The organism is Streptomyces sp. NPDC044064 (genome assembly GCF_056434245.1).
The window spans coordinates 87,098-131,994 of record NZ_JBWKFN010000029.1 but is presented as its reverse complement, the minus strand read 5'-3'; the positions used below and the strand labels follow the sequence as shown (position 1 = coordinate 131,994).

The 44,897-nt window shown below is 71.8% G+C and carries 42 protein-coding genes; 36 read left to right on the top strand and 6 right to left on the bottom strand.

Going from position 1 to position 44,897, the window contains the following annotated elements:
- Positions 1 to 193: 193 nt before the first annotated feature.
- A complete protein-coding gene (gene bldD, locus AC07DS_RS36095) occupies positions 194 to 697 on the bottom strand; it encodes a transcriptional regulator BldD (protein ID WP_014671524.1) in 504 nt (167 codons plus the stop codon).
- Between the two features lie 252 nt (positions 698 to 949).
- Between bldD and pyrR the strand changes: the two genes are divergently transcribed.
- The 13 genes from pyrR (at position 950) to metK (ending at position 15,331) form a co-directional block, all read left to right on the top strand.
- The gene (gene pyrR / locus AC07DS_RS36090) at positions 950 to 1,522 is read left to right on the top strand and encodes a bifunctional pyr operon transcriptional regulator/uracil phosphoribosyltransferase PyrR (RefSeq protein WP_145881111.1); all 573 of its coding nucleotides are present in this window, start codon (positions 950 to 952) and stop codon (positions 1,520 to 1,522) included.
- Between the two features lie 123 nt (positions 1,523 to 1,645).
- Positions 1,646 to 2,626: an aspartate carbamoyltransferase catalytic subunit gene (locus AC07DS_RS36085; RefSeq protein ID WP_479152296.1), complete on the top strand. Its 981-nt coding sequence runs from the start codon at positions 1,646 to 1,648 to the stop codon at positions 2,624 to 2,626.
- Positions 2,627 to 2,631: 5 nt separating this feature from the next.
- Positions 2,632 to 3,918 carry a dihydroorotase gene (locus AC07DS_RS36080; RefSeq protein WP_479152293.1) on the top strand — a complete coding sequence of 429 codons (1,287 nt, stop codon included), beginning with the start codon at positions 2,632 to 2,634 and terminating at the stop codon, positions 3,916 to 3,918.
- Positions 3,915 to 4,475, top strand: a complete 561-nt coding sequence (locus AC07DS_RS36075) for a PH-like domain-containing protein (protein WP_479152291.1) — start codon at positions 3,915 to 3,917, stop codon at positions 4,473 to 4,475. The genes AC07DS_RS36080 and AC07DS_RS36075 overlap by 4 nt, the downstream gene beginning before the upstream one ends.
- Positions 4,472 to 5,614 (top strand): glutamine-hydrolyzing carbamoyl-phosphate synthase small subunit, encoded by a 1,143-nt coding sequence (gene carA / locus AC07DS_RS36070; protein ID WP_479152289.1) that lies wholly within the window; start codon positions 4,472 to 4,474, stop codon positions 5,612 to 5,614. The genes AC07DS_RS36075 and carA overlap by 4 nt, the downstream gene beginning before the upstream one ends.
- Entirely contained in the window at positions 5,607 to 8,915 is a 3,309-nt protein-coding gene (carB, locus tag AC07DS_RS36065) for a carbamoyl-phosphate synthase large subunit (protein ID WP_479152288.1), read from the top strand. Before carA ends, carB begins: the two co-directional genes overlap by 8 nt.
- A 51-nt stretch (positions 8,916 to 8,966) precedes the next feature.
- Positions 8,967 to 10,073 (top strand): quinone-dependent dihydroorotate dehydrogenase, encoded by a 1,107-nt coding sequence (locus tag AC07DS_RS36060; protein ID WP_479152286.1) that lies wholly within the window; start codon positions 8,967 to 8,969, stop codon positions 10,071 to 10,073.
- Positions 10,070 to 10,915, top strand: coding sequence for an orotidine-5'-phosphate decarboxylase (gene pyrF, locus AC07DS_RS36055; protein ID WP_145881098.1), 846 nt, complete (start codon positions 10,070 to 10,072; stop codon positions 10,913 to 10,915). The genes AC07DS_RS36060 and pyrF overlap by 4 nt, the downstream gene beginning before the upstream one ends.
- A gap of 300 nt (positions 10,916 to 11,215) precedes the next feature.
- The gene (locus AC07DS_RS36050; RefSeq protein ID WP_003977346.1) at positions 11,216 to 11,539 is read left to right on the top strand and encodes an integration host factor; all 324 of its coding nucleotides are present in this window, start codon (positions 11,216 to 11,218) and stop codon (positions 11,537 to 11,539) included.
- 60 nt (positions 11,540 to 11,599) lie between these two features.
- Positions 11,600 to 12,157, top strand: coding sequence for a guanylate kinase (gene gmk / locus AC07DS_RS36045; RefSeq protein WP_145881096.1), 558 nt, complete (start codon positions 11,600 to 11,602; stop codon positions 12,155 to 12,157).
- 75 nt (positions 12,158 to 12,232) lie between these two features.
- Positions 12,233 to 12,505 carry a DNA-directed RNA polymerase subunit omega gene (gene rpoZ, locus AC07DS_RS36040; protein WP_005319902.1) on the top strand — a complete coding sequence of 91 codons (273 nt, stop codon included), beginning with the start codon at positions 12,233 to 12,235 and terminating at the stop codon, positions 12,503 to 12,505.
- A gap of 141 nt (positions 12,506 to 12,646) precedes the next feature.
- Entirely contained in the window at positions 12,647 to 13,849 is a 1,203-nt protein-coding gene (gene coaBC / locus AC07DS_RS36035; RefSeq protein WP_479152281.1) for a bifunctional phosphopantothenoylcysteine decarboxylase/phosphopantothenate--cysteine ligase CoaBC, read from the top strand.
- A 273-nt stretch (positions 13,850 to 14,122) separates the two neighbouring features.
- Entirely contained in the window at positions 14,123 to 15,331 is a 1,209-nt protein-coding gene (gene metK / locus AC07DS_RS36030) for a methionine adenosyltransferase (RefSeq protein WP_479152279.1), read from the top strand.
- Between the two features lie 65 nt (positions 15,332 to 15,396).
- On the opposite strand, the gene AC07DS_RS36025 is transcribed toward metK, so the two are convergent.
- Positions 15,397 to 16,200 (bottom strand): S1 RNA-binding domain-containing protein, encoded by an 804-nt coding sequence (locus tag AC07DS_RS36025; protein WP_479152276.1) that lies wholly within the window; start codon positions 16,198 to 16,200, stop codon positions 15,397 to 15,399.
- 57 nt (positions 16,201 to 16,257) lie between these two features.
- Here AC07DS_RS36025 and AC07DS_RS36020 point away from each other — a divergent pair, with 57 nt between their 5' ends.
- Positions 16,258 to 18,405 carry a primosomal protein N' gene (locus AC07DS_RS36020; RefSeq protein ID WP_479152274.1) on the top strand — a complete coding sequence of 716 codons (2,148 nt, stop codon included), beginning with the start codon at positions 16,258 to 16,260 and terminating at the stop codon, positions 18,403 to 18,405.
- A 91-nt stretch (positions 18,406 to 18,496) separates the two neighbouring features.
- On the opposite strand, the gene AC07DS_RS36015 is transcribed toward AC07DS_RS36020, so the two are convergent.
- Positions 18,497 to 19,057 carry a hypothetical protein gene (locus AC07DS_RS36015; RefSeq protein ID WP_479152271.1) on the bottom strand — a complete coding sequence of 187 codons (561 nt, stop codon included), beginning with the start codon at positions 19,055 to 19,057 and terminating at the stop codon, positions 18,497 to 18,499.
- A 302-nt stretch (positions 19,058 to 19,359) separates the two neighbouring features.
- Here AC07DS_RS36015 and fmt point away from each other — a divergent pair, with 302 nt between their 5' ends.
- The 10 genes from fmt (at position 19,360) to AC07DS_RS35965 (ending at position 29,182) form a co-directional block, all read left to right on the top strand.
- A complete protein-coding gene (gene fmt, locus AC07DS_RS36010) occupies positions 19,360 to 20,292 on the top strand; it encodes a methionyl-tRNA formyltransferase (RefSeq protein WP_479152268.1) in 933 nt (310 codons plus the stop codon).
- 100 nt (positions 20,293 to 20,392) lie between these two features.
- Positions 20,393 to 21,811: an RsmB/NOP family class I SAM-dependent RNA methyltransferase gene (locus AC07DS_RS36005; protein ID WP_479152267.1), complete on the top strand. Its 1,419-nt coding sequence runs from the start codon at positions 20,393 to 20,395 to the stop codon at positions 21,809 to 21,811.
- 80 nt (positions 21,812 to 21,891) lie between these two features.
- The gene (locus AC07DS_RS36000) at positions 21,892 to 22,554 is read left to right on the top strand and encodes a GAP family protein (protein ID WP_479152316.1); all 663 of its coding nucleotides are present in this window, start codon (positions 21,892 to 21,894) and stop codon (positions 22,552 to 22,554) included.
- Positions 22,555 to 22,672: 118 nt separating this feature from the next.
- Positions 22,673 to 23,359 (top strand): ribulose-phosphate 3-epimerase, encoded by a 687-nt coding sequence (gene rpe, locus AC07DS_RS35995; RefSeq protein ID WP_479152266.1) that lies wholly within the window; start codon positions 22,673 to 22,675, stop codon positions 23,357 to 23,359.
- Between the two features lie 90 nt (positions 23,360 to 23,449).
- Positions 23,450 to 24,493 carry a sugar-binding transcriptional regulator gene (locus AC07DS_RS35990; RefSeq protein WP_479152264.1) on the top strand — a complete coding sequence of 348 codons (1,044 nt, stop codon included), beginning with the start codon at positions 23,450 to 23,452 and terminating at the stop codon, positions 24,491 to 24,493.
- 51 nt (positions 24,494 to 24,544) lie between these two features.
- Positions 24,545 to 24,988, top strand: coding sequence for a guanyl-specific ribonuclease (locus AC07DS_RS35985; RefSeq protein WP_479152314.1), 444 nt, complete (start codon positions 24,545 to 24,547; stop codon positions 24,986 to 24,988).
- A complete protein-coding gene (locus AC07DS_RS35980; protein ID WP_479152263.1) occupies positions 24,985 to 25,314 on the top strand; it encodes a barstar family protein in 330 nt (109 codons plus the stop codon). The genes AC07DS_RS35985 and AC07DS_RS35980 overlap by 4 nt, the downstream gene beginning before the upstream one ends.
- 132 nt (positions 25,315 to 25,446) lie before the next feature.
- The gene (locus AC07DS_RS35975) at positions 25,447 to 26,889 is read left to right on the top strand and encodes a GuaB1 family IMP dehydrogenase-related protein (protein WP_479152262.1); all 1,443 of its coding nucleotides are present in this window, start codon (positions 25,447 to 25,449) and stop codon (positions 26,887 to 26,889) included.
- Positions 26,890 to 27,231: 342 nt separating this feature from the next.
- A complete protein-coding gene (locus AC07DS_RS35970; RefSeq protein ID WP_479152260.1) occupies positions 27,232 to 28,719 on the top strand; it encodes an amino acid permease in 1,488 nt (495 codons plus the stop codon).
- Positions 28,720 to 28,729: 10 nt separating this feature from the next.
- The gene (locus tag AC07DS_RS35965) at positions 28,730 to 29,182 is read left to right on the top strand and encodes an Lrp/AsnC family transcriptional regulator (protein WP_030343799.1); all 453 of its coding nucleotides are present in this window, start codon (positions 28,730 to 28,732) and stop codon (positions 29,180 to 29,182) included.
- Positions 29,183 to 29,250: 68 nt separating this feature from the next.
- Here the strand turns inward: AC07DS_RS35965 and AC07DS_RS35960 are convergent, their stop codons facing one another.
- Positions 29,251 to 29,991 (bottom strand): GntR family transcriptional regulator, encoded by a 741-nt coding sequence (locus AC07DS_RS35960; protein WP_479152258.1) that lies wholly within the window; start codon positions 29,989 to 29,991, stop codon positions 29,251 to 29,253.
- Between the two features lie 223 nt (positions 29,992 to 30,214).
- Here AC07DS_RS35960 and AC07DS_RS35955 point away from each other — a divergent pair, with 223 nt between their 5' ends.
- The 8 genes from AC07DS_RS35955 (at position 30,215) to AC07DS_RS35920 (ending at position 38,997) form a co-directional block, all read left to right on the top strand.
- The gene (locus AC07DS_RS35955) at positions 30,215 to 31,375 is read left to right on the top strand and encodes an ABC transporter substrate-binding protein (protein ID WP_479152257.1); all 1,161 of its coding nucleotides are present in this window, start codon (positions 30,215 to 30,217) and stop codon (positions 31,373 to 31,375) included.
- The gene (locus tag AC07DS_RS35950) at positions 31,372 to 32,271 is read left to right on the top strand and encodes an ABC transporter permease (protein WP_145881064.1); all 900 of its coding nucleotides are present in this window, start codon (positions 31,372 to 31,374) and stop codon (positions 32,269 to 32,271) included. Before AC07DS_RS35955 ends, AC07DS_RS35950 begins: the two co-directional genes overlap by 4 nt.
- Positions 32,256 to 33,074, top strand: a complete 819-nt coding sequence (locus AC07DS_RS35945) for an ABC transporter permease (RefSeq protein ID WP_479152255.1) — start codon at positions 32,256 to 32,258, stop codon at positions 33,072 to 33,074. Before AC07DS_RS35950 ends, AC07DS_RS35945 begins: the two co-directional genes overlap by 16 nt.
- Before the next feature lie 3 nt (positions 33,075 to 33,077).
- A complete protein-coding gene (locus tag AC07DS_RS35940; protein WP_479152253.1) occupies positions 33,078 to 34,154 on the top strand; it encodes an ABC transporter ATP-binding protein in 1,077 nt (358 codons plus the stop codon).
- Between the two features lie 14 nt (positions 34,155 to 34,168).
- A complete protein-coding gene (locus tag AC07DS_RS35935) occupies positions 34,169 to 35,638 on the top strand; it encodes an HAD-IA family hydrolase (protein WP_479152251.1) in 1,470 nt (489 codons plus the stop codon).
- A 90-nt stretch (positions 35,639 to 35,728) separates the two neighbouring features.
- Positions 35,729 to 38,170, top strand: a complete 2,442-nt coding sequence (locus AC07DS_RS35930) for a sensor histidine kinase (RefSeq protein WP_479152250.1) — start codon at positions 35,729 to 35,731, stop codon at positions 38,168 to 38,170.
- Positions 38,160 to 38,606 carry a roadblock/LC7 domain-containing protein gene (locus AC07DS_RS35925; RefSeq protein ID WP_479152249.1) on the top strand — a complete coding sequence of 149 codons (447 nt, stop codon included), beginning with the start codon at positions 38,160 to 38,162 and terminating at the stop codon, positions 38,604 to 38,606. Before AC07DS_RS35930 ends, AC07DS_RS35925 begins: the two co-directional genes overlap by 11 nt.
- 7 nt (positions 38,607 to 38,613) lie before the next feature.
- Complete coding sequence (locus tag AC07DS_RS35920; protein WP_479152247.1) at positions 38,614 to 38,997, top strand: DUF742 domain-containing protein; 384 nt, start codon at positions 38,614 to 38,616, stop codon at positions 38,995 to 38,997.
- Here AC07DS_RS35920 and AC07DS_RS35915 read toward each other — a convergent pair.
- Positions 38,933 to 39,802: a helix-turn-helix domain-containing protein gene (locus tag AC07DS_RS35915; protein WP_479152244.1), complete on the bottom strand. Its 870-nt coding sequence runs from the start codon at positions 39,800 to 39,802 to the stop codon at positions 38,933 to 38,935. The two genes, AC07DS_RS35920 and AC07DS_RS35915, sit on opposite strands and share 65 nt — an antisense overlap.
- A gap of 121 nt (positions 39,803 to 39,923) precedes the next feature.
- On the opposite strand from AC07DS_RS35915, the gene AC07DS_RS35910 reads away from it, so the two are divergent.
- Together AC07DS_RS35910 and AC07DS_RS35905 are read left to right on the top strand one after the other, a co-directional pair.
- Entirely contained in the window at positions 39,924 to 40,346 is a 423-nt protein-coding gene (locus AC07DS_RS35910) for a hypothetical protein (protein ID WP_479152242.1), read from the top strand.
- 6 nt (positions 40,347 to 40,352) lie between these two features.
- A complete protein-coding gene (locus AC07DS_RS35905) occupies positions 40,353 to 41,375 on the top strand; it encodes a zinc-dependent alcohol dehydrogenase family protein (RefSeq protein WP_479152240.1) in 1,023 nt (340 codons plus the stop codon).
- A 3-nt stretch (positions 41,376 to 41,378) separates the two neighbouring features.
- Here the strand turns inward: AC07DS_RS35905 and AC07DS_RS35900 are convergent, their stop codons facing one another.
- The gene (locus AC07DS_RS35900) at positions 41,379 to 41,930 is read right to left on the bottom strand and encodes a Repetin (protein ID WP_479152237.1); all 552 of its coding nucleotides are present in this window, start codon (positions 41,928 to 41,930) and stop codon (positions 41,379 to 41,381) included.
- Positions 41,931 to 42,236: 306 nt separating this feature from the next.
- Here AC07DS_RS35900 and AC07DS_RS35895 point away from each other — a divergent pair, with 306 nt between their 5' ends.
- Entirely contained in the window at positions 42,237 to 43,025 is a 789-nt protein-coding gene (locus AC07DS_RS35895) for a carbon-nitrogen hydrolase family protein (RefSeq protein ID WP_479152235.1), read from the top strand.
- A gap of 69 nt (positions 43,026 to 43,094) precedes the next feature.
- Positions 43,095 to 44,792 carry a flavin monoamine oxidase family protein gene (locus AC07DS_RS35890; RefSeq protein ID WP_479152233.1) on the top strand — a complete coding sequence of 566 codons (1,698 nt, stop codon included), beginning with the start codon at positions 43,095 to 43,097 and terminating at the stop codon, positions 44,790 to 44,792.
- Positions 44,793 to 44,897: the final 105 nt, after the last annotated feature.

Genomic DNA, 44,897 nt, shown 5'->3' with positions numbered 1-44,897 from the left:
GAGTGTGGCGTCCCCTCCGGTTTTTTTTTTCCCCGCGCGTGGGGGAGGTGTCGGGGGGGGGGGGGTGTGGCCCGGTTGTGCCCCCCCCCGGCCGCGCGGCGGAGCCGCACACGGACAAAAGCCGCCGGGGCGCCCCGAACCGTACGGTTCAGGCCACCCCGGCGGCACGTTTCTGCTCAGCTGCTGCAGGCGGTCAGGCCTCTTCGTGGGTGGCCACCGCGCGGCGCGCGTCCGCGTCCAGGACGCCCCAGCTGATCAGCTGCTCGGTCAGGACCGAGGGGGACTGGTCGTAGATGACGGCGAGGGTGCGCAGGTCGTCCTGGCGGATCGAGAGCACCTTGCCGTTGTAGTCGCCGCGCTGGGACTGGATGGTCGCCGCGTAGCGCTGCAGCGGGCCCGCCTTCTCGGCCGGCACGGTGGCCAGCCGCTCCAGGTCCAGGACCAGCTTCGGCGGCGGCTCGGCGGCGCCGCCCGGCGTGGTGCCCGGCAGGAGCTCCTGCACGGGGACGCCATAGAAATCGGCCAACTCGGCGAGACGCTGCACGGTCACGGCGCGGTCACCGCGCTCATATGAACCGACCACCACGGCCTTCCAGCGACCCTGGGACTTCTCCTCGACACCGTGGAGGGAAAGGCCCTGCTGGGTGCGGATGGCCCGGAGCTTGGCCCCGAGCTGTTTGGCGTATTCGCTGGACATATAGCTCCCCGGACACTGTGTCGACGCGGTCGGTTGGGTTTCCCGCCGCGCGGCTGGTAACTCACTGTGAGGTTACGCAGCGTGACTCTCATGCGTCAAGCCGAATGGTCCACACCGACTCTTCCGTGGTAGTGACGGCCGATTGCGCCAGGTGGGTGATCGACGCCCTCTGGGGACCTGCTACCGTTGATGGCGCAAATCCGACGTCCTTTAAGGTCCGTCCCGTGAGGCGGAGAAGGAGGTCCGTTTCGTATGGACTCGCACGCGAACCCGCATGCAACCGATGCTCGGCCCGTACTCGAAGGCCCCGACATCGCACGGGTACTGACCCGTATCGCCCACGAGATCGTCGAGCGCGCCAAGGGCGCCGACGACGTGGTGCTCCTGGGCATTCCGACCCGGGGTGTCTTCCTCGCCCAGCGGCTCGCCGCCAAGCTGGAGCAGATCACCGACCGCAAGGTCCCCGTCGGCTCGCTCGACATCACCATGTACCGCGACGACCTGCGCATGCACCCGCCGCGTGCGCTGGCCCGCACCGAGATCCCCGGTGACGGCATCGACGGCCGTCTGGTCGTCCTCGTCGACGACGTGCTCTTCTCCGGGCGCACCATCCGTGCCGCCCTCGACGCCCTGAACGACATCGGGCGCCCGCGCGCGGTCCAGCTCGCGGTCCTGGTCGACCGCGGCCACCGCGAACTGCCCATCCGCGCCGACTACGTCGGCAAGAACCTCCCCACGTCGCTGCGGGAGACGGTCAAGGTCCAGCTCGCCGAGGAGGACGGTCGCGACACCGTGCTGCTCGGTGTGAAGCCGGCCGACCAGTAGCAAGTCGGGCGCGCACGGCCGCTTCGGCGTGCCGACACGCGCACCGGTTTGCCCCACTGTGCCCTCTTGGGGGCATCTCCCAGACCCCCGGATCCCGATGAACTGCCTTACGGAGCCTGACAGATGCAGCGTCATCTCATCTCGGCCGCCGACCTCACCCGCGACGACGCCGTCCTGATCCTCGACACCGCCGAGGAGATGGCCCGGGTCGCCGACCGGCCGATCAAGAAGCTGCCGACCCTGCGCGGCCGCACGATCGTCAACCTCTTCTTCGAGGACTCCACCCGCACCCGGATCTCCTTCGAGGCCGCCGAGAAGCGGCTGTCCGCGGACGTCATCAACTTCACCGCCAAGGGCTCCAGCGTGTCCAAGGGCGAGTCCCTGAAGGACACCGCCCAGACCCTGGAGGCGATGGGCGTCGACGCCGTCGTCATCCGGCACGGAGCCTCCGGAGCCCCCTACCGCCTGGCCACCTCCGGCTGGATCGACGCCGTCGTCATCAACGCCGGCGACGGCACCCACCAGCACCCCACGCAGGCCCTGCTGGACGCCTTCACCATGCGCCGCCGCCTGGTCGGCCGGGACGCCGGTCTCGGCCAGGACCTGGCCGGCAAGCGGATCACCATCGTCGGAGACGTCCTGCACAGCCGGGTCGCCCGCTCCAACGTCGACCTGCTGCACACCCTCGGCGCCGAGGTCACCCTCGTCGCGCCGCCCACCCTGGTACCGGTCGGCGTCGAGACCTGGCCCTGCGAGGTGTCCTACGACCTCGACAGCACCCTGCCGAAGTCCGACGCGGTGATGATGCTCCGGGTCCAGCGGGAGCGCATGAACGCCGCCTTCTTCCCGACCGAGCGCGAGTACTCGCGGCGCTACGGCCTCGACGGCGAGCGCATGGCGAAGATGCCCGAGCACGCGATCGTGATGCACCCCGGCCCGATGGTCCGCGGCATGGAGATCACCGCCGAGGTCGCCGACTCCGAGCGCTGCACCGTCGTCGAGCAGGTCGCGAACGGCGTCTCCATCCGGATGGCCGTCCTGTACCTGCTGCTCGGTGGAAACGAGCCCGCCGTCACCCACACCCGCACCAACGAGGAGAAGTAAGTCCCATGAGCAAGATCCTTATCCGTGGTGCGAAGGTGCTCGGCGGCGAGCCGCAGGACGTGCTGATCGACGGCGAGACGATCGCCGAGGTGGGCGCCGGGCTCAGCGCCGAGGGCGCCGAGGTCGTCGAGGCCGCCGGCAAGGTGCTGCTGCCGGGTCTGGTCGACCTGCACACCCATCTGCGCGAGCCGGGCCGCGAGGACTCCGAGACCGTGCTGACCGGCACGCGCGCGGCCGCCTCCGGCGGCTTCACCGCCGTGTTCGCCATGGCCAACACCTTCCCGGTCGCCGACACCGCCGGTGTGGTCGAGCAGGTCTACCGGCTCGGCCAGGAGCACGGCTACTGCGACGTCCAGCCCATCGGCGCCGTCACCGTCGGCCTGGAGGGCCGCAAGCTCGCCGAGCTGGGCGCGATGCACGAGTCGGCCGCCGGGGTCACCGTCTTCTCCGACGACGGCAAGTGCGTGGACGACGCCGTGATCATGCGCCGGGCGCTGGAGTACGTGAAGGCCTTCGGCGGTGTCGTCGCCCAGCACGCGCAGGAGCCGCGGCTCACCGAGGGCGCCCAGATGAACGAGGGCGTCGTCTCGGCCGAGCTGGGCCTGGGCGGCTGGCCGGCCGTCGCCGAGGAGTCGATCATCGCCCGGGACGTGCTGCTCGCCGAGCACGTGGGCTCCCGCGTGCACATCTGCCACCTCTCGACCGCGGGCTCGGTGGAGATCGTCCGCTGGGCCAAGTCCCGCGGCATCCAGGTCACCGCCGAGGTGACCCCGCACCACCTGCTCCTCACCGACGAGCTGGTGCGCACCTACAACCCCGTCTACAAGGTCAACCCGCCGCTGCGCACCGAGCGGGACGTGCTCGCCCTGCGCGAGGCGCTCGCCGACGGCACGATCGACATCGTCGCCACCGACCACGCCCCGCACCCGCACGAGGACAAGGACTGCGAGTGGGCCGCCGCCGCCATGGGCATGGTCGGTCTGGAGACCGCGCTGTCAGTGGTGCAGGAGACCATGGTCGACACCGGGTTGCTGGACTGGGCCGGCGTCGCCGACCGCATGTCCGTCAAGCCGGCGCAGATCGGACAGGCCACCGGCCACGGCCGTCCCGTCTCGGCTGGTGAGCCCGCCAACCTCGCCCTCGTCGACACGGAATACCGTGGCTCGGTGGACCCCGCGGGCTTCGCCTCGCGCAGCCGCAACACCCCGTACGAGGGACGCGAGCTGCCGGGCCGTGTCACCCACACGTGGCTGCGGGGCAAGGCCACGCTCGTCGACGGGAAGCTCACGTGACACCTGTAATCCTGCTGGCCGAGGCGCAGAAGTCGGCCGAGGTCACCGACTGGCCCGCCCGTATCGGCTGGCTGATCGGCCTCGCCCTCTTCGTCGCGCTCATCTACTGGCTGATGCGCGAGGGCTGGAAGTGGCGCGGCACGCTCCAGGGCGACCTGCCCGAGCTGCCCAGCGCGCCGGAGGAGCCCGGCGAGGCCAGACTGACGATGAGCGGCCGCTACCACGGCTCGACCACGGCCGGGCAGTGGCTGGACCGCATCGTGGCCCACGGCCTCGGCACCCGCAGCCGGGCCGAGCTCACCCTCACGGACGCGGGCCTGGAGGTCGTACGCCCCGGGGCGACCGACTTCTTCGTCCCCACCGCCGCACTGCGCGGCGCCCGGCTCGACAAGGGCATCGCCGGCAAGGTCCTCACCGAGGGCGGCCTGCTGGTGGTGACCTGGGCCCTCGGGGACAAGCTGATCGACTCCGGCTTCCGCTCCGACCACGCGGCCGAGCACAACGAGTGGGTAGACACCCTCAACCAGATGACCAACGACACGGAAGGCGCACGATGACGACCTCCACCAGGGGAGCTGCCAAGGTTCCCGCCGTACTCGTCCTGGAGGACGGCCGCACCTTCCGCGGCCGCGCCTACGGGGCCGTGGGGGAGACCTTCGGCGAGGCCGTGTTCTCCACCGGTATGACCGGTTACCAGGAGACCCTCACCGACCCGTCGTACGACCGCCAGATCGTCGTCGCGACCGCCCCGCAGATCGGCAACACCGGCTGGAACGACGAGGACGACGAGTCGAGCCGCATCTGGGTCTCCGGCTACGTCGTGCGCGACCCCGCGCGCGCGGCGTCCAACTGGCGGGCCAAGCGCTCCCTGGACGACGAGCTGGTCGCGCAGGGCGTGGTCGGCATCTCCGGGATCGACACCCGCGCCCTCACCCGCCACCTGCGCGAGCGCGGCTCGATGCGCGCCGGCATCTTCTCCGGCGAGGCCATCGCCCCCGAGGCCGAGCTGCTCGAGCGCGTGCAGGCCCAGCCGCACATGAAGGGTGCGAGCCTCTACGAGGAGGTCGCGACCGAGCGGGCGTACGTCGTCCCCGCGATCGGCGAGAAGCGCTTCACCGTCGCCGCCATCGACCTCGGCATCAAGGGCATGACCCCGCACCGCATGGCCGAGCGCGGCATCGAGGTGCACGTGCTCCCGGCGACGGCCTCCGTGGACGACGTCTACGCCGTCGCCCCGGACGGAGTCTTCTTCTCCAACGGCCCCGGCGACCCGGCCACGGCCGACGGCCCGGTGGCCCTCATGTCCGCCGTGCTGGAGCGCAGGACGCCGCTGTTCGGCATCTGCTTCGGCAACCAGATCCTCGGCCGCGCCCTCGGCTTCGGCACCTACAAGCTGAAGTACGGCCACCGGGGCATCAACCAGCCGGTCCAGGACCGTACGACCGGCAAGGTCGAGGTCACCGCGCACAACCACGGCTTCGCCGTCGACGCGCCGCTCGACAAGGTCAGCGACACGAAGTTCGGCCGCGCCGAGGTCTCGCACGTCTGCCTGAACGACAACGTCGTGGAGGGGCTGCAGCTGCTCGACCAGCCGGCCTTCTCCGTCCAGTACCACCCCGAAGCGGCAGCGGGCCCGCACGACGCCGCCTACCTGTTCGACCGCTTCGTATCCCTGATGGAGGGCCAGCGTGCCTAAGCGCACCGATATCCAGTCCGTCCTGGTCATCGGCTCCGGCCCGATCGTCATCGGCCAGGCCGCCGAGTTCGACTACTCCGGCACCCAGGCGTGCCGCGTGCTCAGGGCCGAGGGCCTGCGCGTGATCCTCGTCAACTCCAACCCGGCGACGATCATGACCGACCCGGAGATCGCCGACGCCACCTACGTCGAGCCGATCACGCCCGAGTTCGTCGAGAAGATCATCGCCAAGGAGCGCCCCGACGCCCTGCTGCCCACCCTGGGCGGCCAGACGGCGCTGAACACCGCCATCTCGCTGCACGAGAACGGTGTCCTGGAGAAGTACGGCGTCGAGCTGATCGGCGCCAAGCCCGAGGCGATCCACAAGGGCGAGGACCGCGACCTCTTCAAGGGCGTGGTCGAGGCCGTCAACACGAAGATCGGGTACGGCGAGTCCGCCCGCTCGGTCATCTGCCACTCCATGGACGACGTCCTCAAGGGCGTCGGGCAGCTCGGCGGCTACCCGGTCGTCGTCCGCCCGTCCTTCACGATGGGCGGCGCCGGCTCCGGCTTCGCGCACGACGAGGAGGAGCTGCGCCGCATCGCCGGTCAGGGCCTCACCCTCTCGCCGACCACCGAGGTGCTCCTGGAGGAGTCCATCCTCGGCTGGAAGGAGTACGAGCTGGAGCTGATGCGCGACAAGCACGACAACGTCGTGGTCGTCTGCTCCATCGAGAACTTCGACCCGATGGGCGTGCACACCGGTGACTCGATCACCGTCGCGCCCTCGATGACGCTGACCGACCGCGAGTACCAGATCCTGCGCGACATCGGCATCGCCGTCATCCGCGAGGTCGGCGTCGACACCGGCGGCTGCAACATCCAGTTCGCGGTGAACCCCGAGGACGGCCGGGTGATCGTCATCGAGATGAACCCGCGCGTGTCGCGCTCCTCGGCGCTCGCCTCCAAGGCGACCGGCTTCCCGATCGCCAAGATCGCCGCCAAGCTCGCCGTGGGCTACACCCTGGACGAGATCCCGAACGACATCACCCAGGAGACCCCGGCCTCCTTCGAGCCCACGCTCGACTACGTGGTCGTCAAGGCTCCGCGGTTCGCCTTCGAGAAGTTCCCGCAGGCCGACTCCACCCTCACGACCACCATGAAGTCGGTCGGCGAGGCCATGGCCATCGGCCGCAACTTCACCGAGGCCTTCCAGAAGGCGCTGCGCTCGCTGGAGAAGAAGGGCAGCCAGTTCACCTTCGTCGGTGAGCCCGGCGACAAGGAAGCGCTGCTGCGCGAGGCCGTGCGCCCCACCGACGGCCGGATCAACACGGTCATGCAGGCCATCCGTGCCGGCGCCACGCCCGAGGAGGTCTTCGAGTACACGAAGATCGACCCGTGGTTCGTGGACCAGCTCTTCCTGATCAAGGAGGTCGCGGACGAGCTGGACGCGGCGCCCGAGCTGACCCGTGAGCTGCTCGCCGAGGCCAAGCGGCACGGCTTCTCCGACCAGCAGATCGGTGAGATCCGCGGCCTGCGCGAGGACGTCGTCCGCGAGGTCCGGCACGCCCTCGGCATCCGCCCGGTCTACAAGACGGTCGACACCTGCGCCGCCGAGTTCGCCGCGAAGACGCCGTACTTCTACTCCTCCTACGACGAGGAGACCGAGGTCGCGCCCCGCGAGAAGCCCGCGGTGATCATCCTGGGCTCCGGCCCGAACCGCATCGGCCAGGGCATCGAGTTCGACTACTCCTGCGTCCACGCCTCCTTCGCGCTGTCCGACGCCGGGTACGAGACCGTGATGGTCAACTGCAACCCGGAGACCGTCTCCACGGACTACGACACCTCCGACCGCCTGTACTTCGAGCCGCTGACGCTGGAAGACGTGCTGGAGATCGTCCATGCGGAGTCCTTGGCCGGCCCGATCGCCGGCGTGGTCGTGCAGCTGGGCGGCCAGACCCCGCTGGGCCTCGCGCAGGCCCTGAAGGACAACGGCGTGCCGATCGTGGGCACCCCGCCCGAGGCGATCCACGCCGCCGAGGACCGCGGCGCCTTCGGCCAGGTCCTCGCCGAGGCCGGCCTGCCCGCTCCCAAGCACGGCACGGCCACCACCTTCACCGGCGCCAAGGCCATCGCCGACGAGATCGGCTACCCGGTCCTCGTCCGGCCCTCCTACGTCCTCGGCGGGCGCGGCATGGAGATCGTCTACGACGAGACCCGCCTCGCCTCCTACATCGCCGAGTCGACCGAGATCAGCCCCTCCCGGCCGGTCCTCGTCGACCGCTTCCTGGACGACGCCATCGAGATCGACGTCGACGCCCTGTACGACGGCGAGGAGCTGTACCTCGGCGGCGTCATGGAGCACATCGAGGAGGCCGGCATCCACTCCGGCGACTCGGCGTGCGCCCTGCCCCCGATCACCCTCGGCGGCTTCGACATCAAGCGCCTGCGTGCCTCCACCGAGGCCATCGCGCGCGGCGTCGGGGTGCGCGGCCTGATCAACATCCAGTTCGCGATGGCGGGCGACATCCTGTACGTCCTCGAGGCCAACCCGCGCGCCTCCCGTACGGTCCCCTTCACCTCGAAGGCGACCGCGGTGCCGCTCGCGAAGGCCGCCGCCCGGATCTCGCTGGGCGCGACCATCGCCGAGCTGCGCGCCGAGGGCCTGCTGCCGCAGACCGGCGACGGCGGCGAGCTGCCGCTGGACGCGCCGATCTCCGTCAAGGAGGCCGTCATGCCGTGGTCGCGCTTCCGCGACATCCACGGCCGCGGCGTCGACACCGTCCTCGGCCCGGAGATGCGCTCCACCGGCGAGGTCATGGGCATCGACTCCGTCTTCGGCACGGCGTACGCCAAGTCGCAGGCGGGTGCCTACGGCCCGCTGCCCACCAAGGGCCGCGCGTTCATCTCGGTCGCCAACCGCGACAAGCGCTCGATGATCTTCCCGGCCCGCGAGCTGGTCGCGCACGGCTTCGAGCTGCTCGCCACCTCCGGCACGGCCGAGGTCCTCAAGCGCAACGGCATCAACGCCACGATCGTGCGCAAGCAGTCCGAGGGCACCGGCCCGAACGGCGAGCGGACCATCGTCCAGCTCATCCACGACGGCGAGGTCGACCTCATCGTCAACACCCCGTACGGCACCGGCGGCCGCCTCGACGGCTACGACATCCGTACGGCCGCGGTGGCCCGCTCGGTGCCGTGCCTGACGACCGTCCAGGCGCTCGCGGCGGCCGTCCAGGGCATCGACGCCCTCAACCACGGTGACGTGGGCGTCCGTTCGCTCCAGGAACACGCGGAACACCTGACCGCGGCCCGCGACTAGCAGCCCTGAGGGGGACACCGGAAACGGTGTCCCCCTCTTCGTGAGGACACCATGTACAAGATCTTTTTCAGTCTCGTCTTCAAGCGCATGGACCCCGAGAGGGCCCACTACCTGGCCTTCCGCTGGATCCGACTCGCGGTCCGCATCCCCGTACTGCGCACCTTCGTCGCGGCCGCCCTCGCGCCCCGCCACAAGGAGCTGCGCACCGAGGCCTTCGGACTGCGCATGCACGGCCCCTTCGGGCTCGCCGCCGGCTTCGACAAGAACGCCGTGGCCATCGACGGCATGTCGATGCTGGGCTTCGACCACGTCGAGATCGGCACGGTCACCGGTGAGGCGCAGCCCGGCAACGCCAAGAAGCGGCTGTTCCGGCTCGTCGCGGACCGTGCGCTGATCAACCGGATGGGCTTCAACAACGACGGCTCGCTCGCCGTCGCGGCCCGTCTGGCCACACGCGAGCCCGTCTTCAGGACCGTCGTCGGCGTCAACATCGGCAAGACCAAGGTCGTCCCGGAGGCGGAGGCCGTCGGCGACTACGTGAAGTCGGCCGAGCGCCTCGCGCCGTACGCCGACTACCTGGTCGTGAACGTCTCCTCGCCGAACACGCCGGGCCTGCGCAACCTGCAGGCCACCGAGGCGCTGCGCCCGCTGCTCACCGCGGTCCGCGAGGCCGCGGACCGTACGGTGGCCAACCGGCGTGTTCCGCTCCTGGTGAAGATCGCCCCGGACCTCGCCGACGAGGACATCGACGCGGTCGCCGACCTCGCCGTGGAGCTGGGTCTGGACGGCATCATCGCCACCAACACCACCATCGCGCGCGAGGGCCTCGGCCTGAATTCCGCACCCTCGCTGGTGAAGGAGACGGGCGGACTCTCCGGCGCGCCGCTGAAGGCACGCTCCCTGGAGGTCCTGCGGCGCCTGTACGCCCGCGTGGGCGACCGGATCACCCTGGTGGGCGTCGGCGGCATCGAGACCGCCGAGGACGCCTGGCAGCGCATCCTGGCCGGTGCCACGCTGGTCCAGGGGTACAGCGCCTTCATCTACGAGGGCCCCTTCTGGTGCCGTGCCGTCCACAAGGGTCTCGCCGCCCGCCTGCGTACCAGCCCGTACGCCACCCTCGCCGACGCGGTCGGCGCCGACGTGAGGAAGCCCGCATGACCTCGTTCGAGCCCTTCGGTGCCCGTCTGCGCCGCGCGATGGACGAGCGCGGCCCGCTCTGCGTCGGCATCGACCCGCACGCCTCCCTGCTCGCCGAGTGGGGCCTGAACGACGACGTGGCCGGTCTGGAGCGGTTCAGCCGCACGGTCGTCGAGGCGGTGGCCGACCGGGTCGCCGTCATGAAGCCGCAGAGCGCCTTCTTCGAGCGCTTCGGCTCGCGCGGCGTCGCCGTCCTGGAGACGGTGGTCCAGGAGGCCCGTGCGGCCGGCACCCTGGTCGTGATGGACGCCAAGCGCGGCGACATCGGCTCCACCATGGCCGGGTACGCCGAGGCCTTCCTGCACAAGGACGCCCCGCTGTTCTCCGACGCCCTGACGGTCTCGCCCTACCTCGGCTACGGCTCCCTCAGCCCAGCCGTCGCGCTGGCCCGGGAGAGCGGTGCCGGACTCTTCGTCCTGGCCCTCACCTCGAACCCGGAGGGGCCGGAGGTCCAGCACGCGGTCCGCGCCGACGGGCGCACCGTGGGCGCGACCATGCTGGCCCACCTCGCCGCCGAGAACGCGGGCGAGGAGCCGCTGGGCTCCTTCGGCGCGGTCGTCGGCGCCACGGTGGGCGACCTGTCCTCCTACGACCTCGACATCAACGGCCCGCTCCTCGCGCCCGGTGTCGGCGCTCAGGGGGCGACGGCGGCCGACCTTCCCGAGGTCTTCGGGCCTGCGGTGCGCAACGTCGTCCCGAACGTCAGCCGGGGTGTGCTGCGGCACGGTCCCGACGTCGGGGCGCTGCGCTCGGCCACGGAGCGCTTCGCGGAGGAGATCAGGGCCGCTGTCGGCGCCGGCTGAGGTCTCCGCCGGGCGTTCCCATGGACGGCACCAGGGCGACTTGAGTGTGAATACATCCTCAAATCGAGGGCATTATGTCTGAAATGTCCGGCCTGGCGGCGGCTGACCAGTACTTTTCCGCTGTTCTCGCTGACTCTGGCGGACTTGCCCGCTAGTCTCCGAGCAGTGGGGACACCTCCCACGCCCTCAAGGCAGTGGGGGGAGAACGGGCAGCGTGTTGCTCGTGGCTCCCCAGGTGTGGGGCGACTAGGTTCCTCACCGGTCCGTATCCGACAGTTCGACATCCGAGGTGACGTAGGCGTGGCTCTTCCGCCCCTTACCCCTGAACAGCGCGCAGCCGCGCTCGAAAAGGCCGCCGCGGCTCGCCGGGAGCGGGCCGAGGTCAAGAATCGACTCAAGCACTCCGGCGCCTCCCTTCACGAGGTCATCAAGCAGGGCCAGGAGAACGACGTCATCGGCAAGATGAAGGTCTCCGCCCTGCTCGAGTCCCTGCCGGGCGTGGGCAAGGTCCGCGCCAAGCAGATCATGGAGCGTCTGGGCATCTCCGAGAGCCGCCGTGTGCGCGGTCTCGGTTCGAACCAGATCGCTTCCCTGGAGCGTGAGTTCGGCAGCACCGGTTCCTGAGTCCGGCTTCTGCCGGACCGGGCGTCCCGGGCACCCCGGGATTGCTGGAATAATCGCTGCATGAGTGAACGTCCGCGGCTGACCGTGCTCTCCGGCCCTTCGGGGGTCGGCAAGAGCACGGTCGTCGCCCATATGCGCAAGGAACACCCGGAGGTCTGGCTCTCGGTGTCGGCCACCACCCGCAAGCCGCGCCCCGGCGAGCGGCACGGGGTCCACTACTTCTTCGTCACCGACGATGAGATGGACAAGCTGATCGCCAACGGCGAGCTGCTGGAGTGGGCCGAATTCGCCGGCAACCGCTACGGCACGCCCCGCGCGGCCGTGCTGGAGCGGCTGGAGAACGGCGAGCCCGTGCTGCTGGAGATCGACCTCCAGGGCGCCAGGCAGGTCCGTGACTCGATGGCCGACGCCCAGCTGGTGTTCCTGGCTCCGCCCTCCTGGGAGGAGCTGGTGCGCAGGCTCACCGGCCGGGGGACCGAGTCTCCCGAGGTCATCGAGCGCCGCCTGGCGGCGGCCAGGACCGAGCTGGCGGCCGAGCCGGAGTTCGACGTGACCTTGGTCAACACCTCCGTCGAGGACGTGGCGAGCGAGCTGCTAGCCTTGATGGACGTTGTGTGATCGTGACTGCCGTCCACCAGCAGGTGCCGGCCGGTCGCACCGACTGAATCTTTCCCATCCATCGGAAGGTAGAGCGTGTCCTCTTCCATCACCGCGCCCGAGGGCATCATCAACCCGCCGATCGACGAGCTCCTCGAGGCCACCGACTCGAAGTACAGCCTCGTGATCTACGCGGCCAAGCGTGCCCGCCAGATCAACGCGTACTACTCGCAGCTCGGTGAGGGTCTCCTCGAGTACGTCGGTCCGCTCGTCGACACCCACGTCCACGAGAAGCCGCTCTCGATCGCACTGCGCGAGATCAACGCGGGTCTGCTGACCTCCGAGGCCATCGAGGGCCCGGCTCAGTAGTAATTTCAGATCGCAGTTGACTTGTTCCACAGGCCCGGCAGTGCTGCTGCCGGGCCTGTGGTCTGCCGGGGGTGCGAGGGGGTCGTCCCCCGCACTGATGCAGCATGGTCTCGTAGGGTTCCGAGCCGGGGAGAGACGACGGTGGACAAGCCGAAGGTCGTACTGGGGGTCAGCGGCGGCATCGCCGCGTACAAGGCCTGTGAGCTGCTGAGAAGGTTCACGGAATCGGGTCACGACGTGCGCGTGGTGCCGACCGCCTCCGCACTGCACTTCGTCGGGGCAGCCACCTGGTCCGCACTGTCCGGCAACCCGGTCTCCACCGAGGTCTGGGACGACGTCGACGAGGTTCCGCACGTCCGTATCGGTCAGCACGCCGACCTGGTGGTGGTGGCCCCGGCGACCGCCGACATGCTCGCCAAGGCCGCCCACGGCCTCGCCGACGACCTGCTGACCAACACGCTCCTCACCGCCCGATGTCCGGTCGTCTTCGCGCCCGCGATGCACACCGAGATGTGGGAGCACCCCGCGACCCAGGAGAACGTGGCCACGCTGCGCCGCCGCGGCGCCGTGGTGGTCGAGCCCGCGGTCGGCCGCCTCACCGGTGTCGACACCGGCAAGGGGCGGCTGCCCGACCCGGCGGAGATCTTCGAGGTCTGCCGCCGGGTGCTGGCCCGCGGAGCCGGCGAGCCCGACCTCGCGGGCCGCCACGTCGTCGTCTCGGCCGGCGGCACCCGCGAGCCGCTCGACCCGGTTCGCTTCCTCGGCAACCGCTCCTCCGGCAAGCAGGGCTACGCCCTCGCCCGCACGGCGGCCGCGCGCGGCGCCCGGGTGACCCTGATCGCGGCCGACACCGGCCTGCCCGACCCGGCCGGCGTCGACGTCGTCCCGGTGGGCACCGCCGTGCAGATGCGGGAAGCGGTCCTCAAGGCCGCCGCGGACGCCGACGCCGTGGTGATGGCCGCGGCCGTCGCCGACTTCCGTCCCGCCGCCTACGCCGCCGGAAAGATCAAGAAGAAGGACGGCCAGGACCCCGACCCGATCGTCCTGGTGCGAAATCCGGACATTCTCGCCGAGATCTCGGCCGGCCGGGCCCGCCCCGGACAGGTCGTCGTCGGTTTCGCCGCGGAGACGGACGACGTCCTCGCGAACGGCCGCACCAAGCTCGCCCGCAAGGGGTGCGACCTCCTCGTCGTCAACGAGGTGGGGGAGCGCAAGACCTTCGGTTCGGAGGAGAACGAGGCCCTTGTGCTGGGCGCAGACGGCAGCGAGACCCCCGTGCCGCACGGTCCGAAGGAAGCGCTCGCGGACATCGTCTGGGACCTGGTCGTCGCCCGCCTCGGATGATCGCGTTCCGCCGTTCGGAGCCGCCTGATTCAGCCGATCGGTGTCTTCCCGCCACATGACATTCCCCACGACAATGTCGCGTGGCGGCCCTGGCCAAGCCCGCTCGGCATTGTGCAGAATGCCCGTGCCGCAGGTCACAGCGCTCCCGAGAGGCGAGACAGGTGGGCCGGCGGCCGAGTGCGACCGATAAACTGTTGTCGGACGACGCCGGGCGCAGCTCCCGCGTGGTCCGCCAATGATCAGCCAGCAGCCGCTGCAACCCCAGGGAGCGTTGTGTCCCGTCGCCTGTTCACCTCGGAGTCCGTGACCGAGGGTCACCCCGACAAGATCGCTGACCAGATCAGCGACACCATTCTCGACGCGCTTCTGCGCGAGGACCCGACCTCCCGGGTCGCGGTCGAGACCCTGATCACCACCGGCCTCGTGCATGTGGCCGGCGAGGTCACGACCAAGGCCTACGCGGACATCGCGACCCTGGTCCGCAACAAGATCCTCGAGATCGGCTACGACTCCTCGAAGAAGGGCTTCGACGGCGCTTCCTGCGGGGTGTCGGTGTCGATCGGCGCGCAGTCCCCGGACATCGCGCAGGGCGTGGACACCGCCTACGAGTCCCGGGTAGAGGGCGACGAGGACGAGCTGGACCGGCAGGGCGCGGGCGACCAGGGCCTGATGTTCGGCTACGCCTCGGACGAGACGCCGACCCTGATGCCGCTGCCGATCTTCCTGGCGCACCGTCTGTCCAAGCGTCTGTCGGAGGTCCGCAAGAACGGCACCATCCCCTACCTGCGCCCGGACGGCAAGACGCAGGTCACCATCGAGTACGACGGTGACAAGGCGGTGCGTCTGGACACGGTGGTCGTCTCCTCGCAGCATGCGTCGGACATCGACCTGGAGTCGCTGCTGGCCCCGGACATCCGCGAGTTCGTGGTGGAGCCGGAGCTGAAGGCGCTGCTGGAGGACGGCATCAAGCTGGACACCGAGGGCTACCGCCTGCTGGTCAACCCGACCGGCCGCTTCGAGATCGGCGGCCCGATGGGTGACGCGGGTCTGACCGGCCGCAAGATCATCATCGACACGTACGGCGGCATGGCCCGCCACGGCGGTGGTGCCTTCTCGGGCAAGGACCCGTCCAAGGTGGACCGTTCGGCCGCCTACGCGATGCGCTGGGTGGCGAAGAACGTGGTGGCGGCGGGCCTGGCCTCCCGTTGCGAGGTCCAGGTCGCCTACGCGATCGGCAAGGCGGAGCCGGTCGGTCTGTTCGTGGAGACCTTCGGCACCGCCAAGATCGAGGCCGAGAAGATCGAGAAGGCGATCGACGAGGTCTTCGACCTCCGCCCGGCCGCCATCATCCGCGACCTCGACCTGCTGCGCCCGATCTACTCCCAGACTGCGGCGTACGGCCACTTCGGCCGCGAGCTGCCCGACTTCACCTGGGAGCGCACGGACCGCGTGGAGGCCCTGCGCAAGGCCGTCGGGCTGTAAGCCCGCACAGCTCTCTCGCCGAGGCCCGGTCTCCCTTCGGGGGCCGGGCCTCGGCGTGTGCGCCGTCAGCCGGCGGGGGCCAGCCGGATCCGGCGCAGCACCCGGTCGATCTCCACGATCCTGACCGCCAGCTCCTGCCCCTCGCGCACGGCCTGTCCGTCCAGGTCCGACTCGTGGACCAGACCCTCCGCGGCCTCGCCGACCCGGACGAAGACGCCGAAGGGGATCACCTTGGTGACCGGTCCGGTCACGACGTCCCCCGTGCTCGCGGCGAGTGTGTCCCAGGGGTCTTCCCGGAGGGCCTTCAGCGAGACGACCACTTCCCCCTGGTAGGTGTCGATGATGACCACTTCGCCGGTGACCCGCTGTCCGGGCCGGACCACCTCCTCCGGGTGATCGATGCGCGACCAGGTCAGGTCGGGGACGCGGATGAAGCCCGTCCCCGGGTAGGCGGGGTGCCCGGGTTCCCCGTCCAGCCGGACGAAGACCCCGAAGTTGTGCACGGCGGCCACCGTGCCCGTGACGATCTCCCCGCGCTGCCTACCGCGCAGATACCGGTACAGAGCCTCGTCCTCGCACGCCTTGGCGGAGAGCGTGACCTGGCCGCTCCGCTCGTCGACGCCGAACACTTCGGCGGTGATCCGCTGCCCGACCGACACCAGCTCCCCGGGGTCCTCGAACGCGGTCCACGAGAGGAGATGCCGAGGGATTCTTCCGGTCGGCGCCCGCGGATCGTCCCCGTCGAGCCGTACGAGCACATCACCCCGCTCGCCGAAGCCGGCCACCGTGCCGGTCCCGACCTCCCCGTCGGGCCGGGCCGCGAGGCGTTCACGGAGCTGTTCGAGCGGGTCGGGAGCGGGTTCGGCCATGGCCGCGAGCCTAGGCGCGGCCGTCCGTTGTCGGTGCCGTTTGGTAAGAATGCAAGGGTGAGCAGCGAGAACGGGTCGGGGGACGGCACAGGCGCAGGGGCGCCGCCGGAGCAGCTCGCGTTCATCCGGGAGAGCGTGCGGGGGGCCCAGGTGCCCCGTGCCAAGCCGCGGACGTGGCGGGGGGCGGCACTGGCCAAGGAGCTGCCCGTCGCGCGGGTGCTCGTGGACAAGGGCGTGCTGCATCTCGACCGGTACTTCGACTACGCCGTGCCGGAGGAGCTGGACGCCGAGGCACAGCCCGGGGTGCGGGTGCGGGTGCGGTTCGGGGCCGGCCGGCACCGGGTGCGCGAGGGGCGTCGCGAGGGCGGCGGGCTCATCGACGGGTTCCTCATCGAGAGGCTGGCCGAGTCCGAGTACTCCGGGCCGCTGGCCGCCCTCGCCCAGGTCGTGTCGCCCGAGCCCGTGCTGGGCGAAGAGCTGCTGGGACTCGCGCGGGCCGTCGCCGACCGGTATGCGGGAAGTCTCGCCGACGTGCTCCAGCTGGCCGTGCCGCCGCGCAGCGCGCGGGCCGAGCAGCGGCCGTCACCCGCGCCGCTGCCCCCGCCCGCCGCGCCCGGCACCGGGTCGTGGGCGCGGTACGAGCACGGGGCTGCCTTTCTGGAGTCGCTGGCCGCCGGGGGAGCGCCGAGGGCGGTGTGGAACGCGCTGCCGGGTCCGCTGTGGAGCGAGGAGCTGGCCCGGGCCGTCGCCGCGACGCTCGCCTCGGGACGCGGCGCGCTGGTCGTCGTACCGGACGGCCGGGCCGCCTCGCGGGTCGACGCCGCACTGACGGCGCTGCTCGGCGAGGGCCGGCACGCGCTGCTCACCGCCGACGCCGGGCCCGAGAAGCGGTACGCGCAGTGGCTCGCGGTGCGGCGCGGGAGCGTGCGGGCCGTGGTCGGGACACGGGCGGCCATGTTCGCGCCCGTGCGGGATCTGGGGCTCGTCGCCATCTGGGACGACGGGGACGACAGCCACAGCGAGCTGCATGCTCCCCAGCCGCACGCGAGAGATGTGCTGCTGCTGCGGGCGGCGCTGGACAAGTGCGCCTTCCTGCTCGGCGGTTGGAGCTGCACCGTCGAAGCCGCGCAGCTGGTGGAGAGCGGCTGGGCGCGGCCGCTGGTCGCCGGACGGGAGCAGGTACGGCGGGCCGCGCCCCTGGTGCGGACCGTCGGGGACGACGATCTCGCACGCGACGAGGCCGCCCGCGCCGCCCGGCTGCCCACCCTGGCCTGGCAGGCGGTCCGGGAGGGGCTGCGGCACGGACCGGTGCTGGTCCAGGTGCCCCGGCGGGGGTACGTGCCGCGCATGGCGTGTGCCCAGTGCCGGGCACCCGCCCGTTGCCGGCACTGTTCCGGGCCGCTGGAGGCGCAGGAGGCGGGGCCGCTGCGGTGCGGCTGGTGCGGGCGCGAGGAGGCGGCCTGGCACTGCCCCGAGTGCGGTGGCTTCCGGCTGCGCGCCCAGGTGGTCGGGGCGCGGCGGACCGCCGAGGAGCTGGGGCGGGCCTTTCCCGCTGTACCGGTGCGTACGTCGGGGCGTGAGCATGTGCTGGACACAGTGCCGGGCACCCCGGCGCTGGTCGTGAGCACGCCGGGAGCCGAGCCGGTCGCCGAGGGCGGTTACGCGGCCGCCCTGCTGCTCGACGGCTGGGCCATGCTCGGGCGGCCCGACCTGCGGGCCGGCGAGGACGCGCTGCGCCGGTGGATCGCCGCCGGGGCGCTCGTACGGCCGCAGGGGGAGCGGGGGACCGTCGTCGTCGTGGCCGAGCCGACCCTGCGGCCCGTGCAGGCGCTGGTGCGGTGGGATCCCGTGGGGCATGCGGTGCGGGAGCTGGCGGAGCGGGCCGAACTGGGGTTCCCGCCGGTGTCCCGGATGGCGGCCGTGTCGGGCCCGGCAGAGGCTGTCGCCGAGTTCCTGCGTGCGGTCGAACTGCCTTCGGACGCCGAGGTGTTGGGGCCGGTTCCGGTACCGCCCACGCTCCCCGGGCGCCAGCGCAGGCCGGGGGCGCCGCCGCCCGGTGAGCACTGGGAGCGGGCGCTGGTGCGGGTGCCGCCGGGGAGCGGGTCCGCGCTGGCCGCCGCTCTGAAGACGGCTCAGGCCGCGCGGATGGCGCGGGGCGGCGGCGAAGCGGTGCGGGTGCGGATCGATCCGCCGGACATCGGGTGACCGTGCCGACGCAGGCGCTGCGGCCCGGCATGCGGCTGCCCTCCCGGAGGTCGTCGCCCGGGAGGGCGGGGTGAGGGCGTTCGCCGTCGGGTCAGCCGTTGCGCGGGCCGGGGAAGGCCGTCGGCCTGGCGTCGTCGCGCAGCGTCGGGCTGCCCGCGGTCGGCTGGGTCGGCATGGAGCGGGCCGCGGGCACCGTTGGCACCGTGGGCAGGCCGGGCAGGCCGGGCAGGCCGGCGCTCACGTCGAGCGTGCGGGTGCCGGACGGCTCTGTCGACCGCTCGGTCTCGGCCGCCGCCTGGGTCGCGGTGCGGCGGGCGCCGTAACGGCGGTGCACCGCCTGCTTGGTGACTCCGAGCGCGGAGCCCACCGCGTCCCAGGAGAAGCCGAGTGAGCGGTCGAAGTCCACGGCGGCCGTGACCAGGGTTTCGACGCTGTCCCGAAGTTCCTGGGCGAGTCGGACCGTCGGGGCGGGGGCACGTCCGTAGACGACGAAGCCCGTGGAAGGGCCGGAGCGGCGCGGGCGGTAGACGTTGCCCAACTGGGCGGTCAGCGTGCGCAGTGCGTCCACCTGGCGGCGGACCCGCTCGATGTCCCGCACCAGCAAGTGCAGGCTGGCCCGGGCCTGGGCGTCGTGGGTTGCGTGGTCGGCCATGAACAAGCCTCTCGAACCGGCGTTGAAAGGAATCGGGCCTCCAAAGTGGCCCGAGTGGTCAACTCTTTCTTGACCAACGCGTTTGCGCTCCGCTGGTCACGGGGTGGGGGCGTACGGGCATATGCGTACGCCGGTCTCCCACTCACGCACCCCCGTGTCCGGCGGGCGCAGTGGCTGGGCAACCTGTGGGGCGCCGGGCGGCGGCGGGTTTCCGTCCTGCGGCCGGCAGCTCCTCGTCGTGGACGTCGTCATAGACTTGTGCGTTGCCCGTCCGACCCCGCCCGAGAGGCCCCAACCCACCCATGAAGCTCGTCTTCGCCGGTACCCCCGAGGTCGCAGTTCCCGCTCTGGACGCTCTCATCGCCTCCGGGCGGCACGAGGTGGCCGCCGTCGTCACGCGGCCCGACGCGCCGGCCGGGCGGGGGCGCAGGCTGGTCGCGTCGCCCGTGGCCGAACGGGCGGAAGAGGCCGGCATCGAGGTGCTGAAGCCGGTCAGGCCCCGGGACCCGGAGTTCCTGGAGCGCCTGAAGGAGATCGGCCCGGACTGCTGCCCCGTCGTCGCCTACGGCGCCCTGCTGCCCAAGGTGGCGCTGGACGTCCCGGCGCAGGGCTGGGTCAACCTGCACTTCTCGCTGCTGCCCGCCTGGCGCGGGGCGGCCCCGGTGCAGCACTCCATCATGGCGGGCGACGAGATCACGGGCGCCTCCACCTTCCTCATCGAGGAGGGGCTCGACTCGGGTCCGGTGTACGGCACCGTCACCGAGGAGATCCGGGTCACCGACACCAGCGGGGACCTGCTCACCCGGCTCGCGTTCGCGGGCGCCGGGCTGCTCGCCGCGACCATGGACGGCATCGAGGACGGCACGCTGAAGGCCGTGCCGCAGCCGGGGGAGGGCATCACCCTCGCGCCGAAGATCACCGTCGAGGACGCCCAGGTGGACTGGGCCACGCCCGCGCTGCGGGTCGACCGGGTGGTGCGCGGCTGCACGCCGGCGCCCGGCGCCTGGAGCACCTTCCGCGCCGAGCGGCTCAAGCTCATCCAGGTGACGCCGGTGCCCGAGCGCACCGACCTCGCCCCGGGGCAGCTCGCGGTCGGCAAGAACAGCGTGCACGTGGGCACCGGTTCGTACGCCGTCGAGCTGCTGTGGGTGCAGGCGCAGGGCAAGAAGCCGATGCGGGCCGCCGACTGGGCGCGCGGGGTGCGCATCGCCGAGGGCGAGCGGCTCGGGAGCTGAGGCCCGCGCACCTGAGCCGGGGCCCCGGAAGGCGGGGGTGGCGGTGTCCCGACGTACGCTGGAACCGCACCCCCTTCTTCACATCCGGAGCACCTTTTTCGTGAGCGAGCAGTCCCGGCGGCCGCACCGGCCCGCAAAGCCCTACCGTCGCCCCCAGAAGGACCCCGTCCGCATCCTCGCCTTCGAGGCGCTGCGCGCGGTGGACGAGCGGGACGCCTATGCCAACCTCGTGCTGCCGCCGCTGCTGCGCAAGGCACGGGACAAGGGCGACTTCGACGCGCGGGACGCCGCCCTCGCCACCGAGCTGGTGTACGGGACGCTGCGCCGGCAGGGGACGTACGACGCCGTCATCTCCGCGTGTGTGGACCGGCCGCTCAGGGAGGTCGACCCGCCGGTGCTCGACGTGCTGAGCCTCGGTGTCCACCAGTTGCTCGGTACGCGGATCCCCACGCACGCGGCCGTGTCCGCCTCCGTGGAGCTGGCGCGTGTGGTGCTCGGGGACGGGCGGGCCAAGTTCGTCAACGCCGTGCTGCGCAAGGTCGCGCAGCACGACCTGGACGGGTGGCTGGAGAAGGTCGCGCCGCCCTATGACAAGGATCCCGAGGACCACCTCGCCGTGGTGCACTCGCACCCCCGCTGGGTCGTCTCCGCGCTGTGGGACTCCCTCGGCGGCGGGCGGGCCGGGATCGAGGACCTGCTGGAGGCCGACAACGAGCGGCCCGAGGTGACCCTGGTGGCGCGGCCCGGCCGGGCCACCACCGAGGAGCTGCTCCGCGAGGACGCCGCCGTGCCGGGGCGCTGGTCGCCGTACGCCGTGCGGCTCGCCGAGGGCGGTGAACCGGGTGCCGTCGAGGCCGTGCGCGACGGACGCGCCGGTGTGCAGGACGAGGGCAGTCAGTTGGTCGCCCTCGCGCTGGCCAACGCCCCCGTCGACGGTCCCGACGAGAAGTGGCTCGACGGCTGCGCCGGTCCCGGTGGCAAGGCCGCGCTGCTGGCCGCCCTCGCCGCCGAACGCGGGGCCACGCTGCTCGCCTCCGAGAAGCAGCCGCACCGGGCGGGCCTGGTGGCGAAGGCCCTGCACGGCAACCCGGGGCCGTACCAGGTCATCGCCGCCGACGGGACCCGGCCGCCGTGGCGGCCCGGCACCTTCGACCGTGTCCTGATGGACGTGCCGTGCACCGGGCTCGGCGCCCTGCGGCGGCGCCCCGAGGCCCGGTGGCGGCGCCGCCCCGAGGACCTGGACAACTTCGCACCGCTCCAGCGCGCCCTGCTGCGCACCGCGCTGGACTCGGTGCGCGTCGGCGGGGTGGTCGGCTACGCCACCTGCTCGCCGCACCTCGCCGAGACCCGGGTCGTCGTCTCCGACATGCTCAAGCAGTACCCGCAGGCCGAGCTGATCGACGCCCGGCCGCTGCTGCCCGGCGTTCCCGCGCTCGGCGACGGGCCGGACGTGCAGCTGTGGCCGCACATGCACGGCACCGACGCCATGTACCTGGCGCTCATCCGGCGCACCGGCTGACGGCACCGGCGGCCGCCGCCGGGAGGTGCGGTCGGCCGCCCCCGCTTACGCTCGGGATGTCCCGACACGGTGGGGTCGCCATGGTCCTCGATCTGCTGCTGATCGCCCTTGCCATCACGCTCGACCCGCTGCCGCTCACCGCGTTCGTCCTGGTGGTGGCTTCGGCGAAGGGTGTGTGGAAGGGACTCGTCTTCATCCTGAGCTGGCTGGCGTGCCTGGTCGCGGTGATCGCCCTCGTCCTGGCCCTGACCGGTGGACACCCTCCGGCACCGAGATCGGCGCCGTCGACGGCCGCGCTCGCGGCGAAGCTGGCGATCGGGGTGGGGCTCGTCGTCTACGGCGAACACCGACGCCGCCGGATGGTCGCCGAACGCGGCCACGGGCATCCCCCGGAACAGCCGAGTCTGACGTCCGAGATCGACCGCACCACGGTGTGGACCTCGGCCGTCCTGGCCGTGCTGCTGCAGCCCTGGGGAATGGTCGCCGCCGCAGCGACGACGGTCGTCTCCGCGGACCTGTCCCACTCGGTCACCTGGCTCGTCCTGTTCGGATTCTGTCTGCTCGCCACGGCGAGTCTGCTGGCCATCGAGCTGTACGTGGTGTTCGTGCCGGAGAAGGCCAAACCCCGGCTGCTCCGGCTGCGTGCCTGGATGAAGGGACACCAGCAGCAGGCGATCGTGATCCTCTGTCTGGGCCTCGGGCTCTGGCTCACCGGGAAGAGCATCTACCAGCTCACCGCGTGAAACACGCTCGCGGGCCGGTTGTCCACAGGCACCGGCGGACGGTCCTGTAAGTGTGATGAACGGTCTCGCCTGTGGACCGGCGCGAACATCAGTGCCCCGGACATGGCAGGCTTGGGTCATGGCCGCGCAGATCAACCCCAGCATCCTGTCCGCCGACTTCGCCCGCCTCGCGGACGAGGCGAAGGCGGTCGGGGGAGCCGACTGGCTCCACGTCGACGTGATGGACAACCATTTCGTCCCCAACCTCACGCTCGGCGTGCCGGTCGTGGAGTCCCTGGCCCGTGCGACGGACACCCCGCTGGACTGCCACCTGATGATCGAGAACCCCGACCGCTGGGCGCCCCAGTACGTCGAGGCAGGTGCCTCGTCCGTAACCTTCCACGTGGAGGCGGCGGCCGCCCCCGTGCGGCTCGCCCGGGAGATCCGTGCCAAGGGCGCCCGTGCCTCCATGGCGCTGAAGCCCGCCACGCCGATCGAGCCGTACGAGGACCTCCTCCCGGAGCTCGACATGCTGCTGATCATGACGGTCGAGCCGGGCTTCGGCGGCCAGGCCTTCCTCGACATCATGCTGCCCAAGATCCGCCGCACCCGTGAGCTGATCGGCAAACACGGCCTCCAGCTGTGGCTGCAGGTCGACGGCGGCGTGTCGGCCTCCACGATCGAGCGGTGCGCGGACGCGGGGGCCGACGTCTTCGTCGCCGGATCGGCGGTCTACGGGGCCGCGGACCCGGCAGAGGCGGTGCGGGCGCTGCGCGCCCAGGCGGATTCCGCGACCGCCAAGGCCTCCTGGGCATGCGACCACTGAGCCACGGCTACGTGAACGGTTAAGTGCTCGGCGCCCTTCGGGGCATATCAGTTCCGCCGAATCTGCAAGGATGAACGGCGAATCCAGAGTGTGAACAGCAGTGAGGAGATCGCCGTGTCGGGTATGTCGGCGGGCCGGTCAGCCATGCGGATGGGACCCGCTGAGCTGGTGCAGGCGGCGGCCATGGCCCGCCGCTTCTACCTCGAGGGCAAGTCCAAGATCCAGATCGCGGAGGAGTTCGGCGTCAGCCGCTTCAAAGTGGCCCGGGTCCTGGAGACCGCCCTCGAACGGGATCTCGTACGCATCGAGATCCGCGTGCCGGCCGAACTGGACGCCGAGCGCTCCGACGCGCTCCGTGCCCGGTACGGCCTGAGGCACGCCGTCGTGGTCGAGTCCCCGGCCGAGGCCGAGGAGACCCCCGACCCCGAGAACCTCGGCGAGGTCGCCGCCGACCTGCTCGGCGAGCTCGTCAACGAAGGGGACGTGCTGGGGCTGGCCTGGGGCCGGTCCACCATCCACATGGCGGCGGCGCTCGACCGGCTGCCGCCGTGCACGGTGGTGCAGCTGACGGGCGTGTACGACGCCGGGACGTCCGAGCGCGGCTCGGTCGAGGCGGTGCGGCGTGCCGCGCAGGTCTCGGGCGGTGACGCGCACCCCATCTACGCGCCGATGCTGCTGCCGGACGCGGCCACCGCGGCCGCGCTGCGCAACCAGACCGGGATCGCCCGGGCCTACGAGTACTTCGACAAGGTCACGGTCGCCTGCGTCTCCATCGGCTCCTGGGAGCCGGGCATCTCGACGGTGCACGACATGCTCAGCGACGAGGAGCGCGCGCACTACGCCTCGCTCGGTGTCGCCGCCGAGATGGCCGCGCACCTCTTCGACTCCGAGGGCCGCCGGGTCGGACGGGACCTGGGGGAGCGGTGCATCACGGTCAAGGCCGACCAGCTCCGCCGTATCCCCGAGGTCGTGGCGATCGCCGGCGGGCAGCGCAAGGCCTCCGCGATCGACGCGGTGCTGCGCTCCGGGCTGGTCACCAGCCTGGTGACGGACACCTCGGCCGCCGACTACCTGATGACGGCGGGACCGACGCCGAAGCCCGCGCTCAGCCGCGCGGACCCGGACGGGGTCTGACGGCGGGTCGTGGCGACGCCGTTACGGGACGGCCGTGGCAGCATCCTCGGCATGCTGCTGCGGTTCGTCCCCCCGCCGTACTCCCGGCGCGCTCCCCGCGCGCTCGCCGGGCTGCTGGTCTGTCTCTCCGTGCTGCTGCCCGTCCTGCTGACGGGCTGCTCGCCGGGCACGCGCAGCCCGACGGCCTCGGGCGCCTCGGCTCCCGCGTGGGCCCGGGGCATGGGCACCGTCCAGGAGGCCCGGCTGCCGGCCGAGGCCCGGCAGACCCTCGCCCTCATCGACAAGGGCGGACCCTTCCCGTACGCCAGGGACGGTGTCGTCTTCGGGAACCTCGAGGGGCTGCTGCCCCGGCACCGGCGCGGCTACTACCACGAGTACACGGTGCGCACGCCCGGCTCGCACGACCGCGGGGCGCGGCGCATCGTCACCGGGCAGGGCGGGGAGATCTACTACACCGATGATCACTACAACTCGTTCCGGGCGGTGCTGAGATGAGCGAAGACCTGGCGGGCCGGCTCACGGTCACCCTCGACCTCGGGGGTGTCACGGACAAGGCGGGCCTGATGGACCGCACGGCCCGGGCCCTGGCCCTGCCCGACTGGTTCGGCCGCAACTGGGACGCCCTGGCGGACTCCCTCTCCGACCACACCGTCTGGCCCGAGGGCGCCGTCGAGCAGGGACTCCTGGTCGTCGTACGGGAGTGGCGGCCCTACGCCGAGGCGAACCCGGGCGAGTGGCGGACCGCGCAGGACGTGTTCGCCGAGGCGGTGGACCGCACCCCCGCGCTCGCCGTCGTCCTGGCTCTTGGAGGATCCTCCTAGACCCCTCCCGACCAGCCTGGATGTTCTGTGGGGGCGTGCGGGGCCCCCGTCATGGGAGAATGAAGTACGTGCTCTTTTCCCCCTGGCGCACCCGTCGGGGGGTCACCTCTGATCGACTGGGATGTGCGGCACGTGCGTTTCCTCAATGACCTCAAGCCCGCGTACGACCTGACGTACGACGACGTGTTCATGGTGCCCAGCCGCTCCGCGGTGGGCTCGCGTCAGGGCGTGGACCTCGCCGCGCCCGACGGCACCGGCACCACCATCCCGCTCGTCGTCGCCAACATGACCGCGATCGCCGGCCGCCGCATGGCCGAGACGGTCGCCCGGCGCGGCGGCCTCGTGGTCATCCCGCAGGACATCCCGATCGACGTGGTCACCGACGTCATCACCTGGGTGAAGAGCCGCCACCTGGTGCTGGACACCCCGATCGTGCTGGCTCCGCACCAGACCGTCGCCGACGCCCTGGCCCTGCTGCCCAAGCGGGCGCACAACGCCGGTGTGGTCGTCGACGAGAACCACCGGCCCGTCGGTGTCGTCACCGACGCGGACCTGAGCGGCGTGGACCGCTTCACCCAGCTCGAAGTGGTCATGTCCAAGGACCTGTTGCTCCTCGACGCGGACATCGACCCGCACGAGGCCTTCAACACCCTGGACGCGCACAACCGCCGCTACGCCCCGGCCGTCGACAAGGACGGCAGGCTCGCCGGCATCCTGACCCGCAAGGGCGCCCTGCGCGCCACGCTGTACTCGCCGGCCACCGACGCCGAGGGCAAGCTGCGCATCGCCGCCGCCGTCGGCATCAACGGCGACTTCGCGGCCAAGGCCAAGCAGCTGCTCGACGCGGGCGTGGACACGCTCGTCATCGACACGGCGCACGGCCACCAGGAGTCGATGATCAGCGCGATCAAGCAGGTGCGCGCCCTCGACCCGCAGGTGCCGATCGTCGCGGGCAACATCGTCTCCGCCGAGGGCGTCAAGGACCTGGTCGACGCGGGTGCGGACATCATCAAGGTCGGTGTCGGCCCGGGCGCCATGTGCACCACCCGCATGATGACCGGCGTCGGCCGCCCGCAGTTCTCGGCCGTCCTGGAGTGTGCCGCCGAGGCGAAGAAGTACGGCAAGCACGTGTGGGCCGACGGCGGTGTCCGGCACCCGCGCGACGTGGCCATGGCCCTCGCGGCAGGCGCGTCCAACGTGATGGTCGGCTCCTGGTTCGCGGGCACCTACGAGTCCCCGGGCGACCTCCAGCAGGACGCGGGCGGCCGCCTGTACAAGGAGTCGTTCGGCATGGCATCCGCGCGCGCGGTGAGCAACCGTACGTCCGAGGAGTCGTCCTACGACCGTGCCCGCAAGGCGCTGTTCGAGGAGGGCATCTCCACCTCCCGGATGTTCCTCGACCCGGCCCGACCGGGCGTCGAGGACCTGATCGACTCGATCATCGCGGGCGTCCGCTCCTCCTGCACCTACGCGGGTGCCGGCTCCCTGGAGGAGTTCGCCGAGAAGGCCATCGTCGGCATCCAGAGCGCCGCCGGCTACGCCGAGGGCAAGCCGCTGCACGCCAGCTGGAGCTGACCCCGATACCTTCCCCGCGGCCCCCGTCGTTCCCCTCCAGGGAACGGCGGGGGCCGTCTGCGTGCCCGCGGTCAGGGGGCCGGAAGAGGGTGCGCCGTGGGGCCGGTGAGGTGCCTGTGCAACGGTCCACAGCCCACGCGCAACGATTTGTCATACCGGCCCGATGAACGCAATGATCATGCGGGGATGCGCAAGGTTGCTGCATTACGCCCGTTAAGGCCCGCCTCATAGGGTGCTGCGCTGTACGTGGTGTGGCGGGGACTCCGCTCGGTGGGTTCCTGCCCTGCAGGCCCCTGCCGGTCCCCGCCCGTCCTGACCGGCATCGAACAAGGGAGCCAGCGCGTGCTCGACCAAGGCGCACCCCCGCAGAACCACAGAACGGCCGCCCCCGCGTCCCTGGGCGTCGCCTCGCGCCTCATGCGTCGCAAGCCGGTGGAACACCTGGTCGCGGAGGGCGGTCAGGGCGAGGGAGGGCAGCTGAGGCGCTCTCTCGGGCTGTGGCAGCTGACCATGATCAGCATCGGCGCCACCCTCGGCACCGGCATCTTCGTCGTCCTCGGCGACGCCGTCCCGGAGGCCGGTCCCGCGGTCACCCTGGCCTTCGTGATCGCCGGTCTCACGGCTCTCTTCTCGGCCCTGTCGTACGCCGAACTGGCGGGCAGCATCCCGGTCGCCGGCTCCTCCTACTCGTATGCGTACGCAACGCTGGGCGAACTGGTCGCCTGGGTCTGCGGCTGGTGCCTGGTGCTGGAGTACGGCGTGTCGGTGGCCGCCGTCGCCGTCGGCTGGGGCGAGTACCTCAACGAGCTGCTCGACGGCACCATCGGTGTCACCATCCCGGACGCACTGTCCTCGGCCCCGGGCGAGGGCGGCATCATCAACCTGCCGGCCCTGATCGTCGTCCTCCTGGCGATGGTGTTCCTGCTCGGTGGCGCGCGTGAGTCCGCCCGCGCCAACACGATCATGGTCTGTGTGAAGATCGCCGCCCTGGTGCTGTTCTGCGCGGTCGGTTTCATGGGCTTCAAGTCCGGCAACTACCGCGACTTCATGCCGCTCGGCATGTCCGGCGTCAGTGCCGCCGGAGCCACGCTGTTCTTCTCCTACATCGGCTTCGACGCCGCCTCCACCGCCGGTGAGGAGGCGAAGAACCCCAAGCGGGACCTGCCGCGGGCGATCATGCTGTCACTGATCATCGTGACCGCGCTGTACGTGCTCGTCGCGGGTGTCGCCGTGGGTGCCTGGAACTGGAAGAAGTTCGACGGCTCGGAGGCCACCCTCGCCGCGATCATGAACGATGTCACCGGCCAGACCTTCTGGGGCACCATGCTGGCGCTGGGTGCGGTCATCTCCATCGCGAGCGTGGTGCTCACCGTGCTCTACGGCCAGACCCGCATCCTCTTCGCGATGTCCCGGGACGGCCTGGTGCCGAAGGCGCTCGGCAAGGTCCACCCGAAGACCGGCGCCCCCCGCCTCAACACGGTGCTCGTGTCCCTCTTCTGCGGTGTGCTGGCCGCGCTCATCCCGCTGGGCAAGCTCGTCGACGCCACCAGCATCGGCACGCTGTTCGCCTTCGCCCTGGTCAACATCGCGGTCGTCGTCCTGCGCTACAGGCGGCCCGAGCTCGAGCGCACGTTCAGGGTGCCGTTCGGCCCGGTCCTGCCGGTGCTGGGCTTCCTGTTCTGTGCGTACAACATGTTCAGCCTCGACACCGTGACCTGGGTCGTCTTCGGGTGCTGGATGGCCGCCGGGCTCGTGTTCTACTTCCTTTACGGCTACCGCCGTTCCCGTCTCGCGACGCAAGAAGCTCCTGCGACACAAGAAGTGAAGTGAACCACCCCCTGTGCTGAACGATCTCGACGAACGCATCGTGCACGCCCTCGCCGAGGACGCCCGCCGTTCCTACGCGGACATCGGGCAGATGGTGGGCCTGTCCGCGCCCGCCGTGAAGCGGCGCGTGGACCGGCTGCGGGCCACCGGAGCCATCACCGGATTCACCGTCCGGGTGGATCCGGCGGCGCTCGGCTGGGAGACCGAGGGCTACATCGAGATCTACTGCCGGCGCAACACCTCGCCGGAGACCATTCAGCGGGGCCTCGAGCGGTACCAGGAGGTCGTGGCCGCGTCGACCGTCACCGGCGACGCGGACGCGATCGCGCAGGTCTTCGCGTCCGACATGCGTCACTTCGAGCGGGTGCTGGAGCGGATCGCCGGCGAGCCGTTCGTCGAGCGGACCAAGTCGGTACTGGTGCTTTCGCCGTTGCTGCGCCGGTTCTCCTCCGGTGCGCCGGGGTAGGAGCGGATTCCGGCTCGGGGCGCTTCGCCGGATGCCGGGTACAGGCATCCGGCAAAGCGCCCCGAGCTCTATTCCGGGGTCTTCCGCGCCAGCGCGTTGTTGCCTATCGAGTTGCGCACGCTGAAGCTCACCGCGTCCGGCCGATACCGGTCGTCCGACCACTCCACCGGCCGCCCTTCGCGGGTCGTGGTGACCCGCCGCACCCGCAGCAGCGGACTCGTCCGGCGAACCCCCAGCAACTCGGCGTCCTGTGCGCCGGCGGCGACCGCGTCGATGACGTGCTCGCCGTAGGCGAAGACCAGGCCCGTGTCGTCGTAGAGCCGCTGGGTGACGGAGGGGCACCCGGGCTCGATCGGCTCGACCGCCGGTGCGATCCAGTCGGCGTACACCGTCCGCTCCAGCAGCACCGGCTCGCCGTCCAGACCGCGGACGCGCAGTACGTGCAACACCTGTGTCCCGGCGGACAGTTGGAGCCGTACCGCATCCTCCTTCGTGGCCGGGCGGTACTCCTGAGCCACCACGTGTCCGGTGGCCTCGCGGCCCATCGCCCGCGCCCACTGGGCGAAGCTGCGCAGTTCCTCGAAGCTCTGGCTGCTGCGGCTGGCGAGGACCACGCGCCGGGCGCCCTGGCGGGAGCCGATCAGGCCCTCGGCGGTGAGGGCGGCGACGGCCTGCCGGACCGTACCGCGCGAGACGCCGTAGTGCGTCGCGAGTTCCGCCTCCGAGGGCAGCCGGCTGCCGACCGTGTACTCCTCGCGGTCGATCGAGCGCCGCAGCTCGTCGGCGATCTCCTCGTGTCGCGCCGTCATGCTTCCCCTCTGCTCAGGTCGCTGTGCACAGCGTGACCAGCCTAATCGAGACCTGAGCGTGATCTCTAACGGTCTGGATTGTGCACACAACAAGGGTCCAAAGTTTCGTCACGGTTTACAGACAGGACACCTGTGGCGGGCGTACTGTGACGCAACTTGTTCATACAAGTTCTCCGCAGTTCCCAACGCACCGCCCACCCTCGTGCGCACCCCTGGAGAAACCGTGACCGTGTCCCTGCCGAGAAACGCCGTCCTCGGCGGCTCCCTCGCCGTCGTCGCCGCACTCGCGCTGAGCGCCTGCGGCGCCGCCCCCGACAACGCGTCCACCAAGACCAAGGACGGCAAGAACGCCGCCACCACCACCTCCGCGGCCGACTTCGGAGGCCTCGACGCCCTCGTCAAGGCGGCCAAGAAGGAGGGCACGCTGCACATCATCGCGGTGCCCCGCGACTGGGCGAACTACGGCGCCATCATCGACGGCTTCCAGAAGAAGTACGGCGTCAAGATCGAGGACGAGAGCCCCGACGGCTCCAGCCAGGACGAGATCAACGCCGTGACCTCGCGCAAGGGCCAGGACCGCGCGCCGGACGTCCTCGACCTCGGTTCCTCCTTCGCTCTCAGCGCCGCCCAGCAGGGCCTGCTCGCGCCCTACAAGGTGGCCTCGTACGACCAGATCCCCGAGGGCCAGAAGGACCCGCAGGCCCGCTGGTTCAACGACTACGGCGGCTACATCTCCATCGGCTGCGACGCCAAGCGCGTGAAGGCCTGCCCGACCACGTTCAAGGACCTCCTCAAGCCGCAGTACAAGGGCCAGGTCGCGCTCAACGGCAACCCGACCAAGTCCGGCTCGGCCTTCGGCGGCGTCTACGCGGCGGCCCTCGCGAGCGGCGGCTCGTTCGACAGCATCCAGCCCGGCCTCGACTTCTTCGCCAAGCTGAAGAAGAACGGCAACTACACGCCGGTCGAGTCCACCCCGGCCACGGTCGAGAAGGGCGAGACGCCCATCAGCATCGACTGGGACTACCTGAACGCCGGCTACGCCGACGAGTTCAAGTCCAAGGGCGTCGACTGGAAGGTCGCCATCCCGAGCGACGGCCAGTACGCCCAGTACTACTCGCAGGCCATCAACAAGGACGCCCCGCACCCGGCGGCCGCCCGCCTGTGGCAGGAGTACCTGTACAGCGCCGAGGGCCAGAACCTGTGGCTCAAGGGCTACGCCCGCCCGGCGCTGATGACCGCCATGGAGAAGGCCGGCACCCTCGACAAGACCGCCGCCGCCAAGCTCCCGAAGGTCACCGGCACGCCCTCCTTCCCGACCGAGGACCAGCAGAGCAAGGCGAAGACGGTCATCGCGCAGGGCTGGGGTAAGGCCGTCTCCGGATGACCACCGCTCTCACCCGTACGGATGTGGCGCCCGTCGCTTCGGCGAAGCGGCGGCGCCGCGCCCCCGGATGGCTGGCCGTGGTGCCGCTGCTGGTGTTCACGGCGATCGCCTTCGGGCTGCCCGCCCTGGCCATCCTGGACGGCGCCTTCACGGTCAAGGACCAGACGACCGGCGCCGCCTCCTACACGGCCGAGAACCTCTCGGCCTCACTGCAGGGCCCGTACCTCACCGCTCTGGTGGGCAGCGTGAAGCTGTCGGCGGTCTCCGCCGGGCTGGGGGCGCTGCTCGGGCTGCCGCTCGCGCAGGCCGTGGTCAGCTCCCGCTCCCGCGCGCTGCGCGAGGCCGTGCTGACCGCCTCCGGTGTGCTCGCCAACTTCGGCGGCGTCCCGCTGGCGTTCGCCTTCGTCGCCACCCTCGGCAACGCCGGCGTCCTGACCGTGCACCTGGGTCTCACGGACAAGGGCTGGGACCTCTACAGCTTCTGGGGTCTGGTCCTCGTCTACCTGTACTTCCTGATCCCGCTGATGGTCCTCACCATCACCCCGGCCCTGGACGGTCTGCGCGTCCAGTGGCGGGAGGCCGCGCTGAACAACGGCGCCACGGGTGTGCAGTACTGGCGGCACGTGGCCCTGCCCGTGCTCGCGCCCTCCCTGCTCGGCGGTCTCGTGCTGCTGTTCGGCAGCGCCTTCGCCGCCTACGCCACCGCCGCCGCGATGGTGGGCAGCGCGGTCCCGCTCGTCACGCTGCAGATCGCCGACGCCCTCTCCGGCAACGTGCTGGTCGGCCAGGAGAACGTCGCCCTCGCCCTCAGCCTCGACATGGTGCTGGTGGCGGGCCTGGTCATGGCCGTGTACCTGCCCCTGCAACGACGGAGCGCCCGATGGCTCGACGCCTGACCCCCTGGCGCTGGGCCGTCCTCGGCCTGGCCGCGCTGTACTTCCTGGTGCCGCTCGGCGCCTCCGTGGTCTTCACGATCGACGTGCCCGGCCACGGCGTCACCTTCGACGCCTACACGCAGATCCTGTCCGCCGACGGCTTCACCTCCAGCCTGCTGCTCTCGCTGGAGCTGGCGGTCGCGACCATCGTGGTCGTCCTGCTGCTGATGGTGCCCGCCGTCGTCGCGCTGCGGCTCGGCGCACCCCGGCTCAGGCCGGTGGTCGAGGTGGTGTGCTCGCTTCCCCTGGTGGTTCCGCCGATCGCGTTCGTCGCGGGGATCGTCACCGTGCTGAAGTGGGGCCCGGACCACCTGTCCCGGACCCCGCTGTTCGAGACGTTCGTGGCGATCCAGAACCCGACCTTCCCGGTCGTGCTGGTCCTCGCCTACGTCGTGATGGCGCTGCCGTTCGTCTACCGCGCGCTGGACGCGGGCCTGCGGGCCATCGACGTGCGCACCCTCGTGGAGGCCGCCCGCAGCTGCGGCGCCTCCTGGCCGCAGGCCCTCGTACGGGCCGTGCTGCCGAACCTGCGCGGGGCGCTGCTGAACGCGGCCTTCCTCACGCTGGCGCTGGTCCTCGGCGAGTTCACCGTCGCCCGGCTGCTCGGCTACCAGCCGTTCGCCGTGTGGATCTACAACGTCGGCGGCTCGCAGGCCCAGATGTCCGTCGCCGTGTCCGTGCTCAGCCTGCTCCTCACCTGGGCCCTGCTCCTCGTGCTCGCCGGTGCCGGCGGACGCACCCGAACCGCTTCCTCCCGGGGTTGAACCATGACCGTCACCACGCTTGAGAAGGCGACCGCCGAGAACGCCGCCACCGTCGAATTCCGGGGCCTGCGACGCGAGTTCGGGACCACCGTCGCCCTCGACGGGCTCGACCTGACCGTCCGCCCGGGCGAGTTCCTGGCCCTGCTCGGCCCCTCCGGCTGCGGCAAGACCACCGCGCTGCGCATGCTCGCCGGGTTCGAACACCCGGACTCCGGCGCCGTGCTGGTGGACGGCCAGGACGTCACCCACGTCCCGGCCCACCGCCGGGACGCCGGGATGGTCTTCCAGTCGTACAGCCTCTTCCCGCATCTGAACGCCGTCGACAACGTCGCCTTCGGGCTGCGCATGCGCAAGGTCCGTACGGCCGAACGGCGTTCCCGTGCCGCCGAGTTGCTGGAGCTGGTCGGGCTCGGCGACAAGGGCGAGCGGTTCCCGCACCAGCTCTCCGGGGGCCAGCAGCAGCGCATCGCGCTCGCCCGCGCCCTCGCCCTGCGCCCGCGCGTCCTGCTGCTCGACGAGCCGCTGTCCGCGCTGGACGCCAAGGTGCGCCTGACCCTGCGCGAGGAGATCCGCCGGCTCCAGCAGGAACTCGGCATCACCACCCTCTTCGTCACCCACGACCAGGAGGAGGCCCTCTCGGTCGCCGACCGGGTCGCCGTCATGCGCGCCGGACGGCTCGAACAGTGCGCCGAACCCGCCGAGCTGTACGGCCGTCCCGCCACCGCCTTCGTCGCCGAGTTCGTCGGCACGATGAGCCGGATCCCGGGCGAGCTGAAGAACGACACGGTCGAGGTGCTCGGGCAGCGGCTGCCGGCCGACGGCGAGGTGCCGGACGGCGCGGTCGACGTGCTGGTGCGGCCGGAGTCCGTCCAGGTGAAGGCCGACGAGCAGGGCAGCGCCCGGGTCGTCGCCACCGCCTTCCTGGGCGCCGTCGTCCGGGTCACCGTACGGCTCGCCGACGGCACCGAGGCCAAGGCCGACCTGCCCACCCACGAGGCCGCCGGACTCGGCGCCGGAGCCGCCGTCGGCGTGTCGCTGCCGGAGCGCCCGGTGCTGGTGGCCGAACGTACCCAGAAGTGAGGAACGACGACAACGTGACCCCCCACAACCCCGTACTCCCGCTGCAGGCCGTCCTCTTCGACATGGACGGGACGCTCGTCGACACCGAGCGCCTGTGGTGGGAGGCGGTCGAGCAGGTCGCCGGACGCCCGCTGGGCGAGGCCGACCAGCCGGAGGTGCTCGGCCGGCCCGTCGAGCACACCGCCGCCTGGCTCGCCGCCCCCACCGGACGGACCGAGGCCGACCTCGCGGCCGAGCTGCACCGCGAGTTCGCCGCCCGCGTCCGCACCGGGATCGTGCCCCGCCCCGGCGCCCTGGACCTGCTCGACGCGCTGGCCGCCGCCGGCGTCCCGACCGCCCTGGTCACCGCGTCCCCGCGCGCGGTCGCCGACGTCGTGCTCGACGCCCTCGGCGCCGGACGGTTCGCGGTCTCCGTCACCGCCGACGACACCGACCGCACCAAGCCGGCACCCGACCCGTACCTCGCCGCCTGCCGGGCGCTGGGCGTCGACCCGGCCTCCTGCGTGGCCGTCGAGGACACCGAGACCGGTGTGGCCTCCGCCGAGGCCGCCGGGTGCGCCGTACTCGCCGTGCCGTCCCTCGCGCCGATCGGCGCGGCACCCGGGCGGACCGTGCGGGACAGCCTCGTCGGCGTCACGCCCGAGGCGCTGCGCCGGATGGCCGCGCCCGAACTCCGCGTCATGAGCTGGAACCTGTGGCTCGGCGGCAGCCCGGTCGACGACCACCGCGCCAAGCAGGTCAAGGCCGTCCTGGAGAGCGGTGCCGACGTCGTCGGGCTCCAGGAGACCGCCGGTACGGCAGCCCAGGAGCTGGCCGAGGCCCTCGGCTGGCACCACCACCGGGCCGGCGAGAACCTCGGCGTCATCAGCCGGCACCCGATCACCGCCCGCTTCGGCGACCCCGAGGCCGGCTTCTACGGCGCCGCCGGCGTCCGGATCCGGGTCTCGCCCGGCCGCGAGGTCGACGTGTGGACGGCCCATCTGCACTACACGCCGTACGGGCCCTACGAGGCCGTCTTCGACGGGCTCGGCGCACCAGAGCTGATCGCCCACGAGGACGTGCGGCTCGCTCAGATGCGGGACGCGCTGCACCGGATCGCCGAGTCCTCCTCCGACGGCGTCCCGGTGGTCCTCGTCGGCGACTTCAACTGCCCCTCGCACCTGGACTGGCCGGACGTGGTCTGGCCGGTGACGCGGGCGGCGGCGGACGCGGGGTTCGCGGACTCCTACCGTGAGGTCCACCCCGACCCCGTGGCCGAGCCGGGGCACACCTGGTCGCCGATCCACCCGGTGCACGAGGACGGCAGCGGACGACCGGAGCCGCAGGACCGGATCGACTACGTCCTGCACCGCGGCGGCCTGACCGTGCGCGACGCGCGGACCCTCGTCGTCGGCACCCCGCACGCGTGGCCCGACGTCACGGGCAACGACTGGCCCTCGGACCACGCGGCCGTCGTGACCACCTTCGTGCTGCCACGGAAGTGACCCGTGGTTACCGCAGGTCACCATTGCGGACCAGGTGATGATCCCGTAGGTTGTGCCCGCTCTTACTGACTGGTAACAGACAGGTACCCCATGCGCTGGCCCGTCGGCCGTCCCACCACCGTCCGTGCCCGGATCGTGGCGCTCGCTCTCGCCCCGGCCGTCGCACTGATGGCGCTGTGGAGCTTCGCCATGGTCTCGGTCACCGCCGAACTGCGCGCGCTGATCCGGCTCCAGGGGGTGTACGAGGACTTCGGCACCCCCGTGGACACCGCGATCGGGCAGATCCAGATCGAACGCCGGATGTCCGCCGCCTACCTGGGCGCCCGCCTGGACACGGCGACGGCGGGGGACCTGCTCGGCCAGGAGCGCCGTACCGACCGGGCCGTGGACGCCATGCGGCACGCGGTCCGGGACGGCGACCGCGGGCGGCTCACGGACCGGCAGCGGCAGGCCCTGGACACCATGGTCGCCGCCACCGGGAAGCTGGAGGCGCTGCGCGAGCGCGTGCTGTCCCGGAACATCACCTGGGACCAGGCGGTCGACCAGTACAGCACGCTCGTCGAGCCCGGCTTCGACGTGCAGTCGACGCTCACCGCGCTCCAGGCCGGGCAGCTCGCCCGGGAGGCCCAGGTCGTCATCGAGCTGGTGCGGGTACGGGAGTTCGTGTCCCGGGAGGATGCCCTGGTCGCCGGGGCACGGGCGGCCGGGACCCTGACCGACCGGCAGTACGACACCCTGACCGCCACCATCGAGGACCGGCGCGTCTTCGAGCGGACGTACGTACCGGACCTGCCCGCCGACTCGCGCGGCCTGTTCGAGGAGTTCCAGCGCGGTGACCTCTACCGCTCGCTGACGCAGGGCGAGGACGCGCTGCTGCGGTCCGGAGCCGCGGGAGCCGGGCAGGCCGTCGCGGCGGACACCTGGCGGACCACCTCCGACCGGGCCGTCAAGCGCTACATGCAGCTGTGCACCCGCTCCGCCGAGAACTCCGCGGTGCGCGGCCGGGCCTTCGCCTACCACGAGCTGACCAAGGCCGCCGTCGTCGGCGCGGTCGGGCTGGCAGCCGTCGCGCTGTCCCTGTGGTTCGCGGTACGCGGTGCGCGGCGCATCTCGCGGCGCCTGGAGACCCTGCGGGACGCGGCCGACGTGCTGAGCACACGGCAGCTCCCGGACGTGATGCGCAGGCTGGGCGCCGGCGAGGACGTGGACGCGCTGGCCGAGGCACCGCCGCTCGCCGCCGACGAGATCAGGGACGACGAGATCGGCCAGGTCGGCCGGTCCTTCAACACCGCGCGGCTCGCCGCAGTGGAGGCCGCCGTCAGGCAGGCCACGCTGCGCCGGGGCCTGTTCGCCGTGCTGCTCAACATCGCGCGCCGCAACCAGGCGCTGGTGCACCGGCAGCTGAAGCTCGTCGACACGCTGGAGCGGCGCACCGAGGACCCCGACATCCTGCGCCAGCTGTTCCGCATCGACCATCTGACGACCCGGATGCGCCGGCACGCGGAGAGCCTGATCATCCTGTCCGGCTCGGCGCCGGGCCGCCGCTGGCGCAGGCCCGTGCCGGTCGCGGACGTCGTCGCCTCGGCGGTGAGCGAGATCGAGGACTACTCGCGCGTGGTGGTGCCGCCGATGCCCGAGGTCGGCGTCGCGGCGGACGCGGTCGCCGACGTCGTCCACCTCGTCGCCGAACTCCTGGAGAACGCCACGGCGTTCTCGCCGCCGCACACCCAGGTCACCCTGCGCCCCGGACGGGTCGGCAGCGGCTTCGTGCTGGAGATCGACGACCGCGGGCTCGGCCTCGACGCCGAGCAGCGCGCGGAGGCGCACCGCACCCTCACCGACGCCGACGCCTTCGACCCCACCCGGCACGACCGGCTCGGCCTGTACGTCGTCGGCCGCCTCGCCGCCCGGCACGGCATCGAGGTGAACCTGCGGGACTCGCCGTACGGCGGTACCACCGCGGTGGTGCTGCTCCCGGAAGGGGTGCTGGCGGAGGTGGAGCCGGCCGGGGCACCGTCCGCCCGGGCCGGGGGACGGGACCCGGTGGCACACCGGCCGGCCCCGGCGGAGCTGCAGAGTCCGGCCGAGCTGCCGAGTCCGGCCGAGCGGACCGCGCCGGTGCTGGAGCTGCCCACCAGGAGGCGAGCCACATCACGGCCCGCGATCGCGCCCGGACCTTCAGCGCACGAGCCCCGCACGCCGGACGAGCCCCGCACGCCGGACGCGCCTGGCCCGGAGCCGGCGCCCGGACCGGAGTCGGCCCTCGGCCCGGCGTCGACCCCCGGCCCGGAGCCCGCCCCCGCCCTGCCCACCCGCACCCGCCAGGCCTCCCTCGTCCGCGAGCTGCGCGACGATCCGCCGCCCCGCGACGCGGAACCCGGGCGGGAGGTCGACGCCGACGAGATGCGGGCGATCTTCGGAGCCTTCCAACGGGGCCTGGACCGAGGCCGCAAGGGCCTGCCGGCCACCCCATACACGGACGACGCGAACACCGACGCCGACGAAGGGACGGACACCGACCATGCACGGTGACGACGAGACCCCCGAGAACCCCGAGAACCCCGCCCCGCCCGTCGGAACGCCCGGCACGGATCTCGGCTGGCTGCTGGACGACCTCGTGGATCGGACCGACCACGTCCGCCAGGCGGTGCTGCTGACCGCCGACGGCCTGGCGCTCAGCTGCTCGCAGGGCATGCGCCGACGCGACATCGAGCACCTGGCCGCCGTCTGCTCCGGCTTCCACGGCCTCGCCCGCTCCGTGGGGGAGCGGTTCGAGGCGGGGCAGGTGCGGCAGACCATGGTCATGCTGGAGGACGCCTACCTCTTCATCACCCCGGCCGGGAACGGCAGCCGCCTCGCCGTGCTGAGCGAGGCGCGGACCGACGTGGGCCAGCTCGCCCACGAGATGGCCCTGCTCGTCCGCCGCCTCGGCCGCCATCTGGACGCCGCCACCCGCTCGGCCCCCTGATCCCGCGGTGAGCGACGAGCACTGGTACGAGGACGAGACCGGGTCGATGGTCCGTCCGTACACCGTGACCCGGGGCCGCACCCGGCCCTCGGACCGGCACACCATCGACCTGATGTCCCGGGTCACGGCCCTGGAGCCGGACGGCGCGGCGCACCCGGCACTCGACCACGCCCGCGCCGCTCTGCTCGACCTGATCCGCCGCGGCGCACGCCCGGTGGCCGAGCTGGCCGCGGACGCCGACCTGCCCCTGACCGTCGTCCGGGTCCTGCTCGGCGACCTGGCCGAGGCCGGTCTGATCCGCATCGACGAGCCCCGCCGCCTGCCGGTCAGCGGTCCGGCCGCCGATCCGGGGCTGCTGCGGGAGATCGTGGCGCGGCTGAAGGAGCTGTAGCCGCCGCGCCGACGAGTTCGGCCAGCATGCCGGCGGTCTCCCGGTCCGCCGGCAGGAAGGCCTCGAGGCGCAGCTCGGCCACCGTGACGTCGGTCGCCGTGCCGAAGTGCGTGAGCGTGGTGATCAGCGTCAGCTCGCGGTCGTCGTCCGGACCGGGCGCCCGCAGCCGCAGCGGCACGGCGAAGCCCAGGTGGTCCGGCGACTCGCGGGGCCGCGCCGGAGCCAGTTCGGTGAGGCCGGCCGCCAGCCGCCGCAGCCGGTCGTCCGGGTTGCGCACGCTCTCGGCCCGGACCGCGTCGATGATGTGCCACGCCCACTGCTCGAGGTTGACGATGCGGGGCGCCAGGCCCTGCGGATGCAGCAGCACCCGGGGGACGCTCACCGGCGGGACGAGCAGGTGCGGGGCCACGCCGGCGACGAGCGCATGGAAGGCCGCGTTGGCCGAGACGAGGTCGCCGTACCGGTCGACGACCACTGCCGGGTACGGCAGATGGCCCTCCAGGATCCGTTCGAGCGCGGTACGGACCGGTTCGAGCCGCGGGTCGTCCAGGCTGCTCCGCGGGTACGCAGGGGCGAAGCCGGCCGCGAGCAGCAGTTCGTTGCGTTCGCGGATCGGCACCTCGAGGGACTCGGCCAGCCGGATGATCATCGACCGGCCGGGAGCCGACCGGCCGCTCTCGATGAAGCTGACGTGCCGCTGCGTGGTTCCGGCCCGCGTGGCCAGCTCCAGCTGGCTGACCCGCCGCCGGGTGCGCCAGTCGCGCAACGCGCCGGCGAGGGGCCCTGTGGTCGTTTCACCGATCATGCCTCCTGTTTAGCCCGCCCGGCGGCGGCCGGGCGATACCCCGCGGGGAATTGCCGCCGGTACGCCCGGCGCAGCAGGGTCGTGGCCGTACACCGGACCTGCGCAACCGAGGGGAACGACCATGTCCGACACCGGCATCAGCCGCCTCACCGAGAAGTACGTCGCCGTCTGGAACGAGCCCGACGCGGAGCGGCGCCGCACCGCGATCCGTGAGCTGTGGTCCGACGACGCGGTCCATGTGCTGCAGCCGCCCAAGGAACTGGCGGAGGCCGCCGAGGGACTGGGCTTCGACCGGCTCGCCCTGGAGGCACGCGGCCACGACGCGCTGGAGTTCCGGGTGACGCGCGCCCACGAGGAGTTCGTCGCGCCCGGCACCTTCGTCTTCCGCTCGCGCGACGACGCCGACCGGCTCCACGACGTCGTGAAGTTCCACTGGGAGATGACGCCCAGGGACGGCGGCGAGCCCGCCGGGGTGGGCCTGGAGGTCCTCGTGCTCGGCCCCGACGGCCGGATCGTCGGCGACTACCAGTTCATCGAGGGGTGACCGGCGGTGATCCCCTCCACCGTACGCAGCTATCAGCTCGGCGCCGGCGGCGGCCTGGACGGCCTCTCGCTGCGCACGCACGAGCCACGCACCCCCGGCCCCGGCGAGGTCGCGGTCGCCGTCCGCGCCGTCTCGCTCAGCTTCCGCGAGCTGCTGGTGCTGCGCGGGACGTACGTGCTGCCCGTGAAGCCGGACGTCGTGCCGGTCTCGGACGGGGCCGGCGAGGTCGTCGCCGTCGGGCCGGACGTCCACCGGGTGCGGCCCGGCGACCGTGTCGCCTCCACCGTGTTCCCGCACTGGCTGGACGGGCCGCTGGAACCGGACCGCCTGCCGCAGCTCGGCGGCACCCTCGACGGAATGCTGACCGAGCTGGCGATCCTCCCCGAGGACGCCCTCGTCCACGTCCCCGGCCATCTCTCCTACGCCGAGGCGGCGACGCTGCCCTGCGCCGCCGTCACGGCGTGGAACGCGCTGACCGGCGACGGCCGCGGAGTGCGCAGCGGACAGACCGTGCTGACCACCGGCTCCGGCGGGGTGTCGCTGTTCACGCTGCAGTTCGCGACACTCCTGGGCGCGCGGGTGATCGCCACGACCGGCAGCCCGGCCAAGAAGGCGCGCCTGCGCGAACTGGGGGCCGTCGAGGTCGTCGACCACCGCGAGGTCCCGGACTGGCACGGCGCCGTCCGGGAACTGACCGGCGGGCGGGGTGTCGACCGTGTCGTCGACACCGCCGGGACGCTGGACCAGTCGCTGAGGTCGGTCGCCGTCGACGGGCATGTCGCCCTCGTCGGGTCCGTCTCCGGCGACTGGTCCCCGATCGATCCCCGGCTGCTGTTCGGTGCGGCCGCCACCGTCCGGGCGGTGGCCGTGGGCAGCCGCGCCCAGTTCACCGCCATGAACGACACCATCGCCGCGCACCGGCTGCGACCGGTGGTCGACCGGGTCTTCCCCTTCGAGGAGGCCGCCGACGCCTACCGCTACTACGAGTCGGCGAGCCCCCTCGGAAAGGTGGTCATCGGCGTCGGATGACCCTCACAGCGCCGGGTTCCACGGGACGACCTCGAAGTCGCCCGTGCCCTGATTCACCTTCTCGAAGGGAGCCGACGAGACGCACGGCGGCAGGTCCTTGGTGTCCACGGGGCTGCCGACCCCGGCCCAGCTGTAGCCCAGCCGGTCGTGCCGGCCGAGGTCGTGGACCGTGACACCGACCCGCTTGCCCTTGGCCCCCGGCAGGTCCGAGGCCGTGATCACGCCGGAGACGACGGCGACCTTCCCGCCGGTGACCAGGCAGTCCACCTTCGCCTTGGCCCAGGCGCCGTTCCCGTGCAGGTAGTGACTGAACTCGAACGTTCCGGTGGCCTTGCGCGGATTCATGTTGTCCTTCGGCGCCAGATGCGCGTCGAAGGAGAAGGTGATGTCGTCCCCGGCCGACCGGTACAGCTTGGCCGTGCCGGTGAGCGCGGCGGCCTCACGCTGGGGATGATGCGCCCCGGCTCCCGAGGCCATTGCCGCGCCCGCCGTCCCGGCGGTGATCAGCAGGGCGGCGGCACAGGTGATGGCGGCGATCCTCGTACGACGCTGCATGACGGTCCTTTCCGCAGGTCAAGCGTGTGAACTGAACGCTCACCACTCTCCCGGCGACGGGCCCTCGGCACATCGCTCCGCAGGCGGCATCCCGCCTCCCCCGTCCGGCGGGGAAGCCCCGCCGCGACCTGCGCCTCCGGGCGGAGGGGAGCCCCGCCCCGGGGCGCGCAACGAATCGCCGCCCGACCCCCCTGTCACGCAACAATCCGCGCACCGGCGCGCAACGGCTCCCGCTTGTCCGGCCGAGCGCGGCGACCGTACCTTTTTTGTGGCCCCAAAACCCCCCTTTCCGGTGAGGAACCCCGCATGCGCACCGCACTGCTCCAGAGCTCCGGCCGCCCCGGCTCGGTCGCCGAGAACCTCAAGGTCCTCGACGAGGCCGCGGGCCGCGCCGCCGCCGCGGGTGCCGCGCTGCTGGCCGCTCCGGAGATGTTCCTCACCGGCTACGCGATCGGCGACGCCGTCGGCCGCCTCGCCGAGCCCGCCGACGGCGACTCCGCCGACGCGATCGCCGAGATCGCCACCCGGCACGGCCTGGCCATCGCCTACGGCTATCCGGAGCGGGACGGCGAGACCGTCTACAACTCCGCGCAGCTGATCTCCGCCGACGGCACCCGGCTCGCGAACTACCGCAAGACCCATCTGTTCGGCTGCTTCGAGCGCGACCACTTCACACCGGGCGAGCAGCCGGTCGTCCGGGCCGAGCTGAACGGCCTGACCGTCGGCATGATGATCTGCTACGACGTCGAGTTCCCGGAGAACGTCCGCGCCCACGCGCTGGCCGGCACCGACCTGCTGATCGTGCCGACCGCGCAGATGCACCCCTTCCAGTTCGTCGCCGAGTCCCTCGTGCCGGTGCGGGCCTGGGAGAACCAGATGTACGTCGCGTACGTCAACCGGGTCGGCCCCGAGGGCGAGTTCGAGTTCGTCGGACTGTCCGTCCTCGCGGGCCCCGACGGCATCGCCCGCACCCGCGCCGGCCGCGGCGAGGAGCTGGTGTTCGCCGACGCCGACCCCGGTTTCCTGGCCGCCTCCCGCGAGGCCAACCCGTATCTGCAGGACCGCCGACCCGGCCTGTACGGATCCCTGGTCTGACCTCCCTCCCCGCCTGACCCCCGCCCCAGCCCTCCCCGCCTCACCCCCCGCGCAAGGAGTCCGTACCCCATGACGTCCACGGTGCCCAACGCCGTCGAGCACGCCGACGAGCAGCAGCCGCCGATCACCATGTTCGGCCCGGACTTCCCCTACGCCTACGACGACTTCCTCGCCCACCCGGCGGGGCTCGGCCAGATCCCGGCGACCGAGCACGGCACCGAGGTCGCCGTCATCGGCGGCGGCCTGTCCGGCATCGTGGCCGCCTACGAGCTGATGAAGATGGGCCTCAAGCCCGTCGTCTACGAGGCCGACCAGATCGGCGGCCGGCTGCGCACCGTCGGCTTCGAGGGCTGCGACGATTCGCTGACCGCCGAGATGGGCGCGATGCGCTTCCCGCCGTCCTCCACGGCCCTCCAGCACTACATCGACATGGTGGGCCTGGAGACCACGCCCTTCCCGAACCCGCTGGCCGAGGGCACCCCGTCCACCGTCGTGGACCTCAAGGGCGAGTCGCACTACGCCGAGACCGTCGACGACCTGCCCCAGGTGTACCGGGACGTCGCCGAGGCCTGGAACAAGTGCCTCGACGAGGGCGCCGACTTCTCCGACATGAACCGCGCCATGCGCGAGCGCGACGTCCCGCGCATCCGCGAGATCTGGGCGAAGCTGGTCGAGAAGCTCGACAACCAGACCTTCTACGGCTTCCTCTGCGACTCCGAGGCCTTCAAGTCCTTCCGGCACCGCGAGATCTTCGGCCAGGTCGGCTTCGGTACCGGCGGCTGGGACACCGACTTCCCGAACTCCATCCTGGAGATCCTGCGGGTCGTCTACACCGAGGCCGACGACCACCACCGCGGCATCGTCGGCGGCTCCCAGCAGCTGCCGCTGCGCATGTGGGAGCGCGAGCCCGAGAAGATCGTCCACTGGCCCTACGGCACCTCGCTGAAGTCCCTGCACATGGACGGCGAGCCGAAGCCGGCCGTGACCCGGCTGCACCGCACCGCGGGCAACCAGATCACGGTGACGGACGCGGGCGGCGACATCCGCACCTACAAGGCGGCCATCTTCACCGCACAGTCCTGGATGCTGCTGTCCAAGATCGCCTGCGACGACTCGCTCTTCCCGATCGACCACTGGACCGCGATCGAGCGCACCCACTACATGGAGTCCTCGAAGCTCTTCGTGCCCGTGGACCGGCCGTTCTGGCTGGACAAGGACGAGGAGACGGGCCGGGACGTCATGTCGATGACGCTCACCGACCGCATGACCCGCGGCACCTACCTGCTGGACGACGGCCCGGACAAGCCCGCCGTGATCTGCCTGTCCTACACCTGGTGCGACGACAGCCTGAAGTGGCTGCCGCTGTCCGCGAACGAGCGGATGGAGGTCATGCTGAAGTCGCTCGGCGAGATCTACCCGAAGGTCGACATCCGGAAGCACATCATCGGCAACCCGGTGACCGTCTCCTGGGAGAACGAGCCCTACTTCATGGGCGCGTTCAAGGCCAACCTGCCCGGGCACTACCGCTACCAGCGGCGCCTGTTCACGCACTTCATGCAGGACCGGCTGCCCGAGGACAAGCGGGGCATCTTCCTCGCCGGCGACGACATCTCCTGGACGGCCGGCTGGGCCGAGGGCGCGATCCAGACCGCGCTGAACGCGGTCTGGGGCGTCATGCACCACTTCGGCGGCGAGACCGACGCGGCCAACCCGGGCCCGGGTGACGTCTACGACGAGATCGCCCCGGTGGAGCTTCCCGAGGACTGACCGGGAAATCGGACCGAGGGGGGGGGGGGGGGGGGGGGGGGGGGGGGGGGGGGGGGGGGCGGGGGGGGGGGGGGGGGGGGGGGGGGGGGGGGGGGGTGGTGGTGG

What these genes read in the sequence shown, in the direction of transcription:
- AC07DS_RS36080 (WP_479152293.1), top strand. Translation starts at nt 2,632, where the DNA reads ATGAGCAAGATCCTTATCCGTGGTGCGAAGGTGCTCGGCGGCGAGCCG.
- rpe (WP_479152266.1), top strand. Translation starts at nt 22,673, where the DNA reads ATGGCCGCGCAGATCAACCCCAGCATCCTGTCCGCCGACTTCGCCCGC.
- AC07DS_RS36025 (WP_479152276.1), bottom strand. Translation starts at nt 16,200, where the DNA reads ATGGCCGAACCCGCTCCCGACCCGCTCGAACAGCTCCGTGAACGCCTC.
- AC07DS_RS35890 (WP_479152233.1), top strand. Translation starts at nt 43,095, where the DNA reads ATGACGTCCACGGTGCCCAACGCCGTCGAGCACGCCGACGAGCAGCAG.
- AC07DS_RS35940 (WP_479152253.1), top strand. Translation starts at nt 33,078, where the DNA reads ATGACCGTCACCACGCTTGAGAAGGCGACCGCCGAGAACGCCGCCACC.
- AC07DS_RS36085 (WP_479152296.1), top strand. Translation starts at nt 1,646, where the DNA reads ATGCAGCGTCATCTCATCTCGGCCGCCGACCTCACCCGCGACGACGCC.
- gmk (WP_145881096.1), top strand. Translation starts at nt 11,600, where the DNA reads ATGAGTGAACGTCCGCGGCTGACCGTGCTCTCCGGCCCTTCGGGGGTC.
- bldD (WP_014671524.1), bottom strand. Translation starts at nt 697, where the DNA reads ATGTCCAGCGAATACGCCAAACAGCTCGGGGCCAAGCTCCGGGCCATC.
- AC07DS_RS36015 (WP_479152271.1), bottom strand. Translation starts at nt 19,057, where the DNA reads ATGGCCGACCACGCAACCCACGACGCCCAGGCCCGGGCCAGCCTGCAC.
- AC07DS_RS35915 (WP_479152244.1), bottom strand. Translation starts at nt 39,802, where the DNA reads ATGATCGGTGAAACGACCACAGGGCCCCTCGCCGGCGCGTTGCGCGAC.
- pyrF (WP_145881098.1), top strand. Translation starts at nt 10,070, where the DNA reads ATGACCTCGTTCGAGCCCTTCGGTGCCCGTCTGCGCCGCGCGATGGAC.
- AC07DS_RS35985 (WP_479152314.1), top strand. Translation starts at nt 24,545, where the DNA reads ATGCTGCTGCGGTTCGTCCCCCCGCCGTACTCCCGGCGCGCTCCCCGC.
- AC07DS_RS35980 (WP_479152263.1), top strand. Translation starts at nt 24,985, where the DNA reads ATGAGCGAAGACCTGGCGGGCCGGCTCACGGTCACCCTCGACCTCGGG.
- AC07DS_RS35910 (WP_479152242.1), top strand. Translation starts at nt 39,924, where the DNA reads ATGTCCGACACCGGCATCAGCCGCCTCACCGAGAAGTACGTCGCCGTC.
- carA (WP_479152289.1), top strand. Translation starts at nt 4,472, where the DNA reads ATGACGACCTCCACCAGGGGAGCTGCCAAGGTTCCCGCCGTACTCGTC.
- AC07DS_RS36060 (WP_479152286.1), top strand. Translation starts at nt 8,967, where the DNA reads ATGTACAAGATCTTTTTCAGTCTCGTCTTCAAGCGCATGGACCCCGAG.
- AC07DS_RS35925 (WP_479152249.1), top strand. Translation starts at nt 38,160, where the DNA reads ATGCACGGTGACGACGAGACCCCCGAGAACCCCGAGAACCCCGCCCCG.
- AC07DS_RS35895 (WP_479152235.1), top strand. Translation starts at nt 42,237, where the DNA reads ATGCGCACCGCACTGCTCCAGAGCTCCGGCCGCCCCGGCTCGGTCGCC.
- AC07DS_RS36000 (WP_479152316.1), top strand. Translation starts at nt 21,892, where the DNA reads ATGGTCCTCGATCTGCTGCTGATCGCCCTTGCCATCACGCTCGACCCG.
- AC07DS_RS35950 (WP_145881064.1), top strand. Translation starts at nt 31,372, where the DNA reads ATGACCACCGCTCTCACCCGTACGGATGTGGCGCCCGTCGCTTCGGCG.
- AC07DS_RS35960 (WP_479152258.1), bottom strand. Translation starts at nt 29,991, where the DNA reads ATGACGGCGCGACACGAGGAGATCGCCGACGAGCTGCGGCGCTCGATC.
- fmt (WP_479152268.1), top strand. Translation starts at nt 19,360, where the DNA reads ATGAAGCTCGTCTTCGCCGGTACCCCCGAGGTCGCAGTTCCCGCTCTG.
- AC07DS_RS35900 (WP_479152237.1), bottom strand. Translation starts at nt 41,930, where the DNA reads ATGCAGCGTCGTACGAGGATCGCCGCCATCACCTGTGCCGCCGCCCTG.
- AC07DS_RS35945 (WP_479152255.1), top strand. Translation starts at nt 32,256, where the DNA reads ATGGCTCGACGCCTGACCCCCTGGCGCTGGGCCGTCCTCGGCCTGGCC.
- pyrR (WP_145881111.1), top strand. Translation starts at nt 950, where the DNA reads ATGGACTCGCACGCGAACCCGCATGCAACCGATGCTCGGCCCGTACTC.
- AC07DS_RS35930 (WP_479152250.1), top strand. Translation starts at nt 35,729, where the DNA reads ATGCGCTGGCCCGTCGGCCGTCCCACCACCGTCCGTGCCCGGATCGTG.